We start from the raw sequence: 57,671 nt of genomic DNA on the forward strand, positions 1-57,671 counted from the left end.
GACGAACCCACCGCAGCCCTCGACGCCCGCGCCGAACACGCCCTCTTCGAACGCATCCGCCACCACTCCGACGGCCGCACCGTCCTGCTCATCACTCACCGCCTGGCCAGCGTCCGCTACGCCGACCGCATCTACGTCCTCGACCACGGCAAGATCACCGAACAGGGCGACCACCAGACTCTGATGTCCCTCAACGGCCTCTACGCCGACCTCTACACCCTCCAGGCCGCCGCCTACCGCTGACTCTCTCGTGACTTGCACAATGTTCAAGTCCTTCCTATCGTCGGACTTGAACATTGTGCAAGTCGTCGTCCCGGGAGGGCCCCATGCCGGTTTCCGTCGTCATCGCGTCCACGCTGCAGTACGCGCTCGCGGTGCTGTTCCTCGTCCTGCCCGTCCTCGTCCACACGCACGGGGAGCGGGCCCAGCGCGCGGCCGAGGCGGTCGTGACCCGGCAGGGCCTGCCTACGGGGGTGCTCGCCCGGCACGGGGTCAAGTTCGCCGAGAGCGTCGTGGAGCTGCTGTTCCCCCTCGCCATCTGCGCCGCCCTGGCGACGCTGGCCTCACTCGGCCTCGCGGGCAGCGGGGTGGGCCGGGTCCTGTCGTGGGTCGCCGCCGCGCTCCTCATGACCGCGGGCGCGTTCGTCACCGGCACCCAGGTCTTCGCGTCCCGCTACGTCGAGACGGCCTTCAAGAAGTCCGAGGAGCCGGGCGTGCGGGAGCTCGACGGGAGAGCGGTGGTGCGCGCGGCGCAGGAGGCGTTCCCCGCGATGCTGCGACCGCTGATCGTGCTCCGGTTCGTGCTGACGGCCGCGGGTTCGGCGGCCGTCATCGTCCTGCTGGCGACTCCGGCCGCGAGCGCGTACTTCCATTAGCCAGCCGCGCGTCCAGCCCGTCGAGGATCGTACGCAGCCCGAACTCGAACGAGTCCTCGTCCGGCAGGGAACGGGCGGCCTCCACCGACGGCGTGGCACGGGCCCGCAGCCGGGGGAACTGCTCGGCGATCTCGCTGATGCGCGCGACGGTGGCGCGCAGCTGCTGCTCCTCGTCCGCCCCCGCCCGGCGGAGCCGGGCCCGCCACGCCAGCTCGGCCGCCTCACCCTGCGCGGCGCCGATGACGAACATGAGCACGGTCGCCGCCGCCTGGTCCACGTCCGGCCCGCTGAACCCGGCGGCCTCGTAGACGGCCAGGCAGCGGTCGTCGTAGCGGGCCTTGTTGGGGCCGTGGAGGAGGTGGGTGCTCATGGCCGGGAGCATCCAGAAGTGCCGGCCCAGCATGCCGTGCGCACCGGCGGCCAGCGCCGCCGCGGCCGCCCGCCAGCCGACCTCGTCGGGGTCGGGCAGCTCGATCTCGTCCCACACGTGGTCGGCGGCCAGCACGACCAGCTCGTCCTTGCTCTTGACGTGCCAGTACATGGCCGTGGCCGCCGCGCCTAGCTGGGTGCCCAGACGCCGCATGTTCAGCCCGTCCACACCCTCGGCGTCCAGCACCGAGACGGCGGCCCGGACGATCTGGTCCCGGGTCAGGGTGTCACGCGGCATGCCCCCCAACCTACCGCCCCGCCTGCGCGTTCACCGGCTCGCACGGTCACCGGCCTGCGCGCTCATCGGCCTGCGCGCTCACCGGCTCGCACGGTCGCCGGCTCGCACGGTCAGCCGCCCGCGCGACCATCGGCCGCACGGTGCCCACGCCCACAGCGCCCACCCCGACGGCCGCCCACCCCGACGGCCGCCCATCTCGCGCCCGCCTACTCCGCGCCCGCCCATCCCCCTCCCGCGCCACCGCTCCACTCGAGCGCCCGCCCCCACCAGAGCGCCCGTCCACCCGAGCGCTTGCCCGCTGCCCGGGTCGCTGGCTCCCGGCTCATTGCTTCCCGAGCCATTTGTCCCGAATCACGCGAGCCCATCGCCACCCGGTCGCCGACGACGGACCTCCCGTGTGCCAGTCAGACGACGGACCTCCCGCGTGCCAGTCACAGGGACGGGCACGAGAGAGGTCCGTGAGGCGGAGGGCTCGGGCAACGAGGATGGGGGTCAGCAGGAGGTGAGCATGCTGCCCAGTGCCGCCTTCTCCGTGCTGTCGGTGCTCAGCCCCCAGTACCACTTCACCTGGATCCAGGCGCGGGCGTACCGGCAGCGTTCGGCGGTGCGGGGCGGCTGCCACTCCGCCGGGTCCTGGTCCGACTTGGACTGGTTGACGTTGTCCGTGACGGCCCACAGCTGGGGCCCGCCCAGGTCGTTGGCGAACTGCTGGCGGCGGGAGGTGGTCCATGCCCAGGCGCCCGATGCCCAGGCTTCGGCGAGCGGGACCATGTGGTCGATGTCCACGTCGGAGGCGGCGGTCCAGGTCGCGCCGTCGTACGGGCTGTACCAGGAGCCGGAGGTGGCGGCGCAGGAGGAGTTGGTCACGACGTTGGTGCCGTCGCGCTTGAGCACTTCCTCGCGGGTGTTGCAGGAGCCGCTGATCGTGATCCAGTGCGGGAACAGGTCGCGGTCGTACGTGCTGCTGTGAGATTCGGCCGCCACCGTGAGCTCGGCGAGGCGGGCGGCGGCGGTGCCGGCGGAGGGGATGTTCGGGGGGATCGCGGCGGCGGGTTGGGCGGTCGCGGTGAGGGTGAGAGTGGCGGCGCAGGCAATGGTCAGGGCGGCGGGTAACACGCGGTCGCGGTGCATGAGGGGTGGGCCCTTCTGCCGCCGTCCTCGGCCGGCCACAGGTGCCGGTCAGGGGCGAGGAGGGCGGGCACCTCGACCGTGTCATTGTCCGCATTAGTCCATATATGGCCAGGTTTGCCGAGCTCGTATGGAGGCGTCGGGCGACTACTGACATGAACGGTCATGCAGTCACAAGTCCGCTTGTCAATGTTGGAGCGGCGTTCATCACCCTGTCATTGCGTACCTGGAACGGCGACTGTCGACGTCCTCTCGTTGCGAGTGCGCCGGACCTCTGTCGAAGGTCGTGCGCGACGGGGTGCGGAGTCGGGATCCGGACGGATCGGCTCGCGTCCCCGCCGCCTCGACCGGGGGAGGCCGGTGACTGCGCGCCACGTTGCCGCTGTTCTGGTTGACACGTCGTCGAAGGCCGGAAAGTGGCCGTCGAAACGGGCGCCGGCTGGGCGGATATTCCGGTAATTCGCTCGGCCGGGATTCAGGGTGGGTTGCCGCATGGGGAAACCTTGTGTCGATGAGTTTTGCCCATCCGGGGTTGCCGAGCCGACGATTTGGGTGGTGGTGGAGAATGGCGCGGGCGTAATCGGAAGCCCCAGGTCGCCGTAGGCGTACCCGTAGTGTGATCAAGGCTTGACGGGGAGCGTCCGGACCGCTAAACGACAGACATGGCGAACGTCAAGGCGCGGCTCCGTGCCGCAGTCTCCAACGTGGATCTCGGCATCGTGCTGCTCGTCGCCGCTGCCGTCAGTGTGCTCGATCTGCTCGATGTGCTCAAAGACGGACAATCGGACCAGCTGATTCTGCCGGTGCTGGCCCTGCTCGCGTTCGTCTGGATCAGGGACAGGAACAGGCAGGCCCGGGTGGCCGACCAGCTTGATACTGTCGCGCGTACGACCGACGGAATGTGGCGATTGCTGGCCAGCGGCGATTCGGTCAAGTCGCTCAACGGGGCGGCCATCACCCGGCTTCTTGAGGAGGCGCGGGCGGGCAGCGATATGTGGCTGTTCAAAGGGGGTACGGGCACGTTTATCCGGGCGGTGACGCTGCCCGAATGCGTTGAGCGGGCCAAGAGGAAGCGCAGCAAACTGCGTTTCCTGCTGGAATTAATCGATCCGACGGACGAACCTCTGTGCGCGGAGTACACCCAGCTGCACCTCAGTCTCGCCGACGACGGCGCCGAGGAGAAAGGGTGGACGTCTCTGGGCACGCGCAAGGACGTCTATTCGACGATCCTGGCCGCCTGCTGGTATCGGCAGCACAACAGCCAGGTGCTGGAGTTGCGGATCGGCCTGTCCCGGACGATCTCGCTGTTCCGCTGTGACCTCACCAAGCACAATCTGGTGATCACCCAGCGGGGTCCCGAGTTTCCCGGCCTCGCCATTCCGCAGAACAGCCCGCATTACAACCCGTGGTCCATCGAGCTGCACAACAGCCTCGACCAGACCAAACTGCTGGACGTGGCGAAGGCGCCGCAGCTGAGCGCCCGGCCGACCGTGGACGAGACACGTCAGCTGTTCGAGCGCCTGGGCATTCCGCTGACCGAGGAGTTCGAGGACTCTGATGTGGCGGACATCGCCAGGGGCGCGCTCAACCGCATCGACCCGTACGAGGGGCGGGTGCCGGTCGCCGCGCCGTCGGTCAACTGACCGCGCGGGAGGGCCGGGGACGGCGCGGTGGGCCTGGTTGCGGGGTAATGCTGTCAGGTCGGGGTGCGGGCAGTGGGCGATCAGTGGTCCGGGGGAGGGCGCGTGCGGGCGTGGTGGGCGTCGTGGTGGGCGTGCTCGCGGCCCGCGCGCTTGGTTGCGCACACCGGTCAGGGCCCGCCTGGTTGGCACAGGCCGTACCTGACGCGTGCGCTTCCACGCGGACGCCCTCCGGATCGGCGGTGAGCGGCTCCCTCCGATGAGAGAAGCGTGCAGCTCAACAAGGGTCGCCGGCGTCGACGGGGCCGAGTGATTCGTGGGTCGTGCCGCCCAGGGCGGCGAGGACGGCCTCTTCCACCGTGGTGTGCACGTGCAGGACGGTGTGCGCCCACGTGAGTTCCATGATCCGGGCCAGCTTCGGATCGGGGGCGGCCAGGTGCAGGCTGCCGCCGTGCTGGCGGGCGAAGGCGTGGGTGTTGAGCAGGACGCGCAGGCCCGCGCTGCCCAGGAACTGCGCCTCGCTGAGGTCGATCACCACGTGCTCGCCGGGCTGCCGCCTGCTGCCGCGGATATGACGATCGAGCTGGCCGGCGGTCGCGACGTCGACCTCGCCGGCCACCGAGATCACGCTCACGCCCGGCAATCTCTGAATGGCGAACGTCAGATCCGGCATGCGGTGCCCACCGATCGGAGTCCGGAGACGATGCACTGTTATGGCTTGCCCGTATCGCACCATATCCGGGCGCCCGCCTTTCGCCTAGACATCAGCACTTACTTCTTTCCGACCGGGGCCTCGCGCCCGGCACGCCCGAGGTGAGCAGGGGATTCATGGAACCCACACGATCCGTGCAAGACCGGCCCGGCACAGTGGAACGTACGGGACGAGTGATTGGCGGTCGGACATATTCAGCGCGCGGGAACGGACGGAAATACGAATATCCGCGACGCCGCGAATTTCGGTGTCGCTCTCCCCGAGTTTGACCGTGCTCGCCATGATCACGGATGCGCTCGCGGGCCGTTATCGCGGTCTGCCCCAGTCGTGGCGAAGGGCGGTTCAGGCACGGTCCGGCTGGCGGTCGAAGGAGGCGGTACGGCCGCTGGGAGCACCCGGCCATGCGGTGGTGCCGGACAGCGTCATGCCGTGCGTCCCCGTCGGTGACGTATCCGTCCAGGAGCAGATCGATCGCCTGCATGACATGCCGCCCGACCTCCTGCTCAAGGACCTGGAGCAGGCGTTCGGGCCGCTGCCCGCGCACTGGCGGGCCGCCGCCGACCGGCCCGACCGCTGGCTGCGCGGGTACGCGGGCGCGCTAGCCGACGTGTGGGCCGTCGCCGAGCCGCTGTGGAGCAGGGCGCGCCCGCTCCTTGACAGGGAGGTCGCGCGGGTGGGCGTCGCGAGCGTGCGCGGCGGGGCGGACGCGCTGCTCGGCTCGCTCGCCGGGCGGCTCGTCCGCGAAGAGAACGGCCTGGTCATCGAGGGGGTCGCGGCCGGGGTCCACGAGCTGGGGGACCGGTCGCTGGTGCTCGTGCCGATGCTGGCGGGCAAGGACGCGCTGATCGTCGGGCTGGACGACCCGGAGACCGTGTGGATCGCGTATCCGGTTCCCGCGGCCGGAAGGCTGTGGCGTACGGACTGCGACGACCTCTCGGAGCTGGTGGGACCCGTACGGGCGGAGCTGCTGCGTACGCTCGACCGGCCCATGACCATGACCACGCTGGCCGGCGGCATGAACATCCCGCCCAGCAGCCTGACGTTCCACTGTGACCGGCTGGTCGCGGCGCGACTCATCGCCCGTGAGCGCCGGGGCCGCGAGGTGTGGATCGACCGCACACCCCGGGCGGGGGCCCTCCTGGAGCTGTGCCTCCGCTGAATCCCCCAAGGAGAACGGGGGTGCACGTGATCCGGCGCGCCCCCGTTCAGCGAACTGCTGCTCAGCCGGCCTTGGTGAACTGGTTGAACAGCGGGCCGTCGAGCGTCCAGCCCGGCTCGTTGGCCAGGATCTTCTGGGTGTGCGATTCGATGGCGAGGCGCCACTTGTTGTTGTTCGACAGGCGGAAGATCTTCACCGTCTCACCGGCGGAGGCCGCGGCGGGCGCGTACCCGAGGATGCCCTCGTAGCGGAACTTGCCCGAGTTCACGAGCGACTCCCGCTCCGTGACGGAGCCGGTGACGATGTAGGAGGCCTTGCTCTCCCAGCGCAGCCGGTAGAGCGGCTTGCCGCCGGCGAAGGGGGCACGCGAGATGTAGTACATCGGGGTCTGGGTCAGCGACCAGCCGTGCTTGGTGATCGCGCTCTCCTTCTCCGCCTCGTTGCTGGTGTAGAAGAAGCCGCCATCCTTCGTCACCAGCTCGTAGACCTTCACCCGCTGCTCGGCGACGCTCTGCGCCGACGACGCCGTCGTGGCGGACGCCTGCGTGGCGATCCCGAAGGACAGCGTGGCGCCGAGCGCCACGGCGAGCCCGAGGCCGACGGGACGGGTCATGCGGCCGAACGATATAGCCATGAAGCTGTTTCCCTCCGTATGGATGGCAATGCCCGGCCAAGCTAACAGTGCGCTGTGTAACCGCCTTTTCCATTTCGAGTAACGTCTAAGGGTTACTCGGCCAGCCGTGCGCGCAGGCGGTCGGCGTCCGGGTGGTTGAGCTGCTCCAGCAGCTCCAGCGCGCGGCGGAACGTGTCGAGGGCGGCGGCGCGGTCGCCGGCGGCGTCGTACATCTCGCCGAGGTGGACGGTGGTGTCGGCCTCGTGCCAGCGGTCGCCGACCTCCTGGAACAGGCCGATGGAGCGCCGGTAGAGCTCGGCGGCCTCGGCGAAGCGGCCGAGGTGGTGGTAGGCGTAGGCGAGGCTGTCGCCCGCGCTGGCCTGGCCGTGCCGGTAACTCAGCTTCGCGTGCAGGTCCAGGGCCTCCTGGCAGTACGGGATGGCCTCCTCGTACTCGCCGAGCAGGACGAGCTGGTAGCCGATCGAGTTGAGGAACAAGGCCGCGCCCGCCTCGTTGCCCGCCTCGCGGTGGAGCGCGAGGGCCTGATGGAACTGTTCGAGGGCGGCGCGGGGCCGGTCCTGCTTCTGGTGGATGAAGCCGAGGCCCAGATGCGCACGGGTCCGGCCGTCACGGTCGCCCAGCTCGGTGAACAGGGCGATCGCCCGCTCCAGGTAGGCCCGCGCGTCGTCGAGCCGGCCGAGCCGGATGAGGGCGCGGCTGGCCCCGGCGTGGGACTGGGCCTCGCCGTACCGGTCCGCCTGCCGCCGGGCGACGGCGAGCGCGGCGCTGTGGGCGGCGAGCAGGTCGAGCCAGCGCCCCTGGCGGTCCAGGTAGTCGCTGAGCGTCCAGCCGATCTGCCACGCGCGGGTGCCGAGGCCGGTGTCGGCGGCGTGCCGGACGGCGGCCATGAGCGTGGGGTGCTCGGTGGCGAACCACTCCATCGCCTGGTCGTGGTCCGCCGGGTTCTCCGGGGACGTCCCCGGCTGGGGCTTGTCCGGGGTCAGCGGTTGCCGGCTGCGGTTGATGATCAGGGCCGCGGCGTGGGCCGTGTGCAGGTAGTGGTCGAGCAGGCGGCACGTCGCGGCCCGCCGCTGATCGGAGGAGGAGCTGGGGCCGTAGATGCCGGGGTCGGCGGGGGAGGCGGGGAGGTCCTGTTCGGCGGGGTCGGCGGGGGAGGCGGGGAGGTCCTGTTCGGCGGGGTCGGCGGGGGAGGCGGGGAGGTCCTGTTCGGCGGCGTAGGCGCGTAGGAGGTCGTGCATGGTGAACCGGTCGGCGACGTTCTCGGTGACGAGGTGCGCCCGTACGAGCTCCCCGAGCAGCGCCCGCACCTCACCACCCGTGAGCCCGGCCAGGCTGGCCGCCGCCGCGCCGCCGAGATCCGGGCCGAACGCGCTCCCCAGCAGCCTGAACAGGCGCGCGGCCGGCGGCGTGAGCGCCCGGTAGGACCAGGAGAAGACCGCGCGGAGGCTGGCCGTCTGCTCCCCGGCGTCCAGGAGGTCGAGCCGGGAGGAGTCCTCGCGCAGCTGCCCGGCGAGCACGGCCAGCGGGAAGCCGGGATGCATGCGGGCGCGGGCCGCGACGATGCCCAGCGCCAGCGGCAGTCCGCCGCAGCGGTCGAGCAGGTCGGCCACCGCGTCCGGCTCGGCCCGCACCCGCTTCTCGCCCAGCAGGCCGGTGATCGCCTGGCGGGCCTCTTCCGGGTCGAAGGCGTCGAGCGGGATGGGCCGGGCGCCGTGGCCGGTGATGAGGCCGGGCAGCTGACGGCGGCTGGTGACCAGCACCGCGCAGGACGGGCTGCCGGGCAGCAGCGGGGTCACCTGGTCGGTGTCGCGGGCGTTGTCGAGCACGATCAGCATCCGCTTGCCCGCCACCAGGCTGCGGTAGAACGCGGCCTGCGCCTCCAGGCCGACGGGCACCGCGGCGGCGTCCACGCCCAGGGCGTCGAGGAAGCCGCGCACCGCCGTCTCGGGCGGCATGGGCGCGTCGGAGGGGTCGAAGCCGCGCAGGTTCACGTACAGCTGGCCGTCGGGGAAGCGGGGCAGGTTGCCGTGCGCCCAGTGCAGGGCGAGCCAGGTCTTGCCGACGCCGCCCGTGCCGCCGATGGCGGAGATCACCACCGTGTTCCCGGACGCGGCCATGATCCGGTCGAGGGCGGCCAGCTCGCGCGAGCGCCCCGCGAACGACGGCGGCGGCGGCGGGAGCTGACGGGGCACCGGAACGGAGCGCGGGGTGAGCGTGGTCTCGGCGGTGAGCATCCGCAGGTGCAGCCGCCGCAGGTCGGGGCCGGGATCGGCGCCCAGCTCGTCGGCCAGCCGGCGGCGGGTCCGCTCGTAGCGGTCGAGCGCCTCGGCCTGGCGGCCGTTGCGGTAGAGGGCGAGGATGAGCTGCCCGACGAGGCGCTCGTCGAGCGGGTGGCGATCGGCCAGTACGGCCAGCTCGGGCAGCAGCCCGGCGTGCCGGCCCAGCCGGAGCTGGACGTCGTGGTGGTCGAGCCGGGCGGACAGGCGTTCGGTCTGGAGCGTGTGGCGCAGGGCCGCCAGCCACGGGGTGTCCAGGTCGGCGAACGGCTCCCCGCGCCACAGGCTGAGCGCGACCCCGTACAGTCGGGCGGCCTCCCGGTCGTCGCTCGCCCGCGCCCGGGCCAGCAGCGCGCGGAAGCGGTGGAGGTCCACCGCCTCCTCCCGCACCCGCAGGAGGTAGCCGGCGGCGCTGCGGTGGATGCCGTCGGAGGGGGACAGGACGGAACGCAGGCGGGACAGGTAGCTGTGCAGCGTGCCCGCGGCCCGTTGCGGCGGGGCGTCGCCCCAGACGCGGTCGGTCAGCTGGTCGAGGGAGACGGGATGGTTGGCGTCGACGAGGAGGGCCGCCAGCACGCAGCGTTGCCGCGCGGGCCCGAGGTTGATCGGCCGGCCGTCCGCCCACGCGCTGACCTCGCCCAGGATCCCGAACTCGACCCCCACGGGACTCATCCTAGGGCGCGGCCGTCACCGCGAGCCGTCACCGCGGGCCGTCACCGAGGCAGGAGCGGTTTGGACAGCTCGAACACCCCGCCGATCCCCCTGGCGGGGATGTCGAAGACGACGGCGGCCAGGTCCTTGGCGGGGATCACGTGGGTGCCGGTGGCGCCCCGGCGCGCGTTCGGGTCCCAGACGGTGATCGTGCCCTTCGCGGTGTCGTAGCCGTAGGCGACGATGGCGTGGCCGAAGTCGCGCTTCTTCCTGCTCCAGGGCAGCCGGTTGCCGAGGACCGCGACGATCGTGGGCTTCCCGAGCACGCCGACCGCCTGGGAGACCTGCACCATCAGCGCGGCGGGGTCGTCCTTCGCGTACGTGAGCCGGAACTGGTAGCCCTCCGGCCTGACGTACGCGTTGAGCACGGCCAGCGTGTTCTCCCGCTTGGTCGAGCGGGCCTCGGCACTCGTCTTCATCTCCCCGGCCAGCTGGTCCTGGCCGCGCCTGACGCCGAACGCGCGCAGCACGATCGCGCTGGACGCCGGGGCGCAGTAGTAGCTGGTCCGCTGCGCCTGCCCCTTGATCCCCACCGAGACCGCGGCGGGCACCGCGAGCCGCACCCTGACCGGGGGCAGCGCGGTCGCGGACCCGGCGACGAGCGGCGCGGCCGCCGCGGGTGGGGTGGCGATGGGCAGGACACAGGCGGCGAGGGCGGCGCCGAGGACGAGTCTTGCGGAACGCACGCGGTCTCTCTCCGTGTTGCAGGCGATACGGAAGTGACCAAAATACACACTTCAGCGGCTCAGTTGTTCGTTCATGATGAGGAACGCCCCCAGCCCGTGGAAGTCGTTGACCGGCCGGGCACGCCCGAAGTAGTAGGCGAGCGAGTCGCTGGCGTTGGTGCCCTCGCTGACGCCCACGAGGTTGGTCCGCCCGTCGGAGCCGAGCGACACCTGGGAGAGCACTCCCTGGTAGCCGCGTTCGGCGTTCGCGCGGTAGGAGGCGTCCACGTACCCGCGCTCGACCGCCCGCGAGATCGTGTACGTGTACATCGCCGAGCACGACGTCTCCGTCCAGTTCGACGGGTTCGACGGCTCGGTGACCACCTGCCACCAGCGGCCCGTGGCCGGGTCCTGCCAGCGGGCGTACGCGGGCACGAGCTCGCGCAGGATGTCGATGAGCGCCGCCCGGCGCGGATGGTCGGCCGGGATCAGCTCGAGGATGTCGGTCACGGCCATCCCGAACCAGCCCATCGCCCGGCACCAGGAGATCCCGTTCGTGTTGCCCAGGGAGGGTTTGACCCAGGACGCGGTGGGGCCGCCCGGCTCGTCGTAGGCGTGGTACAGCAGCCCGGCGGCCTGGCCCGACGTGCGGCGCAGGTGGCTCCAGTAGATCTCGAGCTGCTTGGCCGGCTCGGCGCTGGTGAAGGAGTCGGCCGCCACCCAGGCGCCGTACCGGGCGAGGAACGGATCGGCCATGTAGACGCCGTCACCCCAGAGCTGGCCCTCGCGGGAGGTGGAGGTGGAGTGCCACCAGCCGCCGTCGGAGGTGCGCGGGTACGTGTTCAGCCGGGTTCTGATCTTGGCCGCGGCCGTGCGGTAGCGGGCCTGCCCGGTCTCCCGGTAGAGGGCGAGCAGGACGTTGCCGGCCTGCATGCTGTCGAGGTTGCCGAAGGTCTGGGAGATGCCGCCGGAGGAGTCCACGAACCGGTCGGCCCAGTCCTTGATGTACTGCAGGTAGCGGGGCTCGCCCGTGCGCTGGTAGACGAGGTACTGGCCCCAGAGGTAGAGGCCCTGCGGGTAGCTCCAGCCGCCGAGCGTGCCGGGGGAGAAGCGGGCCATCGTCGAGTCGACCATCGCCCGGGACCAGTCGGTGCCCGTCGAGGAGGGGTCCACGCTCAGCGAGTCGAGGTTCGGGCCGCCGTTGGCGGTGGTGGCCGTGGCCTTGACCGCGTTCGCGCCGGCTGTCAGCGTGACTCGTACGGTGACGGTCCGCCAGGTGGTCCAGGAGCCGGTGCCGGGGAAGGACAGGGTGGTGCCGGTGCCGCCGGCGGTGACGGTCATCGGGCGGTCGGCGGCCGTCCCGTTGGCGTAGCGGAGGGAGAGTGTGACCGGGCCGGGGTCCGCCGCCTGGATGGTCCACTCGACGGAGGAGCCGGTGACGTTCTCGAGGTTGACGAATCCCGAGCCGGTGAACCCGGCGTGGTTCGACTCCACGACCCCCTGCGAGATCGTCCCGTTCTCGGCCTCGTAGAGGGTGGCCGCCGCGGCCGAGCTGACGGCAACCGGTTGCAGAAATAACAGGCCGCCGAGTGCCGTGGCGGTGATTGCGCGAAGACGTCCCATGTATCACTCCGGGTCTGACGAGCTGTGATGCCGTGCCGCCGGTGCGGTCCTGCACGATCGGAGGCCCATGGCTCCGATCTCCTTGCGCACTTCAGGGATACATCCCGGCGTGGTGCCCTGTCTACCGGTCAATGTCATCCGATGTATCGATGCGACAAAGTTAGGAAACTTTCCTAAGCAATGGACCGTTCCAACTATTGACGAGGCTGACGGTTTATGGCAAACGTTTGGAAAGCTCCCCTCTCTTACACCAGGCATCACTCTCAGCCAGGAGCGCCCGATGAACTTCAGCAAGTCCCGGGCCTGCGTCATCGCCTGCTTACTCGCCCTGGGAATGGCCACGGCCCTCCCGGCGGACGCGGCACCCACCCGGTACGAAGCCGAGAACGCGACGATCTCCCAAGGCGTCGTCGAGTCCAACCACGCCGGCTACTCCGGCACCGGTTTCGTCAACGGGGACAACGTCGCCGGCTCTTACACACAATGGACGATCAACGCGCCCGCCGCGGGCACGGCCACGCTGGCCTTCCGCTACGCCAACGGCACCGGCGCCGACCGCCCCAGCGACATCGCGGTCAACGGCACGACCGTCGCCGCCGCCCGGTCCTTCCCCGCCACCGGCGCCTGGACCACCTGGGCCACGATCACGCTGACCGCCCAGGTCACCGCGGGCACGAACACGATCAGGGCCACCGCCACCGGTGCGGGCGGCAACCCGAACTGGGACTACCTCGACGCCGAGGTCCAGTCCTCGAACTTCACCGACTACCAGGCCGAGTCCGGGACGATCTCGCAGGGCGTCGTCGAGTCGAACCACGCCGGATTCACCGGCTCCGGGTTCGTCAACTACGACAACGTCACCGGCTCCTACGTCGAGTTCGCCGTCAGCGCGGCCGCCGCCGGCACCCAGAGCCTGACCTTCCGCTTCGCCAACGGCACCACCACCGACCGGCCGATGACCATCGCCGTCAACGGCACCGCGGTCGCCACCGCCCGGTCCTTCCCCGGCACCGGCGCCTGGACGACCTGGCAGGAGATCAGCGTGAACGCGCCGCTCAACGCGGGCGGCAACACGGTCAGGGCCACGGCCACCACGGACAACGGCGGCCCGAACCTCGACCGGCTGCGGGTCACCGGCCCCGGCGACACCGAGAAGCCGACCTCGCCGGGCCAGCCGACGTGCTCCGACATCACGCACAACGCCCTGACCCTGGACTGGCCGCCGTCCACCGACAACATCGGCGTGGTGGCCTACGACATCTACCACCAGGGCCAGCAGATCGCGACCGCGACCGCGCCGCCGTACCGGCTGACCGGGCTCAACCCGAACTTCTCCTACCAGCTGTCGGTCTTCGCCCGCGACGCCTCGGGCAACGTGTCGCTGAGCAGCCCCGAGGCGAACTGCCAGACGCTGCCCGCGCCCGCCGACAACCCGCCCTCGCAGCCGGGGCAGCCCACCGTCAGCGGCGTTCAGTCCGCCTCCGCCACCGTGACCTGGGGCGCCTCCACCGACGACAACGGCGTGCGGGCCTACCTCGTGCGTGACAACGCCACCAACGCCGTGCTCGCCACGGTGACCGGCACCCCGCCCGCCACGACGGCCAGTGTGCCGCTCGAATGCGCGCACACGTACCAGGTGCACGTGGTCGCGCGTGACAGCGCCAACCAGCTCTCCACGCCGAGCGCGCCGTCCGCGTCGTTCACCACCGGGACCTGCGGCACCGTGCCGCAGACGCCGACCAGCATCGCCGGCGGCTGGGACGTGCCGTGGGACATCTCCTGGGCGCCCGACGGCACGTACGCGCTGGTGACCGAGCGCGACACGTTCAAGGTCTTCAAGATCACCCCGTCGGGCACCAAGACGCAGGTCGGCACCGTGCCCAACGTGCAGACCACCGACGGCGAGGGCGGCCTGATGGGCCTGGACTTCTCGCCCACCTGGAACGGCACGAGCGACCAGGAGGTGTTCTTCATGCACACCGCCTCCGAGGGCAACCGGGTCGTGAAGATGAACTTCAACGGCACCGCGCTCAGCGGCTACGCCACCATCCTCCAGGGCATCGACAAGAACCGGTACCACAACGGCGGGCGCATCAGGTTCGGCCCCGACGGCTACCTGTACGTCACCACCGGCGACGCGCAGCAGTCGAGCAACGCCCCCGACCTCGACTCGCTCAACGGCAAGATCCTGCGCATCACCAAGACCGGCGCCGCCGCGCCCGGCAACCCGTTCGGCACCCGCGTCTACAGCTACGGCCACCGCAACCCGCAGGGCCTGGCCTGGGACTCGGCCGGCCGGCTGTGGGAGTCGGAGCTGGGCAACTCCTCGCGTGACGAGCTCAACCTCATCCAGCCGGGCAAGAACTACGGCTGGCCCACCTGCGAGGGCACCTGCAGCACGTCCGGCATGACGAACCCGAAGTACACCTGGAGCGTCTCCGAGGCCTCGCCGAGCGGCATCGCCATCGTCAACAACACGGTGTTCATGGCGGCGCTGCGCGGCCAGCGGCTGTGGCGCATCGTGCTGAACGGCGAGAACGTCTCGACGGTCAACTCGTACTTCAACGGCACCTACGGCAGGCTCCGCGCGGTCGAGAAGGTGCCCGGCGCCAACGCCATCTGGTTCGGCTCCACCAACTCCGACAACAACGGCGACGGCTCGGCCGACACCATCCGCCGCTCCAACATCCAGTAGTCACCCCCCTCATCGCCGGCGGCCGCGCCATCGCGCGGTCGCCGGATCCACCCCCCGGAGCCTCCGATGCATCCCTCCAGAAGGGCCGTGCTCAAAGGAGCGCTGCTCGTCCCCGTGCAGGCGGGCGCCGTGCTGCCGCCGGCGCCCGCCACGGCCCAGCCGCTCGACTCCCCGTGGGACCAGGTGCCCGCGATCCTGGCCAGGATCGTGCCGCCGACTTTCCCCGACCGCACGTTCCCGATCACCGATTACGGTGCCAAGCCGGACAACTCCACCGACTGCACGGCCGCCTTCCGCTCCGCCATCGCAGCCTGCAACGCCGCGGGCGGCGGCACGGTGCTCGTGCCCGGCACCGGCAAGTTCCGCACCGGCAAGATCCACCTGCTGTCCGGCGTGCGACTGCACGTCGAGGCGGGCGGCACCATCCGGTTCAGATCGGACGCGGGCTCGTACCTGCCGACGGTGTTCACCCGCTGGCAGGGGATCGAGTGCTTCAACTACTCGCCCTTCATCTACGCCAGGAACCAGACCGACATCGCCCTGACCGGCACCGGCACGATCGACGGGAACGCGGCGGCCGGCCCCTGGTTCGGCTTCGACGACCAGCGCGGCCCGGACTGGGACCGGTTGCAGCAGCAGGCCGTGGACGGCGTGCCGGTGGAGCAGCGGCAGTTCGGCGACGGCCACTTCCTCAAGCCGAACATGATCCAGTTCTACGGCTGCCGGAACATCCTCGTCGAGGACCTGGACATCAGGAACCCCGCGATGTGGACCATCCACCCCGTCTTATCCCGAAATATCACGGTTAGGCGGGTCAAAATCTATAGCCGGGGCGCGATGGTGGACGGCGTCGACCCCGAATCCTCCTCCGACGTGCTCATCGAGGGCTGCACGTTCGACACCGGCGACGACGGCACCGTCATCAAGTCGGGCCGCGACACCGACGGCCGCCGCGTGGGCGTGCCGTCCACCGACATCGTCATCCGCGACAACACCTACTACGGCCGCTGGGGCGCGATCACGGTCGGCAGCGAGATGTCCGGCGGCGTCCGCAACGTCTTCGCCGAGAACAACCGCATCCTCGCCGGCTCCAGCTACCACTCGTTCTACGCCCTCTACCTGAAGACCAACAACCGGCGCGGCGGGACGGTGGACGGCGTGCACGTCCGCAACCTGACGGGCGGCCCGTGCGACCGGGGCGGCTTCTACATCGACATGAACTACAGCCTGACCGGCCCCGGCAACGGCCCGATCGTCAACCCGGTCATCCAGAACATCACCGTGGACGGCCTGAACATCGCCGGCTCGCCGTTCGCGATCAAGCTGTCGGGCTCCGCCGCCAGCCACATCCGGAACGTCACGATCGCCAACAGCACCTTCACCCAGATCGACACCCCCGCCCCCCAGCTCTCCAACGCCGACAACGTCGTGCTGCGCGACGTCCGCATCAACGGCGTCCTGTACGGGGGCTCGTCGCCGGGCAACCGGTACGAGGCCGAGAACGCGACGATCTCGCAGGGCGTGGTCGAGTCGAACCACGCCGGCTTCTCCGGCACCGGGTTCGTCAACTACGACAACGTGGCCGGCTCGTACGTCGAGTTCGCCGTGAACGCCGCCGCGGCGGGGACGGCGACGCTCACCCTCCGCTACGCCAACGGCACCACGGCCAACCGGGCGATGGACATCGCGGTCAACGGCACGGTCGTGGCGGCGGCCAAACCCTTCAACGGCACGGGCGCCTGGACCACCTGGCAGTCCACGACGGTCTCCGCCCAGCTGGCCGCCGGCGCCAACACCGTCAGGGCGACCGCCACCACCGCGAACGGCGGCCCCAACCTCGACTACCTGGAGGTCCAATGAGCGTGACCCGTCGCCAGCTCGGGGCCCTGGTGGGGGCCGCGTTCCTCGCCCCCGCCCTGCCCGCCAGGCCGGCCTCGGCCGGCACCTTGACCGTCGCCCCCGCCTGGAAGCTCATGTGGGCGCCCGATCCGGCCGCCGTCGGGCTGGGCGCGTTCGAGACGATCGAGGACGACCGCGCCGACTCGCATCCGGCCGGGCAGCCCCACATCTACGCCGAGGGCAACGCCTTCCGCTTCAACATGCACACCGCCGACCGCGACACGTCGACGGACCGGCAGCGCCAGGAGGTCACCGGCAACCGGAACCCGGACGGCTACCTGCGCTGGCTGATGGGGGAGACCTGGCGGGTCACGTACTCGATGTACATCCCGAGCTCGCTGAAGGCGACGACGACCTTCACCCACATCAGCCAGACGAAGATGCCGGGCACCGGCACCAGCCCGATCACCGTCACCTCGCTGCGCCGCGTGAACGGCGTGCAGACCATCGAACACAAGATCTTCGAGTCCGACACCCTGGTGGGGCGCACCGAGCTCGAGCCGCTGCACGACAAGTGGATCGACGCCGAGTACGAGATCAAGATCGGCGACGGCGGCTCGGGCTCGGTGCGGTGGGTCCTGCGCAGCGGCGGCGCCACGCTCGTGGACGCCACCAAGACCGGCGACACCTTCCTCGGCGACCGGGTCCGCCCCAAGTGGGGCATCTACCGCTCGCTCGGCGACACCTCCGGCTCGCTGCAGAACTGCTACCTGCTGCTGCGCGACATGCGCGCGTACAAGCAGGTGCAGGCCACCGCCGCCCGGCTGGAGGCGGAGAACGCGACGATCTCGCAGGGCGTCGTCGAGTCGAACCACGCGGGGTTCTCCGGCACCGGGTTCGTCAACACCGACAACGCCGCGGGCGCCTACGTGGAGTGGCGGCACACCGCCGCCGCGGCCGGTCCCGCCACGCTGACCGTCCGGTACGCCAACGGCACGGGCGCCGACCGCCCCGCGGACCTGGCCGTCAACGGCCGGGTCGTGGCCTCCGGCCTGTCCTTCCCCGGCACCGGCGCCTGGACCACGTGGGCGTCCCGGAGCGTGGTGGCCGACCTCGCCGCCGGGGCCAACACCGTCCGCCTCACCGCCGCCACGGCGGGCGGCTGCCCGAACCTCGACTACCTGGAGGTGGTCCAGTGACGATCTCCCGGCGCGACCTGATCAAAGCGGGCGGCGTCCTCCTCGTCGGCACCGGCACCACGGGCGGGCCCGCGTACGCCGAGTCCGTCGCCCCGGGTGCGGCGGGCTCGGTCCCCACAGCAACCACGGCGGCGTCGCCGTGGGACCGGGTGCCCGAGATCCTCGCCAGGATCGTCCCGCCGACCTTCCCCGACCGCACGTTCACGATCACCGACTACGGCGCCAAGCCGGACAACTCCACCGACTGCACGGCCGCGTTCCGCGACGCCATCGCCGCGTGCAACGCGGCGGGCGGCGGCCGCGTGGTGGTGCCGTCAGGAACGTTCCGCACCGGCAAGATCCACCTGCTCTCGAACGTCAACCTCCAGGTGAACGGCACCATCAGGTTCCGCACGGACCCCGGCTCCTACCTGCCGACGGTGCTCACCCGCTGGGAGGGCATCGAGTGCTACAACTACTCGCCCTTCATCTACGCCAACGGCCAGACCAACGTCGCCATCACGGGCACGGGCACGATCGACGGCAACGCGCCCGCCGGTGACTGGTCGTCGTGGGGGAGCGGCGGCGCGGACCGCGACCAGCTCCGGTCCTGGGGCGCGGACGACCACCCGGTGGCGCAGCGCCAGTTCGGCAGCGGCCACAAGCTGCGGCCCAACATGATCGGCCTCTACAACTGCACGGCGGTGCTCGTCGAAGGCGTCAACCTGCGCAACCCGGCCATGTGGACCCTGCACCCGGTCTACTGCACCAACGTCACCGTCCGGAACGTCACCTTCTACTCCACCAACTCCCAGGGTGACGGCTGCGACCCCGACTCCTGCACCGACGTGCTGATCACCGGCTGCAAGTTCGACACCAACGACGACTGCGTCCCCATCAAGTCGGGCCGCGACCGCGACGGCCGCCGGGTGAACCGCCCCTCGCAGAACATCGTGATCCAGAACTGCAAGTTCAGCGGCCGGTGGGGCGGCGTGACCATCGGCAGCGAGATGTCCGGCGGGGTCCGCGACGTGTTCGCCGAGGACTGCGAGTGCAACGCGCCCGACTTCCCCGGCCGCTACCCGGTCAAGTACGCCCTCTACGTCAAGACCAGCTTCAACCGCGGCGGCTTCGTGGACGGCGTGCACCTGCGCCGCATCACCGGCCACGACCTGGAGCGCAGCGCCCTGTACGTCACGCTCAACTACGAGACCTCGGGCTCCCTGCCGCCGGTCGTGCAGAACTTCACCGCCGACGGCCTCACGATCGACGGCGCGGCGCAGGCGTACGACCTGGACGGCCGCCCCACCGACCACATCAAGAACGTCACGATCTCCAACAGCACGTTCACCGGGATCACGACGGCCACGCCGACCGCGTCGAACGTCGACAACCTCGTGCTGTCCCGGGTGAGCGTCAACGGCAAGGACATCTCCAACACCCAGCCGCCGGCCGGGACGCGGTACGAGGCCGAGGACGCCGTGATCTTCCAGGGCGCCGCCGAGTCGAACCACGCCGGCTACTCCGGCACCGGCTTCGTCAACACCGACAACGTGGCCGGCGCCTACGTCGAGTTCGCGGTGAGCGCGGCGGCGGCCGGCAGCAGGTCCCTCACGATCAGGTACGCCAACGGCACGAGCACCAACCGGCCGTTCGCGGTCACCGTCAACGGCACCGCCGCCGGATCCGCCGTGAACGCCCCCGGCACCGGCGCCTGGACCACCTGGGTGTCCGCCTCCGTCACCGTGCCCCTCGTCCCCGGCACCAACGCCGTCCGGCTCACCGCCACCACCGCCGGCGGCCTGCCCAATCTCGACTATGTGGAGCTCCAGCCATGAAACCGCTCGCCCGAGCCCTGCTGGTATGCGCCCTCGCCCTGCTCGGAGCCGCCCCCCTCCCGGTGAGCCCGGCGCACGCGCTCGCCGAGTTCAACGTGCGCGACTACGGCGCCACCGGCAACGGCTCGACCAACGACGACGACGCCATCGACCGCGCCATCAACGCCGCGAGCGCGGCACCCGGCGGAACCGTCGTCTTTCCCTCCGGCCGCTACCGGGCCCGCACCATCCACCTGAAGTCCAACGTCACGCTCAGGCTCGACTCCGGCGCCACCCTCCTGGCCGCGAGCAGCGGCATGGACGCCGCCGAGTCCAACCCCAACGACGACTACCAGGACTACGGCCACAGCCACTTCCACAACTCGCTCATGTGGGGCAGCGGCATCACCGACTTCCACATCACCGGCACCGGCACGATCGACGGCGACGGCAACCTCATCACCGGCAACCCGTCCTCCGGCCAGGCCGACAAGGCGCTGACCCTCACCGAGTGCTCGAACGTCAGCCTCGAAGGCGTCACGTTCCGGCGCGGCGGCCACTTCGCCGCCCTGATCAACGGCTGCCACGACATCACGATCGACAACCTCAAGACGATCAACTCCAGCAGCGGCGTGCGCGACGGCATCAACCTGATCAACAGCTGGAACGTCACCGTCACCAACAGCCGCATCGAGGCCAGTGACGACGCCCTGGTGTTCAAGAGCGACTACGCGCTCGGCCACACCTACACCAGCCAGAACGTCCGCGTGCGCGACACCACCGTCTATTCACACGAGAACAACGCGCTCCAGTTCGGGTCGGAGACCTGCGGGAGCTTCCGCGACTTCCGGTTCGAGAACATCACCGTGCTGGGCGCGGGCAAGGCCGGCATCGGCATCGTGTCCATGGACGGCGCGATCATCGAGGACGTCCACTACGACAACGTGACGCTCACCAAGACCACGTCGCCGTTCTTCTTCAAGATCGGTGAGCGGAAGCGCTGCCCCGGCTCGCCCCCCGCCGGACGGATCCGGAACATCACGATCTCCAACGTGACCGGGACCAACCTGACCGCGCCCGTCGTCACCGGCACCGTGGGCGCCTCCGACTACACCAGTACGCTGACCGGCACGCCGTCCGTGGACCTCGGCCCCGGCATCACGTTCCAGAACGTCGACCTCACCGTCCCCGGCGGCCACCCCGCCTCGGAGGCCACCCGGGTGCCCGGCGAGTTCCTCACCACCTACCCGCCGCGCGACTACGGCGCGCGCCCCTCGTACGGCTACTGGATCAGGCACGCCACCGGCATCACGCTCAACGGCGAGACCCGGTTCGACGACAACGACAACCGGCCCTACGCGATCGCCGACGACGCCTCCGACGTGCAGGTGAACGGCGTCGTCGCCCAGCGCGGCAGCGGCAGTGCCTACGACGTCGGGTTCAGCGGCGTCAGCGGCTACGCCGTGCGCGACAGCGCCGACACCTCCGGCGGCGCGCTGCGCGTGCGCGCCACCAACTCCACACCCGTCCCCGGCACCCCCGACAGCCTGTACGCCGAGGCGGAGGCGGGCACGGTCACCGCCCCCATGCAGACGGCCGCCGACCAGGCCGCGTCCGGCGGCTCGTACGTGACCGTCGCCGCCGGCAACAACAGCAAGTCCAGCGCGCCCTCCACCGGCTGGACCACGATCCCGTTCACGGTCGAGCACGACGGCACGTTCGCCGTCTGGGCCCGCGTGATCGCCGCCAACGACGGCGACGACTCGTTCTGGGTGCGCTCGGGCACCGGCTCGTGGACGAACTGGAACAACATCCCGATCGGCACCTCCTGGCACTGGGCCAAGCTGCCCGTCACGTACGACCTGGCGGCCGGAGCGCGCACGATCACCTTCGCCTACCGCGAGGACGGCGCCCGCCTCGACCGGGTCGCCATCTCCAGCGACCCCGCGTTCACTCCCGGATCCTAGGAGAGCACCATGAGACGCACGGCGACGCTCGCCGTTTTAGCGCTCCTGCTCGGCCTGCTCACCGCCCTCCCGGCGCGGGCCGACCTGCAACACCCGCGCCAGGCGTTCCTGCGCAACTCGATCGCCGGCCTCTTCCTGCACTGGGGCGAGCGAACCTCGCCGCAGCACACCAGTTGCAGCGCGTGGGAGGCCGACGTCACCAACGGCGGCTGGAGCGCCTCCTACTGGGTGAACGAGGCCAAGAAGCTGCACGCCCAGTACATCGTGCTGGCCACCTTCCACAGCCGGCTCGGCTACGCCCGGCCGTACCCGTCGGCGATCCCGGGCTCCTGCCGCACCACGCGGGACTTCCTCGGCGAGCTGATCGACGCCGCCGACGCGCAGGGCCTGAAGGTCATCCACTACATGACCGACGACCCGCAGTGGCACAACGAGGGCCTGTCGTCGGGGTCGTGGCTCAACTCCTCGGCCTTCTCCAGCTACGTCGGCCACGACGTGGACCTGACCACCCGGGACGGGTTCGGCGAGTTCAGCTACCTGCAGTTCTTCGAGCAGATGCAGCGCTATCCCAAGCTCGCCGGGTTCTGGATCGACAACGACAACGCCTACTGGGAGCGCAACGACCTCTACGCCAAGATCTACCAGCAGCGCCCCGACATGACGATCTCGAACAACAACGAAGACACGCCGATCATGGACATGATCAGCAACGAGCAGAAGACCGGTATGACGCCGTCGTACGACTACCCGCAGGCGGTCTACACGGCGCTGCCGCGGCTGATCGAGGCCGACTTCAAGCTGCCCACCGGCGGCCCCTGGTGGTACGGCGGCTCCGACCAGGCCGTGGACCGCAAGCTCACGCTCGGCCGGCTCATCACGAACGCGGGGTCGTCGATCAAGGCGCTGATGGCCGAGACCGCCATGGTCAACGGCAAGTTCCCCGCCCAGCAGGTCAGCTTCAACAACTTCGCGAACACGTACCTGGAGGAGATCTGGGAGTCGCTCGGCGGCACGGAAGGCGGCGGCTACATGTTCGGCGGGCTCAAGCCGGGCTTCTGGAACAACGGCGCGCACGGCGTGACCACCGTCGCCAAGGACGACCCCAACCGGCACTACATCCACGTGATCACGCCGCCGTCCGGCAGCACGCTGTCGCTGCGCGACAACGGCTACCGGGTCGGCTCGGTGACGAACCTGCGCACGGGCGCGCCGGTCGCGTTCACGCAGTCGGGCGGCACGCTGACGCTCAGCGGGATCTCCGGCTGGGATCAGTACGACACCGTCTTCAAGGTCGTCACCAGCGGCCGTCAGGGCATCTACACCGGCGTCACGCTGTCGGCGAGCTCGTCCACCAGCGGCCACGGCGCGGCGGCGGCGGGTGACGGGAACTACCTGACCTACTGGGACAGCGACGCCGCCGAGCCCGCGCGGCTCACCTTCGACCTGGGGTCCGCCAAGCCCGTCCAGTATCTGGCGTTCAACCAGCGGGAGGACTCCACCGTCTACCCGTCGTCCGGGTCGGCGCGGATCTCCGGCTACCAGGTGCACGTCAGCAACGACGGCTCGACCTGGGGGAGCGCGGTCAAGACCGGGACCGTGCCGAACGCCCGCGGCGTCCAGTTCATCGACCTGAACGGGGTCACCGCCCGCTACGTCCGGCTCTCCAAGACCGGGCACCACGGCGTCGCCCGCTGGCGGGTGGACGAGGCGTGGGTCGGCGGCCAGTACGCGGGCGGCGGCGGCTCCACCGGCACCCGCTACGAGGCCGAGAACGCGACGATCTCGCAGGGCGTCGTCGAGTCCAACCACGCGGGCTACTCCGGCACCGGCTTCGTCAACGGTGACAACGTCACCGGCTCCTCCACCGAGTGGACGATCAACGCGCCCGCGGCCGGAACCGCCACGATCGCGCTGCGCTACGCCAACGGGACGACGACCAGCCGCCCGGCGGCCGTCACCGTGAACGGCGGCGCCGCCCAGAACCGCGACTACCCCGGCACCGGCGCCTGGACCACCTGGGCGACCGACACGTTCACCGTCCCGCTCAACGCCGGGGCCAACACGCTGCGGGTCACCGCGACGACCGACGGCGGCAACCCGAACCTCGACTGCATCGACGTCACGACGGGAGGCGCCTCATGAAAGCGGCGCTCATGAAAGCGGGGCTCACGGCGCTGGCGGTGGCCGCCACGTGCCTGACCCTGCCCGCGGCACCGGCCGCCGCCTCGGACAACGGGCTGTCGATCAGGCCCGCGATGGGCTGGAGCAGCTGGAGCTTCGTCCGCCGCTGGCCCGACGAGACCAAGATGAAGGCCCAGGCGGACGCGCTGGTCAGCAGCGGGCTGGCCGACAAGGGTTACGTCTACGTCAACCTCGACGACTTCTACCAGAAGTGCGACTCCAACGGTTTCGTCGTCGACGGCTACGGCCGCTGGGCGGTCGACACCGCCAAGTTCCCGTCCGGGATCAAGGCGCTGGCCGACTACGTGCACGCCAAGGGGCTGAAGTTCGGCTTCTACGTCACCCCGGGCATCGCGAAGAACGCCGTCACGGCCAACAAGCCGATCGAGGGCACGTCGTACCACGCGCAGGACATCGCGGACACCTCGCAGACCCACAAGAACTACAACTGCAAGAACATGTACCGGCTCAAGTACTCCCACCCGGGCGCGCAGGCGTTCATCAACTCGTGGGCCGACCAGATGGCCTCGTGGGGCGTGGACTACCTCAAGATCGACGGCGCGGACGCGTCCACGGTCGCGGATGTGGAGGCGTGGGACAAGGCGCTGCGCCAGACCGGCCGGCCGATCAACTTCGCGCTCTCCAACAACCTGCCGATCGCCCAGGCCACCACCTGGAAGCGGCTGGCCAACAGCTGGCGCACCCAGGGCGACGTCGAGTGCTACTGCGGGTCCGGCCCGAACGGCAGTGGCTACCCGCTCACCGACTGGTCCCACGTCGTCAGCCGGTTCAACTCGGCCGCCTCCTGGCAGCAGTACGCCGGTCCGGGCGGCTGGAACGACTACGACTCGCTGCAGATCGGCAACGGCGACCAGGTCGGGCTCACCGCCGACCAGCGCCGCTCGCACATGACGCACTGGGCGATGGCCGCCAGCCCGCTGCTGCTCGGCACCGACCTGACCGCGCTCACCTCCGTCGACCTGGCGATGCTGAAGAACGACCGGCTCATCGCGGTCAACCAGGACGGCGTGGCCGCCCAGCGCGTCGTCAACAGCGGCGTCAACCAGGTGTGGCGCAAGCGGGAGGCCAACGGCGACTACATCGTCGCGCTCTACAACACCGGCACGTCGGGCAACTCCACGGTGAGCGTCACCTGGGCGCAGGCCGGCTTCACCGGCCCGGCCGCCGTCACGAACCTGTGGTCGGGCGCCTCCGAGGGCACCGTCGCCTCCTCCTACAGCGCCACCCTGCGCCCCGGGGAGACCCGCCTCATCCGCGCCCGGCCGGCCGCCGCCGCGACCCGTTACGAGGCCGAGAACGCGACGATCTCCCAGGGTGCCGCCGAGTCGAACCACTCCGGCTTCTCCGGCACCGGGTTCGTCAACGCCGACAACGTGACCGGCTCGTACGTGGAGTTCACCATGAACGCCGCCGAGGCCGGCTCGCGCACCGTCACCATCCGGTACGCCAACGGCACCTCGGTGAACCGGCCGATGACCGTCGCGGTCAACGGCGCCGCCGTCCAGACCCGCGACTTCCCCGGCACGGGCGACTGGGACACCTGGGCGGACGCCACGCTCACGGTGTCGCTGAACGCCGGGGCCAACACCGTCCGCCTGACGGGCACCACCGCCAACGGCGGACCCAACGTCGACTACCTCGACGTCTCCTGAGACGTCCGCTGATCGGAAGGAACGCCTGTGCACCCCCCACGCTTACGCCGCCTCGTCATCCTGGCCGTCGCCTGCCTGGCCGTCACCGGCCTGGTCGCGTTGCCCGCCCGGGCCGCGACCGTGCGGTACGAGGCCGAGAACGCCACCAACGTCCAGGGCGTCGTCGAGTCCAACCACGCCGGGTTCTCCGGCACCGGCTTCGTCAACAGCGACAACGCCGCGGGCCCGTACACCGAGTGGACGGTGAACGCGCCCGCGGCCGGCACCGCCACGCTCGCCATCCGCTACGCCAACGGCACCACCACGACCCGCACCACCGACGTCTCGGTCAACGGCACGGTCGTCTCGGCCGGGCGGACGTTCGGCCCGACCGGGGCCTGGACCACGTGGGCCACCTCCACCCTGACCGCCACGCTCGCCGCGGGCGACAACAAGATCCGCGTCACCTCGACGGCCTCGGGCGGCAACCCCAACCTCGACTACCTCGAGGTCACCATGGCCGACGCGCCCGCGACCGAGTACCAGGCCGAGGCCGCCACGCTCTCGGAAGCCTCAGTGGCGACCAACCACACCGGATACACCGGCTCGGGGTTCGTCGACTACGTCAACGCCGTGGGCGGCTACATCGAGTGGTCCGTCAACGTGGCTGAGGCCGGCACGCACACCCTCACGCTGAGGTACGCCAACGGCACGACCGTCAACCGGCCGATGACCGTCGCGGTGAACGGCGCCGCCGTCCAGACCCGCGACTGCCCCGGCACCGGCAGCTGGGACACCTGGGCGGACGCCGCGCTGACGGTGTCGCTGAACGCCGGGGTCAACACCGTCCGCGCGACCGGCACCACCGCCAACGGCGGCCCCAACGTGGACCGGCTCTCGGTCAGCGGCTCCGGCGGGCCCGACGGGCAGGCGCCGACCGTGCCCGCGGACGTCCGCGTCACCGGCACCTCGGCCGCCAGCATCACGCTGGCCTGGACGGACTCCGCCGACAACGTGGCCGTCACCGGCTACCGCGTCTACGAGGGGACGACCGTGGTCACGACCACGCCGACGGCCGGCGCCACGATCGGCGGGCTCACCGCCGGGTCCACGCACACGTACACGGTCACCGCGATCGACGCGGCGGGCAACGAGTCCGGGCACAGCGCCGCGGCCACCGGCACGACCGGCAGCGGCGGCACCGGGCCGACGGCCGACCAGCTCCTCGCGAAGGTGACCGCGTGCAGCCAGATCTCCAACGGCAAGTACAAGACGGACTCCGACGTGAGCTCGGCGACGGTCGCGGTGTGCGAGAAGACCGGGGCGGTGTTCTGGAAGGGCGACATGGACATCGACTGCGACGGGGTGCGCACGACGCAGTGCAACGAGAACACCGACTGCTGCTTCCAGCCCGACACGGCCTGCCACACCAGCGGGGACTCGCCGCTCAACGCGGCGCAGCTCGCGTACATGGTGGTGCCGAGCACCAGCTCCATCTGGGACTACCGGACGAAGGGCATCGGCTGCGGCACCGTGGTGGCGATCGTCTACAACGGGCAGGTGGAGTACGCCGTGATGGGTGACACGGGGCCGAGCGGGATCATCGGCGAGGCGTCCTACCGGACGGCGGCCGACCTCGGCATCAACCCCGACCCGAGCAACGGCGGCACGGACACCGGCGTCACGTACATCGTCTTCACCGGCTCCGGCACCAAGGTCCAGACCATCGAGAACCACACCCAGGCGGTCAACTTGGGCCGCACGCTGGCCCAACGCTTCCTCGACCAGAACTGACGCGCGACGCCATCTTTCTTGACGTGCGGCGCCGTGCTCCTGCGGCGCCGCACACCCCCATCCTTTACGGCTGCGCACGCTGGGCCGCGCGCCGATCTTCAAGCCCATCCTTTACGGCTGCGCACGCTGGGCCGCACGCGCCGACGCCGGTGACCATCCGTCATGGCCGGTAGTGAAGGCTCACGGGTAGCTCGCCGTGACGGCGCGCATTCTGGGCCGGCTCCGTGGTTTCCTACGACCGCGGAGCCGGTCCGGCGTCAGGTGCCGAGGATGCCGGCGGCCCGCTCGCGCATCTCCACCTTGCGGATCTTGCCGGTGACCGTCATGGGGAACGCGTCCACCACGTGCACGTACCGGGGGATCTTGTAGTGGGCCAGGCGGCCCGCGCAGAACTCCCTGACCCGCTCGGCCGTCAGCGGCTCGACGCCCGGCCGCATGACGATCCAGGCCATCAGCTCCTCCCCGTACTTCTCGTCGGGCACCCCGATCACCTGCACGTCGGCGACGTCCGGGTGGCCGTAGAGGAACTCCTCGATCTCGCGCGGGTAGATGTTCTCGCCGCCGCGGATCACCATGTCCTTGATGCGGCCCACGATGCTGACGTAGCCGTCGGCGTCCATGATGGCCAGGTCGCCGGTGTGCATCCAGCGGGCGGCGTCGATGGCCTCGGCCGTGGCGTCGGGCTGGGCCCAGTAGCCGAGCATGACCGAGTAGCCGCGGGTGCACAGCTCGCCCGGCACACCGCGGGGGAGCGCCAGCCGGGTCTCCGGGTCGACGACCTTGACCTCGATGTGCGGCATGACGCGGCCGACGGTCCCGGTGCGGCGGGCCAGGCCGTCGTCGCGGCGGGTCATCGTGGACACGGGTGAGGTCTCGGTCATGCCGTAGCAGATGGCGACCTCGGTCATGTTCATCTCGCTGACGACGCGTTTCATGACCTCGACCGGGCACGGGGATCCGGCCATGATGCCCGTTCTGAGCGTCGAAAGATCGAAATTTCCGGACCCGGTCAGCAGGGCCAGTTCGGCGATGAACATCGTCGGCACCCCGTACAGGGACGTGCACCCCTCGGCCTGCACGGCGCGCAGCGTCGCCTCCGGGTCGAACCCCGGCGAGGGCAGCACCACGCACGAGCCGTGCGAGGTCGCGCCGAGGTTGCCCATGACCATCCCGAAGCAGTGGTAGAGCGGCACCGGCAGGCACACCCGGTCGGCCTCGGTGTAGCCGAGCAGCTCGCCGACGAAGTAGCCGTTGTTGAGGATGTTGTGGTGGGACAGCGTGGCGCCCTTGGGGAAGCCGGTCGTGCCCGAGGTGTACTGGATGTTGATCGGGTCGTCGAACGTCAGCCGCTCCGCCCGCTCCGCCAGCAGGGCCGGGTCGGCGCGCCTGCCGCTCTCGACCAGCTCGTCCCAGCCGGGCTCGCCGATGAACACCGCGTTCCCGAACCCGATCTCGTCGATCATCGCCCGGTAGTCGCTGCTCTTGTGCGTGACCGCGCTGACGAGCAGCCGCATGCTCGACTGCTTGACGACGTAGGCCAGCTCGTGGGCCCGGTACGCGGGATTGACGTTCACCAGGATCGCGCCGATCTTGGCGGTGGCGTACTGGACGAGCACCCATTCGGCGCAGTTGGGTGCCCAGATGCCGACCCGGTCGCCCTTGCCGATGCCGCGGGCCAGCAGGCCGAGCGCCACCTCGTTCACGGCGGCGTCGAGCTGCGCGTACGTCCAGCGGCGCCCGGCCGCCACGTCCACCAGCGCCTCGCGCTCGCCGAACCGCGCCACGGTGCGCGCGAAGTTCTCGCCGATCGTCTCGCCCAGCAGGGGGACCTCGGACCCGCCCGAGGCGTACGAGAGCAGTGCGTCAGCCATGAACGGAGAATTCCCCCGGACCCGGCCCGGCACCACCCCCTTTCGGGGGTGGCTCTCCGCCATGGGCCTCGTCCATGCTGGACCCATGGCCGCACCGTACGCGCCCATCGATCGTGAGGCGTTCCAGACCGCCGTCGGCCGGCTGCGCCGGGCGACGGGCCTGCCGGTGGTGTTCGGCGGCGTGGTGGGGTCCCGCTCGCTCGGCGTGACGCTGACGGAGTTCAGCGGCACCCTGACCGGCGCGCTGCGCGGCCTGGTCGTCGGCGCGGGCAACGGGCTCGGCGGCCGGGTGATCACCACCGCGCGCCCCGGCACCGTCGACGACTACGCCGCCGACCCGCGCATCAGCCACGAGTACGACAAACCCGTGATCGCCGAGGGGCTGCGGGCCATCGCGGCGGTGCCGGTCACGGTGGACGGCGGCGTTTCCGGCGTCCTGTACGGCGGGATCCGCGAGCCTCTGTCGATCAGCGACCGCGTGGTGGACGCCATGACCCAGGTCGCCGCGCGGGTGGGCTTCGAGCTGGCCGTCAGGCGGGAGGTGGAGCGGCGGCTGGCCGAGATGGAGACCGCGGCGATCACCCGGGCCGCCCGCGAGTCGCCGTCCGCCGGCGAGTGGGAGGCGGTCCGCCAGGCGCACGCCCAGCTCAGGGCCATCACCCAGGACGTCGCCGACGCCGGGCTCCGGGCCCGGCTCCAGGACGTGTGCGACCGGCTGGCCCGCCCGGACGGCCGGATCCCGGAGCGGCCGAGCCCGCTGTCGCCGCGCGAGCTCGACGTCCTCGCCCTGGTCGCCGTGGGCTGCGGCAACGCGGAGACCGGGGAAAGGCTCGGGATCCGGGCCGAGACGGTCAAGAGTTACCTGCGCAACGCGATGCGCAAGTTGGGGACGCACACCCGCATGGAGACGGTGATCGCCGCCCGCCACCGCGGCTTCCTGCCCTGACCGGCGCTCAGTTGCCCTGCGGGTGCGTGCTCCAGTACTCGTCGGCGGCGGCCTGGATGTCCGTCAGGACCTTCTGGTAGGTGTCCGGCTTGACGACGAAGGCGCCGAAGCCGTCCAGCGCGGCGGTGAGCACCGGGGGCGGGGTGGCCTCGAAGTAGCGGTTCACCAGGCGGTAGTCGCCGCTGCCCGCCGCCTTGCTGACCTCGGCGATGGCCTGGTCGGCGATGGCGACCTTGGGGTTGGCCGAGACGTCGCCCCTGGCCGTGGCCCACTTCTCCTGGGCGGACGAGCTCACCCACCACTTGAGGTATTTGGTGCTCGCGTCGGGGTCGGGCGCCTTGGCCAGCGAGCAGAGCGGGCCGCTCTCGAAGATCATCGAGGTCTTGGGCAGCGCGGGGTTGACGTTCGGGATGACGAAGAAGCCGTAGTCGTCGCCCGCCTTCATGTCGCGCTGCGTCATGCTCGTGTTGAACCAGGTGCCGAACGACACCATCGCGGCCTTGCCGGTCTTGAGCACATCGCCCGGGTCGGTCTTGTCGCCGGGGTTGTTGAAGTAACCGGCGTCGATCATCGACTTCCACCGCTTCATCACGTCGACCACGCCGGGGTCGGTGTACTTCGCCTGACCCGTCGAGAGGCGGTCGTAGAGGTCGGGGTCGGTGCCGGCCAGGAGCTGCTCGAACCAGACGAAGGAGAACAGCACGCTGGTGTGGTAGAAGGCCTTGACACCGTTCTTCTTCAGCGTCTCGGCGACCTTGACCAGCTCGTCCCACGTCGCCGGCGGCTTGAGCTGGTACTTGTCGAAGACGCTCTTGTTGTAGAACATGCCCCAGTACGCCGCGTTCAGCGGCACGCAGTACTGCTTGCCGCTCACCGTGTAGTACTTGGCCAGGTCGGCGGACAGGTCGCCGTTCTTGATCGCCTCCTGCCAGATGGCGGTCGTGTCGGAGACCTGCTTCTGCGCGACGATCTCGGCCAGCCGCCCGCCCGTCGTCCAGGTGAACAGGTCGGGCTTCACGTCCGTGCGGAACGACGCCTTGATGAACGCCTGGTACGTCGGCTCGTCGGTGTAGCCGACCGGCTTCATGGACAGGCCGATCTGCTGCTTGGACAGGCTGCCCATCTCGTCGAAGTATTTGCTCCAGGCGCCCTTGTCGTTGTAGAGCTTCAGCTCCGTCTTGCCGGCGGCCTGCTTGGGCGCGGATCCGCCGGAGGAGCAGGCGGTGATAGCGAGGCAGATGACGGCGGCGACACCAAGTGACCGGATCATGCCCGGCCTCCTCTTCGATCTTGGGGGGATTAAGTCATCTAATCACTTGATATCTTGGCTGTCCAGAGGGACGACGGCTCGCCGCGTAACCTCCCGGTAACATCGCGGGGCCATGCCGTACCGCTCCTGGAAGAGCCGGCCGAAATACGACTGGCCGGAGAAGCCGCAGCGCTGGGCGATCCGGCCGATGCCCTCCGTCGTCGTGGTCAGCAGCAGGGCGGCGTGCTCCAGCCGCCGTCCGACCACGAACCCGATCGGCGTGCACCCGTAGTGCCTGCGCATCGAGCGGGCCAGATGCCCCGGGCTGACGGCGGCGAGGGACTGCAGCCGGGGCAGGCCCTCGCGCAGGTTCTCCTCGCGCCGCATCGCGACGCAGGCCGAGACCAGCCAGCCGGGCCGCCGGTCCACGGCCGTCCCGTCGGCGCCCTCCAGTAGCGGGACGACCGCGGTCAGCAGTCCGACCAGGTCGAGCACGCGGGGCACGCCGGAGTAGGCGGCCAGCAGGCGGCCGAACTCCGCCGCCACCGGCCCGTCCAGGTCGGCGCGGGCCGACAGCGGGAGCTCCCGGCGGTCCCAGTCCGCCGGTCCCGCCAGCCCCGCCAGGTCGGCGAAGGCCCGCCAGCGCTCGCTCGGGAAGGCGATGTTGACGAAGCGCATGCCGTCGGCCGAGGCGAACTCGTGCCGGTCGTGCGGCCGTACCAGCACCACGTCCCCGGCGCGCAGCGGCTGCTCCACCTCGCCGACCCGCTGCACGCCCGCCCCCGCGGTCACGAAGACCAGCTCGTGGAAGTCGGCGTGGGAGTGCGGCTCCGGCCGGTCCCTGCGGCCACCCTTCACCGGCACCAGGGCCGCGTGGTACGGCAGACCGGCCGCGAACTCGATCCAGCGCAGGACGGTCGGCATGTCAGGAAATTAATACTTGTGGAGCGGTGATTACTAGTAACCCGTCCCGCGAAGACCGAAGAATCCGAGTGACGCCCCACCCTCACAAGGAGCGCATGGTGAGAGTCGATCGGACCCTTCAGGACTATGACCGCGACGGCTACACGATCTTCCGTGACGTCCTCGACCGCGACCTGGTCGCCGAGGCGAGCGAGCACGTCGCCTGGCTCCAGGCCAAGCACCCCGACCTGAACGGCGAGGACCTGGGCACCGAGCTGGTCGCCCGCGACCCCTTCTGGGTGCGGCTGGTCGGCGACGACCGGCTGCTGGACATCGCCGAGCTCTTCGTCGGCTCCGACATCGCGCTGTTCGCCTCGCACTACATCAGCAAGCCGCCCTTTTCCGGCAAGCCGGTCCTGTGGCACCAGGACGGCGCGTACTGGCCGCTGGAGCCGATGCGCGTCGTCACGCTCTGGCTGGCCGTGGACGAGGCCACGACGGAGAACGGCTGCCTGCGCGTGATCCCCGGCTCGCACCGGCAGGACCTGCACGAGCTGCGGCAGCGCGACGACATCGACAACGTGCTGGGCTCGGAGAGCGCGGTGACGGTGGACGAGTCACAGGCCGTGGACCTCGTCCTGGCGGCCGGCGACGTGGAGGTCCACCACCCCAACATCCTGCACGCCTCCAACGCCAACACCTCGCCGCACCGCCGCTGCGGCCTGACCATCCGCTACATCCCGACCTCGACCCGGATCACCAGCGAGGAGCAGCCGTTCGTCTCGGCCCTGCTGTTCCGCGGGGACCCGGGCGTGAACGTCTACCAGCCGTTCCCCGCGTACGTGGAGGGCGAGCACATGCCCTTCGCCGCACCGCGTAGACATATCAGCTGACATGTGGGCAAACTAACGGCTGTTACATTCTTTTCGCAACGGAAGGATGTGGGGCCGATGACTGCGGCTGCATGGGGCCTGGGCGCGGCGGTGCTGCCGGCCTCGATCGTGGAGATGGTCGAAGCGATGACGATCGTCATGGCGATGGGCATGACGCGGAGCTGGCGATCGACGCTCATGGGCGTGGCGGCGGCCCTCGTGGCCCTGGCCGCCTTCACCGCAGCCGCCGGCTACGCCCTGGCGACCTGGCTGCCGGAGGCGGCGCTGCAGTTCGCGATCGGCTCCCTGCTGCTGATCTTCGGTCTGCAGTGGCTCCGTAAGGCGATCCTGCGGTCGTCGGGGCGCAAGGCCATGCACGACGAGGAGCAGATCTTCGCCGAGGAGGTGGCCGCCGCCAAGGGCGCGGGCGAGGTCGGCGCCAAGGGGCTCGACTGGTTCTCGTTCATGATCAGCTTCAAGGGCGTCTTCCTCGAAGGCGTCGAGGTGGTCTTCATCGTGATCACCTTCGGCCTGAGCGCCGGCAACCTGCCGGTGGCGATCGCGGCGGCCGTCGTCGGCGTGCTCCTCGTGCTCGTCGTGGGCGTCGCCGTCAGGGGGCCGCTGTCGAAGGTGCCGGAGAACACCCTCAAGTACGGCGTCGGCCTGCTGCTGGCCGGCTTCGGGACGTACTGGTCGGTCGAGGGGCTCGGCATCTTCACCGACAGCCGCGAGAGCCTGGAATGGCCGGGCGCCGACCTGGCGATCCTGGTGCTCATCGCCGCCTGGTACGGGCTGTCGCGCCTGATGGTGCGCGCGCTCAGGCGTCCGTCCGCGGTCGTGCCGACTACTTCCGGGAGCTGGACATGGGGTTCATCCGAGGATTCGGGCAGTTCTGGTACGACCTGATCATCGGCGACGACTGGAAGATCGCGGTCGCCGTGGTCGTCACGCTGGCCCTGGGCACGGTGGCGCTGCTGGCGTTCGGGCCGCCGTCAGCGGTGCTCGCGCCGGTGCTCGGCGTCTGCCTGATGGCGGCCTTCGCCATCGCGCTGCGGATCGACGTGCGCGACAGATAGCCCGGCGCTCACCCGGCGCCGTGCTGGAAGATCGCGGTGTCCTCGGCCTCGTAGACCGAGGCGGCGAACTCCTCCAGCGTCCGCGCGCAGTCGTCGAGCGCCTTGACGACCTCCTTGCGCCGGGCCGCGCCCAGGACGTCGCGGACCGTGACCTTCTCGAACCAGCCCCTGAGCTTGGTGAGATCCTCCTCGTTCTCCTCAAGCTCGCTGTAGGTGAAGTGCTTGGCCCGCACCTCCTTGGCCACCTCTTCGTGGAAGTCGGCGCACTTGTCGAGGATCTCCTCGTACTCGTCGTCGCGGGCGGCGTTGTAGAGCGCGATCAGGTCGGACTCGCCGATGACCGACGAGGTGCTGACCAGGAACGCCTGGCCGGACATCGACTCGACGATCTCGCTGCGCAGCGCCCGCAGGGCCCGCTCGCTCTGCGGGGTGCGCGGCGCGGCGGCCGCGGAGTTCTGCAAATAGACGGCGCCGAGGTTGCGCAGCTTGCGCCAGACCGCGGCCCGTAGCCTGGTCGGCTCGGTGGGCACCCGGTAGATCAGCATGAGCCAGGTGACCGCCTTGGCCGGCCCGGCGGCCTGTGGCTCGCCGCCCTTCGGCTCCTCCGTGCCCGGCACCGCGCCTCCTTCTCCGAACGGGACCACTCGATCGTATCCGCGCCCGGCGGCGGGGCGGCCCATAAGCCGGCGCGCCCCATAAGCCGGCCCGCCGGCGGGCTACCCCGCGCGGTAGGCGATGTCCCCGTCGAGCATGGTCAGCCACGCGTCCACGCCGGACAGCGCGTCCGCGGGCAGGCTCCGGACGTCGCCGTCCAGGACCACCACGTCGGCGAGCTTGCCGGGCGTGAGCGACCCGATCCGGTCCTCCATGCGCAGGGCGTACGCCGCGTCGATCGTGTGCGCGCGCAGCGCCTCCTCCAGGGTGATCGCCTGCTCAGCCCCGATCGGGCCACCTTCCCTGGTGCGGCGGCGCACCGCGTTCGACACCGTCTCCATGGGCCGCAGCGAGGAGACGAACGAGTCGCTGGACAGCACCGGGCGCAGCCCCGCGTCCAGCTCCTCGCGGATCGGCTGCAGCCGGTGCGCGCGCCGCTCGCCGAGCCGGCGTACGAAGTCGGTGCCGCTGTCGTACAGGAAGTTGGGCTGGTTGACCGGGATCACGCCGAGCGCGGCGAACTCCCTGACCTGGGCGGGCGTCGGGTGACCGCAGTGCTCGATCCTGGGCCGGGCATCGTCGCCGGACACCGCCACCGCGGCCTTGATCGCTTCGAGGGAGTAGCCCATGGCCCGGTCGCCCTGGGTGTGGATGCCGATCTGCCAGTCCGCCGTCGCGGCCCGGCGTACGAGGTCGACGAGCTGCTCGGGCTGGTGGTAGAGGGAGCCGGTGAAGCCCTCGCCGTACGGCTCGTCGAACATCGCCGTGCCGCCCAGCAGTGTGCCGTCGCAGTAGAACTTCATCGCGCCGAACCGCAGCCGGTCGTCGCCGAACGGGCCCGCCAGGCCGATCGAGGACAGCTCGTCCAGCATGTGCGACAGCGGCATGACCGCCGTACGCACCGGCAGCGTGCCCGCCTCCCAGGCGGACCGGTAGACCAGCAGCTCACGGCGCGAGACCTGTGGGTCGCACACGGTCGTCACCCCGGCCCGCAGGTACGTCTCCCCGGCCAGCTCCAGCCACGACCGCAGCTGCTCCAGGGGCAGGTCGACGTGGAAGTTCGGGCCGTGGCAGCCGATGTCCACGGCCACCGGCAGGAGCAGCTCCATCGCCGAGTCCAGCACCATGCCGGTCAGCCGCCCGCCCTCGTCGCGCACGAACGCGCCGCCCGCCGGGTCGGCCACGTCGTCGCCGATGCCGCGCCAGGACAGCGCGGCCGAGTTGACCACCGCCTGGTGCCCGGATACGTGGTAGACGATCACCGGGTGCTCGGTGGTGGCCTCGTCGAGCTGCCGCCGGGTCGGCCGCCCGCCGGGGTACTTTGCGTCGTCCATCCCGTACGCCCTGATCCACTGGCCCGCCGGGGTCCTGGCCGCCTCGGCGGCGACGGCGGCGACCAGGTCGGCGGCGCTGCCCACGGCCGGGTAGCGCGCGTCCACCGCCACCAGCGTCTCCGCGGTGGACAGCAGGTGGTTGTGCGGGTCGATGAAGCCGGGCAGCACGCTGCGCCCGCCCGCCCGCACGACCTCGGCCCCCGGGCCCGCCTGGGCGAGGACGTCCTCCTCGCGCCCCACGGCCAGGATGCGGCCGTCGCGTACGGCCACGGCCCGCGCGTACGGGTTCGAGGGGTCCATGGTGATGGCGTTCCCGCCGGTGATGACGGTGGTGGACAATGCACTCTCCTATTCGGTGGGGATCGGAGCGGCCGGCACGTGGTCGCGGTGACGGGGCGCCACGGCCAGGCAGAGCACGCTGAGCGCGCACATGGCGACCAGCAGCGCCACGGCCGGCCACGCGGCGCCGCCGTACGCGCCGACGAGGGCGGTCGCGGCCAGCGGCGACAGGCCGCCGAAGATCGCGCCGGCGCCCTGGTAGGCGAGCGAGATCCCGGTGTAGCGGACCTGCGGCGGGAACATCTCGGACAGGATCGCCGCCATCGGCCCGTACGTGCCCGAGGTGGCCAGCCGCATCACGCCGAGCATCAGGAAGATCAGGAACGTGCTGTGCGTGCCGAGCACCGCGAACTGCGGCACCGCCAGCACCGCCGTGGCGATCAGGAACCAGATGGCGACCTTGCGCCCGCCGAACTTGTCGCCCATCCAGGCGATGCCGAGCGTGGCGACCAGCTCCACGAACGCGGCGAAGCTCAGGCCGTTCAGGATGAGCTGCTCGGTCTCGCCGACCGACGGGCCCGTGGCGTACGACAGCAGGAACGTGGTGAGGATGTAGTAGCCGCCGATGGCGACCGGCAGCGTCCCGATGCCGAACAGGACCGACCGCCACGACGTGCGGAAGACCTCCTTGATCGGCACCCCGGTCTTTTCGGTCTCCTCGAAGACGGGTGACTCCTCGACGCGGAGCCGGATGAACAGGCCCACCAGCACCAGCACGGCCGAGACGATGAACGGCGCCCGCCAGCCCCACGAGTGCAGCGCGTCGTCGCCGAACAGGGTCATCAGGCTGAACGCGCCCGTGGCCAGCAGCGCGCCCGCCGGGTTGCCGAGCTGGGCGAAACCGCCGTAGAAGGTCTTCTTGCCCTCGGGCGCGTGCTCGACCGCCATCAGCGCGGCCCCGCCCCACTCGCCGCCCACCGCCAGCCCCTGCACGAAGCGGAGCAGCACCAGGAGCACGGGGGCGAGCGTGCCGATCGACGCGTACGTGGGCAGCAGGCCCACGGCGAACGTCGCGCCGCCCATCATGAGCAGCGTGACCACCAGCGCCGACTTCCGGCCGACCCGGTCGCCGAAGTGGCCGAACACGATGCCGCCGAGCGGCCTGGCGAAGAAGCCGACCGCGTACGTGGCGAAGGACGCCATGAGCGCCACCGTGGGACTGGAGGCGTTGGGGAAGAACAGGTCGTCGAAGAGCAGCGCGGCCGCCGTGGCGTAGACGTAGAAGTCGTACCACTCGATCGTGGTCCCGACGAAGGCGGCGCCGGCCGCCCGGGTGGCGCGATTCATGGATCCTCCGGGTCTCAGGGGGTGCGACGACGATAAGCGCAGGTCAGCCGGAGGGGGGCCGGGACGAAACGCACCACCGGCGGTGAATTAGAGTGCGGTATGCACAGCCCTGAGGAACACCCATGGCGTTGACCGTCGCCCAGGCCATGACCCTGCCCGGCATGCGCATGCGGCTGCTGGCCGGGCGCGCCGGCCTGTCGCGCGTGGTCCGCTGGGCGCACGTGTCCGAGCTGGCCGACCCCGTGCCGTGGCTGCGCGGGGGCGAGCTGGTGATGACCATCGGGCTCGGCCTGCCGGGCGACTCCGCCGGGCGGCAGGCGTACGTCGAGCGGCTGTCGGGGGCGGGCTGCGCCGGGCTCGCCTTCGCGCTCGGCGAGGCCGTGACGGCCGTGCCGGAGGAGGTGCTGGCCGCCGCCGACCTCCAGGGGCTGCCGGTGCTGGAGATCCTGACCCCGTTCATCGCGGTGACCGAGGCCGTCGCCCGGTGGCACGCCGACGAGCGCGTACGCGGAGAGCGGCGGGTCGTCGCCGCCCAGGAGGCCATGGCGCGGGCCGCGCTGCTGTCGGGCACCTCGGGCATCCTGCGTGCCCTGGCCGAGCACACCGGCGGCGAGTCCCTGCTGCTGGACCCGCAGGGCAAGCCCAGGGCGGCCACGCCGGTGGGGGAGCGGCCCTGGCACGCCCGGGCCCTGGAGATGGCGCGGGGCGCGGCCCGGCTGAGCGCGGGCGTGCTGGACGACGGCATCCAGGCCGTCCAGCTGCAGAGCCTCGGCTTCTCCGGGCCGCCGACCGGCTGGCTGGCGGTGTGCACGGGCTCGCCGCTGGAGTGGCACGCCAGGATGCTGGCCAACCAGGCCGCCTGCCTGCTCGCCATGGAGCTGCTCGGCGTGCGGGCCGGCCGGGTCAAGGCGCAGGCCCAGCGGGGCGCGCTGCTGGCCGCCGTGCTCGACGGCGGGCTGTCGCCGCGCCAGCTCGGCGAGCTGTGCCCGGTCGCGGCGCCGCCGTACGAGGTGGTCGTGACGGCGGCGCCGGTCCCGCCGGAGGCGGCGATCGAGGCGCTGGAGGAGGTGGCGGCGGACGCCGAGGAGCTGGCCCTCGTGTGCGCCCGGCCGGAGGGCACGGTGTTCGTGCTGCCGGAACGAACGGCCCGGTGGGGTACGGAGCTGTGCGCGCGGCTGGGCGTGCCGGGCGGCGGCTGCCGGGCGCTCGGCCTGGAGGAGCTCCCCTCGGCGGTCCGGCACGCCGCCACCCTGGCCGCCCGGGGCGACGCCTACCTCCATGTCGATGACCTTGAGGCGTCCGCGCTGCTCAGGGACGCCTTCGTGCCCGACGCCGCGCACCGCTTCGCCGCCGCCGCGCTCCGCCCGCTGCGCGAGTACGAGGCGCGGCACGGCGGCGACCTGGTCGGCTCGCTCCGCGCGTATCTGGAGGCGGGGTCGAACCTGGAGACGGCCGCGCGGCGGCTGGGTGTGCACCGCAACACCCTGCGCCGCCGCCTGGCCGTCGCCGAACGCGTCTCGGGCCGCCCCCTCACCGACCCCGGGCACCGGCTCCAGCTCTGGCTGGCCCTCTCTCTCGGTGACCTCGTGCCTCCCGGCTAGAGCCCATGGCCGGGCGTTCCTTCAGGGCGGGCGGGTGGTCAGGTGGCGAGGGGGAGGGACAGGACGAGGCGGACGCCCCGGGTGAGGGGCTCGGCGCGGACCGCGCCGCCGTGTGCCTCGGCGATCTGGCGCACGATGGCCAGCCCCAGCCCCGAGCCGGGCAGGGAGCGGGCCGCCTTGGCGCGGTAGAAGCGGTCGAAGACGAACGGCAGGTCCTCGGCGGCGATGCCGGGCCCCTGGTCGGCGACCGACAGCGCGCCGGTCGCGGTCACCTCGACCAGCACCTCCCCGCCCGGCGGGCTCCACTTGATCGCGTTGTCGACCAGGTTGGCGGCGGCGCGTTCGACGGCGTCGGGGTCGGCGTGGATCAGGCACTCGGCCAGCTCGCCCCGCAGCCGGACGTGCGGCGCCCGGCCCCGCGCCCTGGCGATCACGCGCTCCGCGACCAGGTCGAGGCGGACGTCCTCGGTGTGGATCTGGACGTCGCCGTACCTGGCCAGCTCCACCAGGTCGTTGACCAGCACCCGCAGCTCGCCGGCCTGCGCGCGGGCCTCGTGGACCAGGGCCGGGGCCTGCGGGTCGGCGGTGCCGCGCCCCTCGCCCAGCAGTTCGAGGTTGGTGATGAGGCTGGTCAGCGGGGTACGCAGCTCGTGCGAGGCGTCGGCGACCAGGCGCCGCTGGGCCAGCAGGGACTCGTTCAGCGCGCCGGTCATCGTGGTGAACGAGCGGGCCAGCCGGGCGACCTCGTCGCGCCCGCTGCCGTCGAGCCCGCCCGCGGTGAGCGTACGGGTGGCGGTGACGTGCTCGACCACCTCGGTCAGGCGGCCGATGGGGCGCAGCACGCGCCCGGCGAGCAGCCGCGCCCCCATCCCGGCGATCAGCGCGCCGCCCAGGATCAGCGCCCCCAACAGGAGCTTGAGGCTGTTCAAGGTGTCGTCGTCCCGGTCGAGCGGGAACGCGGTGCGTACCAGCGCCTGATCGACCTGGCCCAGCGGAGCCGTGTAGACGCGGTAGCGCGCCCCGCCGTAGCTCACCTCCTGGAAGTACGGCGGGAACTTGCCCCACGCGACCCCGGCGTCCCTGTCGGAGAGCGGGACGAAACCGGTGGTCGGCCCCGGATTCACGGGAGGCGGGAAGAACTGCAGCAGCGTGTTGCCCACGGAGACCGGATAATCCGGCAGAGGCGCGCGGGTGGCCTTGAACGAGGCCAGCAGCTGGGGCGCCTGCCCGGCGGCCAGCACCAGCTCGCCGTCGTGCTGGCCGCCCAGCCCGCTCGCCATCGCCGGATAGACCACCAGCGAGGCGATCAGCAGGGCCGCCGCCACCACGGCCGCCCCGGCCAGGGCGACCCTGGTCCGCAGCGTCACGGCTCCTCCCGCAGCACGTACCCCAGCCCGCGCACCGTCTGGATCAGCCGCGGCTCGCCCCCGGCCTCCAGCTTGGCCCGCAGGTAGCTGATGTAGACCCACAGCGCGTTGGACGACGGGCCGAAGTCGTACCCCCAGACCGCGTCGAAGATTACGCCGCGGCTCAGCACCCGGTTCGGGTTGCGCAGGAACACCTTCAGCAGCGTGTACTCGGTCCTGGTCAGGTCGAGCACCCGCGCCCCGCGGGCGGCCCGGCAGGCGGCGGTGTCCAGCTCCAGGTCGGCGAAGCGCAGCATCTCCTCGGCCGCGCCGCTGCGCCGCAGCAGCGCGCGCAGGCGGGCCCGCAGCTCCTCCAGCGCGAACGGCTTGACCAGGTAGTCGTCGGCCCCGGCGTCCAGCCCCGCGACCCGGTCGGCGACCAGGTCGCGGGCGGTGAGCATCAGGATCGGCGTGCGGTCGCCGCCGGCGCGCAGGCGGCGGCACACCTCCAGCCCGTCCAGGCCGGGCATCATGATGTCCAGCACCACCGCGTCCTGCCGCCCGCCACCGGCCGCCTCCAGGGCGCGCAGGCCGTCGGCGGCGGTGCTCACGTGATAGCCCTCACGGGCGAGCGCGCGCGTCAGCGAACGGCGCACCGCCTCGTCGTCGTCGGCCACAAGGACGTGCATGATCCCACTCTCCTCGCCGTGCCCGCCGCCGCCCACCCCTGAGCGCCCGCTGACGGCCGGGCGGTCAGGATCCCGGGGTCTTGACGGCGTCCGGCCTGCTGTCCTCTCCCCGTACGAAGGACCGCTTGAAGTCGGCCAGCGCCTGGTTCAGCCGCTCCGCCGACACTCCCAGGCGCTCGGCTATCGCGGCGAACTCCGGTGATTTCGGATTTATCCCGCCTTTCTGGCTGAGGAGGTTCAGCTCCTCCTCGGCGGCGGTCGCCCGGTCGAGCCCGACGCCCAGCGAGTCCGCCAGCGCCTTGGCCAGCATCCCGTTCTCGACGGGATGCTCCTGCTTCTCCACGTCCTGCTTCTTCACATCGGGCTTCAACATGTCAGGCGAGCACTTGCCGTCGAGTTCCGCGGCCTTGGCCGCCTTGGCCTTGGCGATGTCGGCAGGCGTGCACGCCGCCGCCTTGGCGCACGGGTCGCCGGCGGGTGTGCACGTTGCGATCTTGGCGCACGGGTCGTCGGCGGGGTCCCGCTGGGACGAGGCCGCCAGCGCCCCCGACCCGCCCAGCGTCAGCACCAGCACCATGCCGGCGGCCAGGCCTGCCTTGCGTCGGTCCATGTCGCGTCTCCTTCTCCCGACCGGCCGGCCCCTCCGGCCCGGTGGCTGCCGCCAGCCAACCCGGCCCACCTTCACCCAGCCGTCGGCGAACCTTAGAAACGCCCTAGAGCAGGCGGGGCAGCACATGGGCGTGAGCGCGGCCGGGCGGGCGGCGTCGGTGGTGGTGATGGCCGGGCGGACGTCATGACGGAGTGTTGGTGATTGCCCAAATATGTGTGGATAGCTCATGATTGGCGGCTGTGGACCGTTCCCGCACTGTCGTGCGCGAGCGCGCCGGGTCGGGTGGGGGACTCGTAGATCAGGGGGTGCCATGCTCGACATCCAGGTCCTCGGACCGCTCCAGGCCAGTCTGCACGGTCGTCACGTGGACCTCGGCCCGGCCAGGCAGCGGGCCGTGCTCGCGCGCCTGGTGGCGGCGGGCGGCCAGGTCGTGTCGGCCGACCGGTTCATCGACGACCTCTGGCAGGGCCAGCCGCCGCCCAAGGCGCTGGCCGCCCTCCAGGTCTACGTCTCGAACCTGCGCCGGGCGCTGGAGCCCGACCGCCCGCCGCGCGCTCCGGCCACGGTGATCGTGAGCGCCCCGCCCGGGTACCGGCTCCGCCTGGCCGAGGAGAACGTGGACGCGTGGCGGCTGCCCGGGCTGATCGACGCCGCCGGGAAGGCGCTGCAGCAGGACGCGGCGGCGGCCGCGTGCGACCTGCTCGACGAGGCGCTGGGGCTCTGGACGGGCTCCGCGTACGGGGAGTTCGCCGAGGAATGGGCGGTGCCGGAGGCGACCAGGCTGGCCGAGCTGCGGCTGATCGCCGTCGAGTACCGGGCCGAGGCCGCGCTCATGCTGGGATGCCACGCCGAGGCGGCCCCGGAGCTGCGCCGGCACGTCGACCGGCATCCGCTGCGCGAGAACGCCGTGCGCCTGCTGGCCCTGGCCCATTACCGGTCCGGCGGCCAGGCGGAGGCGCTCTCGGTGCTGCGCCGGGCCAGGGAACAGCTGGCCGACGAGTTGGGGGTCGATCCCGGCCCGGTGTTACGCGCCCTCGAACAGGACATCCTGCGCCAGTCGGACTCCCTGAACGCGCACCCCGTACCCAGCCCGGAGCCCGCACCCGCGCAGGATCCGGTGCCCGCGCCCGGGCCCGCGCTCGTCGGCAGGGAGCGCGAGCTGGCCGTCCTCCGGGAGGAGGCCGCGCACGCCGCCCAGCGCACGGTCTGGCTCGGGGGCGAGCCGGGCGCGGGGAAGAGCGCGCTGGCCGAGGCGTTCGCGGCGGAGTTGGGGGAGCGCGGATGGCGGGTGGCCATCGGCCGCTGCCCGGAGATCGACGGTGACGCGCCGCCCGCGTGGGCGTGGAGCGAGGTCGTCCGCCGGCTCGCCGCCGCCCGCCCGCCGGACGACCCGGCCGGGCTGGCGCCCCTGCTGCACGACGGCGTGGCGATCCAGAACCAGTTCCGGCTGGCCCGGTCGGTGGCCGACTACCTGGCGGCCAACGCGCCGCTGGTCGTCGTGCTGGAGGACGTGCACCGCGCCGACGGCGAGACCCTGCACCTCCTGCGCCACCTCAAGCCCACGGCCAAGCTGCTGGTCCTGGCCACCCACCGGCCCGCCGAGGCGACCGACGACCTGGCCGCCACGCTGGCCGCCCTCGCCGCCGGGAGCAGGCACCTGGAGCTGCCCGGACTCGGCGAGTCCGACGTCGCCGCGCTGCTCGCCCGCCACTGCGAGCGCGAGCTGGGGCCGGCGACCGTGCGCACGATCGCCGAACGCACGCTCGGCAACCCCCTGTTCGTCTGCGAGATCGCCCGGCTGCTCGCCTCCGAGGGGCCCGCCGCCGCCGAGGCGCTGCCGCCCGGCGTGCGCGACCTCATCCGGCGCAGGATCAGCCGCCTGCCCGCCAGCGCCCAGACCGTGCTGCGCAACGCCGCCGTCATCGGCAGGGACGCGGACGTGGATGTCCTGATCGCGCTGCACGACGGGGACGAGGACACGGTCTTCGACGGGGTGGAGGCCGGGGTCCTGACGGGGCTGCTGGCCGAGCCCGGCCCCGGCCGGCTGCGGTTCACGCACGTCCTGGTCAGGCAGGTGCTGTACGAGGACACCGCCAGGATCCGCCGTACCCGGCTGCACGGGCGGGTGGTGACCGCGCTGGAGCGGATCCGCCCCGGAGACGTGGCGGCGCTGGCCCATCACGCGCTGGAGGCGGCGGCGCCGAGCGCGGTGCGGTACGCGCGGGCGGCGGCCGTACAGGCGTCCGGCCTGCACGCGCACCGGGAGGCGGCGGCGCTGTGGCGGGCGGCGCTGGAGTTCGCCGAGGACGACGGGACCAGGCTGGAGCTGCTGTGCGGGCTGGTGTCGGCGCTCGGGCACGCGGGCGACGTCATCGGCGCCGTGGCCGCCCGCACCACCGCCGTCGAGACGGCCCGCCCGCTCGCGGGGCGCGTCGCCGGCAGACCTTTCGCCAGGGCCCTGACCTCGTACGACGCGCCCGTGATCTGGACGATCCAGCAGGACTCCCGCTACGACGAGGACTTCGTCGCGGCGCTGCGGTCGGAGCTGGCCGCGGGACCCGACGACGAGACGCGCTGCCGGCTGCTGGCGGCGCTCGTCTTCGCGCTGGAGGGCCACGACGACGTCCGGGTGGACGGCGCCGGAGCCGAGGCGGTGGCGCTCGCGCGCCGGCTCGGCCGCCCCGAGCTGCTCTGCCTGGCACTCAACGCGCGCTACTTCGCCGTGCTCTCCCCGGACCGGCGCGACGAGCTGGAGGCCATCGGCCGCGAGCTGCTGGAGCTGGGGAGCACTCACCGGCTGGTCGCCTACCTCACGCTGGGCCACAGCGCGCTGCTCATGGCCGCGTTGGGCCGCAACGACGTGGCGGCCGCGGCACGCCACGCCGACCGCGGCGTGGCGGTCTCCACCAGCGGCCAGCTCGGCCTGTCGCTGGTGATCCTGACGCTCTTCGGCGCGCAGCGGAAGCTGGTCGAGGGCGACTTCGACGCCGCGGAGGCCATCTACACCGGGGTCTCCCGGCAGATGGCCGAGCGCGGCGGCGCGAACGCCGAGGCGCTGGGGATACTGGGCAGGTTCGTGGTGCGGCTGGCCCGCGGCAACGTGCGCGACTCGCTGGACGAGCTCGCCTTCCTGTGGGAGCACGTGCCCAACGACGGCACGGCCGAGCTGTACGCGGCGGCGCTGGCGGCGGCGGGCGAGCCGGAGGCCGCCAGGCGGGTCTGGCAGCCCGGGTCGTCCCAGTCGCTCGACTACTACTGGCTGCTGTGGGAGGGGTTGCGCGCGCAGACCGCCGTCGCGCTGGGGGACGTCGAGGTGGCCGTCCGCTGCTACCACAACCTACGGCGGTGGGAGGGGGAGCTGGCCGGGATGCACAGCGGGTCCGTCACTCTGGGCCCCGTCGCGCTGCTGCTCGGAGACCTGGCGCGCCTGATGGGCCAGGATCCGGACGCGCACTACGCGCGGGCGGAGGAGGTCGCGGAACTGGTCGGCTCGCCCCACTGGGCCCGGGCGGCCCGTGGGAGGCGGGGTCACCTGCCGTAGCCGAAGATCAGCGCCTGGCGGCGCCGGTGACCGCGGTCGAGCACCCTGAGCAGGAGCGCGAGCACCGGCCCCGCCAGTCTGCGCAGCTCGGCCAGCTCCTCCGGCCGCGCGTACTGGCCGATCCGCGGCAGGTCGAAGCCGATGTCCCCGCCCTTGCGCACCTCGTCCTCGACCGACTTCCAGTCCGCCTCCGACACGTATTTCGCGATGACGGGGAAGAGCAGCCGCTCCTCCTCCTCGATGTGCTCGTCGAGGAGGTCGGCGAGCGTCGTCAGGGCCTTGGCCATCCGTCCCGCCGCCGCCCGGTCCGTGCCGAGCCGCCCAGCGGCGGCGGTGATCTCCTCCAGCAGCGGGTCGAGCTCGGCGTGGTCGTCGCTGAGGTCGCTCAGGTCCACCTCGGCGCCGGCCGAGCGCACGATGACGGGCCAGAGCACGTTGTCCTCGGCCTGGTGGTGATGGTGGATGCCGGCGCAGAGCTTGGTGGCGAACGTGGCGATGGCGTCGAGCCGGGCCGGATCCGCCCGCTCCTCACCGGCGGCGAGCCCGCTCATCAACGTGGCCAGGCGGCGCGCGTCGCCGCGCATGGCGCGGTGCGTGATGCGGAATCCGAGCATGTTGGGGGCCATGGGGCGCTCCTTCGATCGGGGGATGCCACCAGGGTGCGCCCCCGGACTTAGACCTCCCTTGGCGACGACTTGGCGCGGACTCATCGTCTCCATACGGCGCCAATGTGGACAGCCCCTGAACCCCCTCCGCCGCGTCCGTCACGTCACCAGTCGCGGGTCGCGATCAGCTCCTCCATGTCCGCGTCCGCGAACCCGTAGGCCGTCGCCACGAACCAGAAGTCCTCGGCGATCACCTCGCGCGCCACCGTCTCCATCTGGCTGCCGGCCTCCAGGAACTCGACCGCCAGCTCGTTGAACTCGTCCGTCGCCGCCTGCGTGAGGACGTACAGTGCCGCGAGGTCCGACGGCCGCTCGGCCTCGATCCGCTCGCACAGGCGCAGCAAGATGTCCCTGCCCTTGTCGACGAGCCGGCGAGGGTAGTAGGCGTCGTCGTACATGCCCTTGAGGAAAGGGTGGCCGGTGGGGGGCACCTTGATCTCCTTCGCGCCGTGATCCGGTGTGCCGATCCTCCCCGACGCCACCGACAACGGCCAGTATGGAGCGCATGAACGCAAAGCCCGGGCGTCCGCGTCTGTTACGTGAGCTGAATGATCGAGCCGCGCTGGAGCTGCTCGGCTCGTCGGGAGCGCTGACCCGGGCGCAGGTGAGCGAGAGGACCGGGCTGTCGAAGGTGACGGCCAACCATGTCCTGTCCCGTCTGGAGGAGCGCGGCGTGGTCGTCAGGGCCGGTGTTCAGGAGGGTGGACGCGGGCCCAACGCGGTCCTCTACGGGCTCAACCCCTCGTGCGGCCATGTGATCGGGGTCGAGGTCTACCTGGACACGACGACCGCCGTGCTCGCCGACATCACGGGGCGGGTGCTGGCGGAGACGACGGTCCCGACCGAGGCCGCCGCGGATCCGGCCGAGGCGATGCACGCGATCGTGGAACGCCTCACTCGGACCGCGCGGATCGACCCGGCGCAGGTGCGGGCGTGCGTGATCGGCCTGCCCGCTGTTATCGATCCTGGTACGAGCCTTGTCCACTTCTGCTATGACATGCCCGCGTGGTGCGGGGACGTGCGCGAAGCCCTCCACCGGAGGCTGCGGCTGCCCGTCACGATCGACAACGACGTCAACCTCGCCGCGATGGCGGAGCGGGCGCTGGGGGCCGCGAGTGACGTACGCAACTTCGTCCTGGTGTGGATCGGACGTGGGCCCGGATCGGCCGTCATGGTGGGCGATCAGCTCTTCCGGGGGACCGTGGGCGCGGCCGGTGAGCTCGGCTGGATGCCCGTCCCCGGCGCGGCCGTGAGCGACGGCGGCTTCGACCGCAGCCGCCATGAGGTGGGGGCCGCGTTCCAGTCCCTGGTGGGCTGGCGGGCGGTACAGGAACTCGCCGAGAGGCACGGGATCGCGGCCGAGGACGCCGAGCGCAGCGTGGCGGGGGCGGTGGGGAGTGCGGCGGGGGCGGTTTTCCTCGATGAGCTGGCCCGGCGGATCGCGTTGGGGGTCGCGTCCATCTGTGCCGTTCTCGATCCCGAACTCGTCGTGCTGGGCAGCCACGTCGGTTCCGCCGGAGGCGACGAACTCGCCGGCCGCGTCCAGCAGGCGGTGGCGCGCATGTGCCTGGCCAGGCCGCGGGTGGAGGCGAGCGCGATCCTGGACAGGCCCGTGGTGCGCGGCGCGCTGCTGGTCGCGGTGGAGCAGGCACGTGAGCGGGTGTTCTTCGCCGACCTGTGAACGGCGTCGGCCTGAGGGCTCGCCGACCTGGGCAGCGCCCGGAATGATCGCTAATCTGCCACAATGTCATCCCATTATCGAGCGCCTGGCGCGTTAGCACTCGCGGCGGCCGTCGCACTCACCACGACGTCGATCGCACCGGCGCACGCGGCGCCCACCGCCGCCGAGGGTCGGGTCTTACGGGTCTACAACAACAACATCGAGAACCTGGTGAGGAACAACGCCGACGGCACGTGCACCCGGGTCTCGGGCCCCGACCACCTCGCCTCGATGCTGGTCGACGACGACGGCAAGACGGGCACCTCCGGCGTGCAGGCACCCGATCTCCTGATCGTGCAGCAGGTGCGCGGCACCGGGCAGGCCACGGCCTACGCCGACCAGCTCGGGGGCATGTTCGGATATCCGGCGGGCACGTACAAGGCGATCGTGGCCTGGGACAACCCCGAGGAGTGGGGCAGCACGCACAAGTGCAGCCAGCAGTCGCTCGGCGACCTGAAGAAGCGGCAGACCAACGCGATCATCTACAACACCCGAACGCTGGGCCTCGCGGCGGGCGACATCTCGAAGTACTGGAGCGCGGGCTGGCTGAAGCCCGGGACCTCGTACGCCGGCGGGGCCGGTTGCACGCTGTACAAGCCGCCGGACATCGACGACGGCACCACCAACCAGTACAAATGGAAGCGCACGAGCGCCATCGCGGCGAAGTTCACGATCAAGGAAACCGGGACGACGGTCTTCGCCGCGACCATGCACCTCCCGGAGCAGAACGGCGCGAACGCCTGCGCGGGCGCGGGCGACACGGGCATCGCGAACTCCGGCATCCACGTCGGTACGGACGCCACGAGCCTCATGAACGCGTCGACGATCCGCGTGATCGGGATCGACGCGAATCGTACGAACATCGCCGCCACGACCCTCGGCGGCTTCGGCATGACCGGCTACGGAGCGAAGACGACCTCCGGTTCCAGGAAGATCGACTACCTCTTCGTCAAGGGCACCGTGCGGTCGTCGGCCGTCGACCACACGGTGAGCAGCACGAAGTCGAACCATCTCGCGCTGTACGGCTTCATCGAGTTCTGACAGCGCTGGGGGCAAATCGGCGGCGCGCACCTGCGCGGGCGGCCCGCGCGCGCAGGTGCGCGGACGACGGGACGGCTCACTACACAGCCACTATAAGATCGCCACAAATCCGGTTCGGGTCCTGTCAAAACGATAGTGAAGGTGATCATCTCCGCCTTAAGATCACTTCCATGCTGATTCGCCGGACATTACGGATGATCACTGCTCTGGCCGCGACCTGCACCGTCGCGATCGCCGGGGGCGTGGGGACGGCCCAGGCCGAAGAGTCCCACGTGTCATCCCAGGGGCAGTTGCTGTTCTACAACCACGCCTACAGCGTGGTGGACCGCGAGACGGCGGACGCCGTCGAGAACTCGGCCTACCTGCGCGAGTTCGCCAACTTCGAGGTCCGGACCACGACCGGTGGCGGCCTGACCTGGAAGGGCCGCTACCTCAAGGGCCGCGAGACCTACATGGAGCTGTTCGGCGAGGGCGACCTGCCCGGCCAGGACGCTCTCTTCGGCTCCGCCGGGCTGGCCGTCTCGACCGAGCGCGCCGGTGACCTGGCCAAGGTGACCGCGCAGCTGAAGGCCCAGGGCGTCTCCGACCCGGCCGAATACCGCCAGACGCGTGACTTCGGCGATGGCGTCCCGATCCCGTGGTTCGACACCATCCGCACCACCTCCGCCCAGTACGAGGCCTTCGACCCGTGGGCGATGGAGTACTTCCCCGAGTACTTCGCCGACCCGCGCAGCCAGACCGAGCCGGAGAGCTACCCCGGTGACGTCAGCCGGGAGCGCTACCTGCCCGACACGTACCAGGACCGCCTGATGCGGGACATTACCTACATCCGCATCGGTGTCACCGCGCGGGACCTGGCCATCACGCTGCCGGTGCTGCGAGCCGGCGGGTTCGACGTCGCGACCGTTGGGGGCGGCGCCATCGCGACCGGCGGTGGCACCACCATCCAGCTCGACTCCGTCGCGCGTGAGCAGGCGGGCCTGAAGCGGGTCTCCATGTCGCTCAACCGCGCCGTGGAGACCCGGCACGAGGAGCGGATCGGACGTTCGACCCTCGCCGTGGGCCCGGGTGCCCGCGCCGAGTGGACCTTCGACGCCCCGCAGTAACACTTCCGCCAGGCGCCCGGCCGGCTGACGACGCAGATCGTCGCCGACCGGGCGTCGTCGTTCCGGGGGTCACCCAAGGCTCGCGTTCCGGCGTGCGCTCCACACCGCCAGCCCGGCCACCAGGACGAGAACGCCGGCCAGCCACAGGATGCCCTGGAGCGGCAGGGCGTCGACGATCGCGCCGCCGGCCAGCGCGCCGAGACCGATCGAGAGGTTGAACACCGCCACCCACAGCGCGGAGGCCTCCTCGACCGCCTGCGGCGCGACCTTGATCATCCACGTCTGAAGGCTCGTGGAGACCCCGCCGTACACCAGGCCCCAGACGACGAGCAGCGTCACCCCGCCCGCACCGGTGAGCCCTGCCACGGGGAAGAGCAGCACGGTCACCCCCAGGGTGACGGCGATGACGAGGACCGTGCGATGGAGCCGTTTCGCCACGACGGCGCCCGCGACGAAGTTCCCCGCGATGCCCGCCACGCCGAATCCGAACAGCAGTGGCCCGACGAACTGCTCGTCGATGCCGGACAGGTCCCGCAGCACGGGACCGATGAACGTGTAGGCCGAAAAATGGCCGGTCACGATCAGGAACGTCGCCAGGATGCCGACCCGGACGCCCTGGTTGCGGAACTGACCGGCCAGCCGCCGCAGGCCGACGGGCTGAGCGGCGGTCAACGGTGGCAGCACGGCCAGCAACGCGACCAGCACGGCGAGCGCGAGGGCGCTCAGCGCGCCGAACGCGATCCGCCAGCTCGCCAGCCCGCCGATCATCGTGCCGATGGGGACACCGAACACGTTCGCGGCCCCGACGCCACCGAAGATGATCGCAGTGGCCCGCGGTACGTGCGAGGCCGCGACGAGCCGTACGGCCAGACCGCCGGCGATGGCCCAGAACCCGCCGATCGCCACCCCGACCAGCACGCGGGCGGCGATCAGGAGCGGATAGTCCGGCGCCAGGGCGGAGGCCAGGTTGGCGAGCGTCATGAGTCCCATCAAGGCGACGAGCAGGATCCTGCGATCCAGCCTGCCGACGAGCACCGGCACGACCGGCGCCGCGACGGCGGCGACGATGCTGGGGACGGTGACCATCAACCCTGCCGCGCCCTCGGACACCGACAGCGCCGATCCGACGGGGGTGAGCAGCCCGATGGGCAGCTGCTCGGCCGTCACCAGGAGAAATGTGCCGAAGGCCACGGCGGACACCGCGATCCAATGATTCCTCGCCGACGGGTCTCGCCCGGTCGTCGTGGGGTGCGTTGCCGTCACGTCGTATCTTTCCTCTCTCATTTGGGAGCGATCGCTCCCATACGATGGCACACCCTAATACGGGAGCGATCGCTCCACAACGTTGGTAGAGTGGCGGCCATGGCACGGCCGAGGGAGTTCGACGAGCAGGACGTGGTCGCCAAGGCGACCCGCCTGTTCTGGCGTCGTGGCTACCATGCCACGTCGGTCCGCGACCTGGGCTCCGAGCTCGGGCTCAAGCAGAGCAGCCTGTACCGGACCTTCGACGACAAGCACACGCTGTTCTTGCGGACGCTGGACCACTATCGGGCGACCGAGTCCACTCAAGCCGAAGAGCAGCTCACCGCTCCCGGTCCCAGCCTCGAGATCCTGCGGGAGTGGCTGATCTGGATGATCAGCCACGAGGCCGGACTCGGTTGCTTCGTGGTCAACACGGCCGCCGAACTCGGCACCACCGACGCCGAGGTCCGGCAAAGGACCGAGGCCGCGTTCGACGTCACCCGGAAAACCCTGGCGTCACTGCTACGCCGCGGCATCCGCGACGGCGACCTGCCCGCCGCATTGGACGTCGACGCCGCGGTGGAGGTGCTGTTCACGACGGTGCTCGGCCTGCGAGTACGCGAACGCGCCGGACATGACCCCCAGCGGCTCGCCACGGCCATCGACTTCACGATCAAGACGCTCGCGACATCCGCGATCTGACTCGCATACAGCCCACCTGGCAGCGGTACGGCCGCCCTGGGATTCCCGGGCGCCGCGCGGTCGTGCTGGTGCTGCTGCTCACGCGCCCATGCCGTCCAGGATCGCGCCCGACCGCCTGCTCGGCGGCCGGAATGTGGGCCGGCGGGTCATCCGGCCACCGCGTACGTGGCCGAGACGGTGCCGGTCCGGTAGCTGTGCGAGGCCAGGAGCGTGCAGGTCAGCCGGTCGCCGTCGTCCTCGAACAACTTCCTGCCCGCACGGACGACGACCGGGTCGATCAGCAGCCGTAGCTCGTCGAGCAGGCGTCGCCGCGGGCCAGTAGCCGACGTGTTCCTCGTAGGTGCGCCGCCCGAGCAGCATGGTGTCCGCGGCGGCCAGGTGCGCCTCGACCCGACTACCGCGGAGTCGGCACTGATTCGCCGCTGAGAAGCACGTACGCCACAATGGGCCGTATGGTCCCTGGCGAGCCGCGGGAGGTCTCGCCCCGCGAGGCCGAGGTGCTGGCGGGCTTGGCCGAGCACCTGACGAACGCGCGGATCGCCCACCGGCTGCAGATCTCGGTCCGTACCGTGGAAAGTCACGTCTCCTCGCTGCTGCGCAAGTACGGCGTGGCCAACAGGGCGGCCCTGGTCGCCCTGAGCGGGCATCAGCCGTCCCCTTCGGCCAGGCCGGGGCACGTTGAGGGGATCCCGGTCAGCCACACGTCCTTCATCGGACGCCGGCAGGAGCGGCAGGAGGCGCTGGCGGCGCTGACAGACGCCGCGCCGGTCTGCCTGGTGGGGCCCGGCGGCGTCGGCAAGACCCGGCTGGCCGCCGTGCTGGCGCAGGCGGCCTCGGCATCGTTCCCCGCCGGCGGGGCGTTCATCGATCTGACCCCGGTCGGCGAGGGGTTCGTCCTGCGGACCGTGGCTGACGCGCTGGGCCTGGCCGAGCGCCCTCCCCAGCCGCTGGAAAGCGTGGTCGCCGAACGGCTCGCGCTGGGACGGTCGCTGCTGGTCCTCGACAACTGCGAGCACCTGCTGGACGAGGTCGGCGACCTGGTGGAGAGACTGCGCTCGGACTGCCCCCAGGCGGGGATACTGATCGCGAGCAGGGAGCGGCCGGGCCTGCCCGGCGAGCGGGTCATCACGGTGCCGCCGCTGGCGGGGGAGGCCGAGACGCTGTTCCTGGACCGGGCACGCGCGATCGATCCGGGGTTCGCCGCGGAGCCCGCGGTCATCGCCGAGGTGTGCGCCCGGCTCGACGGGCTGCCGCTGGCGATCGAGCTGGCCGCCTCGCGGGTCGCCGTACTGGGCATCGACGCTCTGCGGGTGGGGCTGCAGGACCGGCTTCGGCTGCTGTCGGGCGCGCGCGGCAGGCCGCCCCGGCACCGCTCGTTGCGCGCGGTCATCGGCTGGAGCTACGACCTGCTGGAAGAGGAGGAACGCGCGCTGCTGCGCCGCCTGGCGGTGTTCGCGGGCGGGTTCGACCTGGCGGCGGCCACGGCGCTCATGCCGGACACGCCGCCCAGCGCGACGGCCGACGTCATCGGCCGGCTGGCCGACAAGAGCCTGCTCGGGGTGGTGGGCGGTGGCCGGTGGCGGCTGCTGGAGACCATCAGAGCCTTCGCCGCCGACCGGCTCGCGGACAGTGGCGAGACCGAGAAGACGCTCCAGCTCCGTCTGCGCTGGGCCGCGGGCACGGCCGCGACGCTGGAATCACGGCTCGACGGAAACTGGGCGCCGCAGTTCGACCTGGTGGCCGACGATCTGCGGGCCACGCTCGCCGACACGCCCGCCGTACCGGACCGGCAGGCTCATCGCCTGGCCAGGTCGCTGGCGCATCTGACGTTCGCCCGGCGCTTCCATCGGGAGGCGATCGGCCACTACCTGGCCGCCGCCGACCGGGCCCGCGACGCCGCGGACGGCCACCAGGACCTCCTGAGCGCGGCCGCCACGGCCGTCTCGATCGCCGACGGCCCACTGGCCTTCCGCCTGCTGATGCGTGCCGCCGACCAGGTTGAACCCGCCGACCAGACCGAAGAGGCCGACCAGACCGAAGAGGCCGACCAGGCTGAAGAGGCCGACCAGGCTGAAGCCGCCGGCCTGCGCGCCGCCACGCTCGCCTCCGCCCTGGTGGTCACCCACCGCTACCGAGGCGCGCACGACCGCGACCCGATGTCCGAACACCTGCCGGCGCTGATCGACAAGGCGACCGTCGGCGTCACCCCTGCCGATTCACGCACCGCGGCGCTGGTGGCGACCGCGCGGGCCTGGGACCAGGACGGCCTCGAACTCGCCCGTTCCGCCGTCGAGGCCGCCCGTGAGTGCGGCGACGTCATCGTCCTCCTGGGCGCGCTGGACGTGCTCACGCGCGCGTACGCGCGGGCCGGCCGGATGCGCGCCGTCCAGCGGATCTGCCGGGAGCGGCTCACGCTCATCGAGCACCTGCCGGCACACGAGCCGTCCGCCGCGGCCGAGATCGTCGACACCTTCCACTCCGCCGCGCGGGCGGAGCTGTGCGTCGGCGACCTGCCGGCCGCGCTCGCCGTCGCCGGCCGCGCGCAGCGCGAGGACCCCATCGGCGAACACCCCTACCTGTCCATCCCCAAGACCATCCGACCGCTCGCCCTGAGCGGTCGTTTCCCGGAGGTCTTCCAGCAGGCGCCCGCCATGTGGGAGGCCTGGCATCAGGCAGGCAGCCCGCGCAGCGCCTGGATGTCGACCGCGATCTCCGCCGCGGCGCTCGCTCACGGGCTGGCAGGCACCGGCGAGTTCGACCTCTGGCGCTCGCGCGCGCTGGAGATGGCCAGGATGGAGGACGCGGCCTCCTCGCCGGTCCTGGCCCCCTTCGCCGCCTTCGTCGACGCCAGGGTCGCCGTCCACACCCGCGCCTACCATCAGGCCGCCGCACTGGTCGAGCGCGCTTTCGCCCCCTTCGCCGTGCGCTGGTACGAGGCCTACGCGCGCGCCGCCGGAGCAGAGCTGGCGGTCGTCGCCGGCTTGCCGGAGGCGGCCGAGCGGCTCGCCGCCGCCATGCCGTACGCCGAGCAGAACGACTGGGCGGCCGCCTGCCTGGCCCGTACCCGTGGGATCCTGCACGGCGACCGCGACGCGCTGGCAGAGGCCGTCGAACGATGGACGTCGATCGACGCCCGATTCGAGCGCGCCTGCACGCTGCGTTTGCTCCCCGGCCGCAAACCGTAGGCTCGGGTCAGCACCAGCGCTGCGAGGCCCCCTGAGCAGGGCGGCAGGCGCAGCGGCCCGATCACCCCGCAAACCGGCTGCGGCCGGGCCGGGGGAGCGGTGGTCAGCTCGGGATCGGGCTGCCCTCGCAACCTCTGCCGATCCGGCCCGTCTCGAAGTACCGCACCACGTCGGCGGCGCACTTGGGCACCCGGGTGGTTGACACGTGCACGTCGTCGGCGACCGTGTAGACGGTGCCGCCGATGGCGCGCTGCGTCTGCAGCGTCCAGTCGTAGGCGGACATGAACTCGTGCAGGTGTCCCGCCAGCACCAGCGACCCGCTGCCCCGCTTCAACGTGGCCTGCTGCACCGGCAGCGGCCAGCCAGGACACATGGCAGGCACTCCCCAGGCCCGGCCGGTCGCCGGATGGCGCTTCACGAGCTGCTGGTACTGACGCCAGGCGGTGTCGAAACCGGCCCGGCTGCTGTCCTCGTTGCACGCGACGGCCAGGTTCATGGTCATGTTCAGCGTTTCGGGCGCGCCGGGAACGGACGGCCCCATCATCGGCGCGCCGAGCAGCTCCTTGACGGTGGCCGGGGCGGTGGCGCCCGTCGCCGTCCGCAGCTCGGCCAGCGCCTTGCCCGCGCGTACCCACTCGGTCGAGTTGCGCCTGGCCAGGTCGGCGACGGCCGAACCGTCGACGGGCCGCTGCAGGTCGGTGTAGGTCTTGGGGCTCTTGTCGTACGCGCGGACCAGCTTCGCCACCTCCTCGCGCACCTGCCGAGCGGTGGCACCGAGACCGTAGGTCCCGTCGCGGCGGGCCAGCCAGGCGGCCATGCGCCCGAAGTTACGCTCGGCCGCCTCCGCGGCGCCCTTGGCGTGCTCGTCGATACGAGTCCACGGCGGCGCCACGCTGTCCAGGAAGGCCCGTCCGGTGTGCCCGGGATACAGGCTGCGGTACACCATGCCCAGGTAGGTGCCCCAGGAGAAGCCGAGCAGGTTGAGGCTGCGCTCGCCCAGCGCGGTCCGTACCAGATCCAGGTCCTTGGCCACGTTCTCGGTGGTGAGCTGTCCGAGGAAGGCGGGGTCGGAGCGTCCGCACTTCTCGTTGGAGGCGACCTGGGCGTCGTAGATCTTCCTGGCCGTCTCCTTGGTCAGCGCGCCGGGCTCCTGCGGGCCCTGCGGGGAGAGGGGGCAGGCGACCTTGGTGCTGTACCCGACGCCGCGCGGGTCGAAGCCGATGATGTCGTACCGCTCGTTGAGCCCGGCCATCTCCTCGTTCCTGAGCGCGGCCCGCAGGACCGGGTCCAGGTATCCGCTGTTGCCCGGCCCACCCGGCAGGACGGCGACGGCGCCGAGCCGGTGGGCCTTGTCCGTGGCGGCCAGCCGGGTCACCGCGATGTCGATCTTCCGCCCGTCGGGGTCACGGTGGTTCAGCGGGACGCTGACCGTCCCGCACTCCAGGCGCTTCATCAAGGAGCGGAAGGCCGCGACCTTGTCCTCCGCCACGCCCAGGCCGCGGATCACCTCATCGGAGTAGGCCGGGCAGGATTTCCACTGCACGGAAGACACGTCGGGATTCGAGGTGGCGCTCGCCGCAGGAGGATGCGCCACCAACCCAGCCAGCGCCAGGGCCAGCGCCGCCAGTGAAGTTCGGTACGTCATGGGGGCCAGTAATAGAGCAGGAGTTGTTTCCTCACCGTTTCCGTGAGGACGCTCGCCGATCAACGCTCCACTGGAATTGGGAGCCCGAGCATCACTCCAGGGGCAGGGGGCGGCGTGGTACGGGCGCGGTGTGGATGAGAGACGTGGTCGTGTGACCGTACGGGGTGAACAGGTCGAGGATCGGTTCGAGCTCGTCGACCGCCCGCAGGTGCATCGTGAAGTAGAAGCAGTCGTCGCCCGTCATCCGGTAGCACTCGACGATCTGGGGGACTTCCTGGGCGATCTTGGAGATGCGGTGCACTTCCCGGAGCGCGGGGCGGATGCGAACCATCACGGTGACCGGAAAGCCCAGGGCCCGCGGGTCGACCTCGGCGTGATAGCCGGTGATCACTCCGGTCTCCTCCAGCCGCTGCACCCTGTCGGCCACCGCGGGGGCCGACAGGGCGACCCGGCGGCCCAGTTCGGCGAAGCTCACTCTGGCGTCGACCTGCAGCTCGGCGAGGATACGAAGGTCGAGGGCGTCGATCCCCTTGGATTCGTATGCCCGCTCGGGTCTGATCTTTCGATTCGCCATTCTCCTAAATTACGGGCTGGCCGACGATAGGGGTCATGCCGCCCGGCATCGACGGGCTGGCCGCCGCCATGCTGGTCGCCTGCGTGTTCGCCGCTCCGTCGGGAACTTTCGGCCTCCGCGGTGAAGACCGCGCTCTCACAGGAAGGTAAGACGCCATGCAATACGTGAAGCTGGGCTCGTCAGGACTGCAGGTCTCGCGGATCTGCCTGGGCATGATGACGTACGGCGATCCGGGTTCTCGGGAGTGGATGCTGCGCGAG

General features: G+C 71.2%; 44 protein-coding genes and 1 pseudogene (1 of these 45 running past the window's edge). 24 read left to right on the top strand and 21 right to left on the bottom strand.

Annotated elements, in window-relative coordinates:
- Positions 1–243: pseudogene (locus ABZX61_RS59130) on the top strand (ABC transporter ATP-binding protein); the annotation flags it as partial.
- 83 nt (positions 244–326) lie between these two features.
- Positions 327–875 carry a hypothetical protein gene (locus ABZX61_RS59135; protein WP_355210292.1) on the top strand — a complete coding sequence of 183 codons (549 nt, stop codon included), beginning with the start codon at positions 327–329 and terminating at the stop codon, positions 873–875.
- Here the strand turns inward: ABZX61_RS59135 and ABZX61_RS59140 are convergent.
- Entirely contained in the window at positions 829–1,542 is a 714-nt protein-coding gene (locus tag ABZX61_RS59140; RefSeq protein WP_355210295.1) for a TetR/AcrR family transcriptional regulator, read from the bottom strand. The genes ABZX61_RS59135 and ABZX61_RS59140 overlap by 47 nt on opposite strands.
- 492 nt (positions 1,543–2,034) lie before the next feature.
- Entirely contained in the window at positions 2,035–2,673 is a 639-nt protein-coding gene (locus ABZX61_RS59145) for an HNH endonuclease family protein (protein WP_350742553.1), read from the bottom strand.
- A 659-nt stretch (positions 2,674–3,332) separates the two neighbouring features.
- Here ABZX61_RS59145 and ABZX61_RS59150 point away from each other — a divergent pair.
- Positions 3,333–4,313, top strand: a complete 981-nt coding sequence (locus ABZX61_RS59150) for a hypothetical protein (RefSeq protein WP_350742551.1) — start codon at positions 3,333–3,335, stop codon at positions 4,311–4,313.
- Positions 4,314–4,587: 274 nt separating this feature from the next.
- Here the strand turns inward: ABZX61_RS59150 and ABZX61_RS59155 are convergent, their stop codons facing one another.
- On the bottom strand, positions 4,588–5,046 hold the full coding sequence (locus ABZX61_RS59155) for an STAS domain-containing protein (RefSeq protein ID WP_355210299.1): 459 nt from the start codon (positions 5,044–5,046) through the stop codon (positions 4,588–4,590).
- A gap of 256 nt (positions 5,047–5,302) precedes the next feature.
- On the opposite strand from ABZX61_RS59155, the gene ABZX61_RS59160 reads away from it, so the two are divergent.
- Positions 5,303–6,181: a hypothetical protein gene (locus tag ABZX61_RS59160; protein ID WP_355210302.1), complete on the top strand. Its 879-nt coding sequence runs from the start codon at positions 5,303–5,305 to the stop codon at positions 6,179–6,181.
- 61 nt (positions 6,182–6,242) lie between these two features.
- Here the strand turns inward: ABZX61_RS59160 and ABZX61_RS59165 are convergent, their stop codons facing one another.
- From ABZX61_RS59165 to ABZX61_RS59180, 4 genes are all read right to left on the bottom strand, one after another.
- Complete coding sequence (locus tag ABZX61_RS59165) at positions 6,243–6,794, bottom strand: hypothetical protein (protein ID WP_350742543.1); 552 nt, start codon at positions 6,792–6,794, stop codon at positions 6,243–6,245.
- A 113-nt stretch (positions 6,795–6,907) separates the two neighbouring features.
- Positions 6,908–9,754 (bottom strand): BTAD domain-containing putative transcriptional regulator, encoded by a 2,847-nt coding sequence (locus ABZX61_RS59170; protein WP_355210306.1) that lies wholly within the window; start codon positions 9,752–9,754, stop codon positions 6,908–6,910.
- Positions 9,755–9,804: 50 nt separating this feature from the next.
- Positions 9,805–10,488, bottom strand: a complete 684-nt coding sequence (locus tag ABZX61_RS59175; protein WP_355210308.1) for a C39 family peptidase — start codon at positions 10,486–10,488, stop codon at positions 9,805–9,807.
- A 51-nt stretch (positions 10,489–10,539) separates the two neighbouring features.
- Positions 10,540–12,090, bottom strand: a complete 1,551-nt coding sequence (locus tag ABZX61_RS59180; protein WP_355210311.1) for a glycoside hydrolase family 88 protein — start codon at positions 12,088–12,090, stop codon at positions 10,540–10,542.
- A gap of 280 nt (positions 12,091–12,370) precedes the next feature.
- Between ABZX61_RS59180 and ABZX61_RS59185 the strand changes: the two genes are divergently transcribed.
- From ABZX61_RS59185 to ABZX61_RS59220, 8 genes are all read left to right on the top strand, one after another.
- Entirely contained in the window at positions 12,371–14,785 is a 2,415-nt protein-coding gene (locus ABZX61_RS59185; protein WP_355210314.1) for a PQQ-dependent sugar dehydrogenase, read from the top strand.
- A 66-nt stretch (positions 14,786–14,851) separates the two neighbouring features.
- On the top strand, positions 14,852–16,645 hold the full coding sequence (locus ABZX61_RS59190; protein ID WP_355210317.1) for a glycosyl hydrolase family 28 protein: 1,794 nt from the start codon (positions 14,852–14,854) through the stop codon (positions 16,643–16,645).
- On the top strand, positions 16,642–17,823 hold the full coding sequence (locus ABZX61_RS59195; protein ID WP_355210320.1) for a CBM35 domain-containing protein: 1,182 nt from the start codon (positions 16,642–16,644) through the stop codon (positions 17,821–17,823). Before ABZX61_RS59190 ends, ABZX61_RS59195 begins: the two co-directional genes overlap by 4 nt.
- Positions 17,820–19,640 (top strand): glycosyl hydrolase family 28 protein, encoded by a 1,821-nt coding sequence (locus ABZX61_RS59200; RefSeq protein WP_355210323.1) that lies wholly within the window; start codon positions 17,820–17,822, stop codon positions 19,638–19,640. Before ABZX61_RS59195 ends, ABZX61_RS59200 begins: the two co-directional genes overlap by 4 nt.
- Positions 19,637–21,586, top strand: a complete 1,950-nt coding sequence (locus tag ABZX61_RS59205; RefSeq protein WP_355210325.1) for a glycosyl hydrolase family 28 protein — start codon at positions 19,637–19,639, stop codon at positions 21,584–21,586. Before ABZX61_RS59200 ends, ABZX61_RS59205 begins: the two co-directional genes overlap by 4 nt.
- Positions 21,587–21,595: 9 nt before the next feature.
- Positions 21,596–23,728: a discoidin domain-containing protein gene (locus ABZX61_RS59210; RefSeq protein WP_355210327.1), complete on the top strand. Its 2,133-nt coding sequence runs from the start codon at positions 21,596–21,598 to the stop codon at positions 23,726–23,728.
- Entirely contained in the window at positions 23,725–25,440 is a 1,716-nt protein-coding gene (locus ABZX61_RS59215) for a CBM35 domain-containing protein (RefSeq protein ID WP_355210330.1), read from the top strand. The genes ABZX61_RS59210 and ABZX61_RS59215 overlap by 4 nt, the downstream gene beginning before the upstream one ends.
- A 27-nt stretch (positions 25,441–25,467) precedes the next feature.
- Positions 25,468–27,213, top strand: coding sequence for a CBM35 domain-containing protein (locus ABZX61_RS59220; RefSeq protein WP_355210333.1), 1,746 nt, complete (start codon positions 25,468–25,470; stop codon positions 27,211–27,213).
- A gap of 257 nt (positions 27,214–27,470) precedes the next feature.
- Here ABZX61_RS59220 and ABZX61_RS59225 read toward each other — a convergent pair whose 3' ends face one another.
- Positions 27,471–29,084: an AMP-binding protein gene (locus tag ABZX61_RS59225; protein ID WP_355210336.1), complete on the bottom strand. Its 1,614-nt coding sequence runs from the start codon at positions 29,082–29,084 to the stop codon at positions 27,471–27,473.
- 85 nt (positions 29,085–29,169) lie between these two features.
- On the opposite strand from ABZX61_RS59225, the gene ABZX61_RS59230 reads away from it, so the two are divergent.
- Positions 29,170–30,030 (top strand): LuxR C-terminal-related transcriptional regulator, encoded by an 861-nt coding sequence (locus ABZX61_RS59230; protein WP_350742519.1) that lies wholly within the window; start codon positions 29,170–29,172, stop codon positions 30,028–30,030.
- 7 nt (positions 30,031–30,037) lie between these two features.
- Here the strand turns inward: ABZX61_RS59230 and ABZX61_RS59235 are convergent, their stop codons facing one another.
- Together ABZX61_RS59235 and ABZX61_RS59240 are read right to left on the bottom strand one after the other, a co-directional pair.
- A complete protein-coding gene (locus tag ABZX61_RS59235) occupies positions 30,038–31,300 on the bottom strand; it encodes an ABC transporter substrate-binding protein (RefSeq protein ID WP_355210338.1) in 1,263 nt (420 codons plus the stop codon).
- Positions 31,301–31,342: 42 nt separating this feature from the next.
- Complete coding sequence (locus ABZX61_RS59240) at positions 31,343–32,203, bottom strand: AraC family transcriptional regulator (RefSeq protein WP_355210340.1); 861 nt, start codon at positions 32,201–32,203, stop codon at positions 31,343–31,345.
- A 95-nt stretch (positions 32,204–32,298) separates the two neighbouring features.
- Between ABZX61_RS59240 and ABZX61_RS59245 the strand changes: the two genes are divergently transcribed.
- Genes ABZX61_RS59245 through ABZX61_RS59255 form a run of 3 tightly spaced genes read left to right on the top strand, consistent with a single transcriptional unit; the run spans position 32,299 to position 34,130 of the window.
- Positions 32,299–33,075, top strand: coding sequence for a phytanoyl-CoA dioxygenase family protein (locus ABZX61_RS59245; RefSeq protein WP_355210342.1), 777 nt, complete (start codon positions 32,299–32,301; stop codon positions 33,073–33,075).
- A gap of 57 nt (positions 33,076–33,132) precedes the next feature.
- Positions 33,133–33,960 carry a hypothetical protein gene (locus ABZX61_RS59250; protein ID WP_355210345.1) on the top strand — a complete coding sequence of 276 codons (828 nt, stop codon included), beginning with the start codon at positions 33,133–33,135 and terminating at the stop codon, positions 33,958–33,960.
- Complete coding sequence (locus ABZX61_RS59255; protein ID WP_355210348.1) at positions 33,918–34,130, top strand: hypothetical protein; 213 nt, start codon at positions 33,918–33,920, stop codon at positions 34,128–34,130. The genes ABZX61_RS59250 and ABZX61_RS59255 overlap by 43 nt, the downstream gene beginning before the upstream one ends.
- Positions 34,131–34,138: 8 nt before the next feature.
- Here the strand turns inward: ABZX61_RS59255 and ABZX61_RS59260 are convergent, their stop codons facing one another.
- The 3 genes from ABZX61_RS59260 to ABZX61_RS59270 form a co-directional block, all read right to left on the bottom strand.
- Positions 34,139–34,747 (bottom strand): Chromate resistance protein ChrB, encoded by a 609-nt coding sequence (locus ABZX61_RS59260; RefSeq protein WP_355210351.1) that lies wholly within the window; start codon positions 34,745–34,747, stop codon positions 34,139–34,141.
- 99 nt (positions 34,748–34,846) lie between these two features.
- Entirely contained in the window at positions 34,847–36,457 is a 1,611-nt protein-coding gene (locus ABZX61_RS59265) for an amidohydrolase (RefSeq protein ID WP_355210354.1), read from the bottom strand.
- A 9-nt stretch (positions 36,458–36,466) separates the two neighbouring features.
- Positions 36,467–37,744: an MFS transporter gene (locus ABZX61_RS59270; RefSeq protein ID WP_355210357.1), complete on the bottom strand. Its 1,278-nt coding sequence runs from the start codon at positions 37,742–37,744 to the stop codon at positions 36,467–36,469.
- A 122-nt stretch (positions 37,745–37,866) separates the two neighbouring features.
- Here ABZX61_RS59270 and ABZX61_RS59275 point away from each other — a divergent pair, with 122 nt between their 5' ends.
- Positions 37,867–39,345, top strand: a complete 1,479-nt coding sequence (locus ABZX61_RS59275) for a PucR family transcriptional regulator (RefSeq protein WP_355210360.1) — start codon at positions 37,867–37,869, stop codon at positions 39,343–39,345.
- A gap of 38 nt (positions 39,346–39,383) precedes the next feature.
- Here the strand turns inward: ABZX61_RS59275 and ABZX61_RS59280 are convergent, their stop codons facing one another.
- From ABZX61_RS59280 to ABZX61_RS59290, 3 genes are all read right to left on the bottom strand, one after another.
- Positions 39,384–40,712 (bottom strand): HAMP domain-containing sensor histidine kinase, encoded by a 1,329-nt coding sequence (locus ABZX61_RS59280; RefSeq protein WP_355210363.1) that lies wholly within the window; start codon positions 40,710–40,712, stop codon positions 39,384–39,386.
- Positions 40,709–41,380, bottom strand: a complete 672-nt coding sequence (locus tag ABZX61_RS59285) for a response regulator transcription factor (protein WP_350741705.1) — start codon at positions 41,378–41,380, stop codon at positions 40,709–40,711. Before ABZX61_RS59285 ends, ABZX61_RS59280 begins: the two co-directional genes overlap by 4 nt.
- 64 nt (positions 41,381–41,444) lie before the next feature.
- The gene (locus ABZX61_RS59290) at positions 41,445–41,990 is read right to left on the bottom strand and encodes a hypothetical protein (RefSeq protein ID WP_355210366.1); all 546 of its coding nucleotides are present in this window, start codon (positions 41,988–41,990) and stop codon (positions 41,445–41,447) included.
- A gap of 310 nt (positions 41,991–42,300) precedes the next feature.
- Here ABZX61_RS59290 and ABZX61_RS59295 point away from each other — a divergent pair, with 310 nt between their 5' ends.
- A complete protein-coding gene (locus ABZX61_RS59295) occupies positions 42,301–45,531 on the top strand; it encodes a BTAD domain-containing putative transcriptional regulator (RefSeq protein WP_355210369.1) in 3,231 nt (1,076 codons plus the stop codon).
- On the opposite strand, the gene ABZX61_RS59300 is transcribed toward ABZX61_RS59295, so the two are convergent.
- Together ABZX61_RS59300 and ABZX61_RS59305 are read right to left on the bottom strand one after the other, a co-directional pair.
- Positions 45,519–46,157: a hemerythrin domain-containing protein gene (locus ABZX61_RS59300; RefSeq protein WP_355210372.1), complete on the bottom strand. Its 639-nt coding sequence runs from the start codon at positions 46,155–46,157 to the stop codon at positions 45,519–45,521. The two genes, ABZX61_RS59295 and ABZX61_RS59300, sit on opposite strands and share 13 nt — an antisense overlap.
- 143 nt (positions 46,158–46,300) lie before the next feature.
- Positions 46,301–46,627, bottom strand: a complete 327-nt coding sequence (locus tag ABZX61_RS59305; protein ID WP_355210375.1) for a DUF5713 family protein — start codon at positions 46,625–46,627, stop codon at positions 46,301–46,303.
- Between the two features lie 74 nt (positions 46,628–46,701).
- Here ABZX61_RS59305 and ABZX61_RS59310 point away from each other — a divergent pair, with 74 nt between their 5' ends.
- The 3 genes from ABZX61_RS59310 (at position 46,702) to ABZX61_RS59320 (ending at position 50,063) form a co-directional block, all read left to right on the top strand.
- The gene (locus ABZX61_RS59310; RefSeq protein ID WP_355210378.1) at positions 46,702–47,877 is read left to right on the top strand and encodes an ROK family transcriptional regulator; all 1,176 of its coding nucleotides are present in this window, start codon (positions 46,702–46,704) and stop codon (positions 47,875–47,877) included.
- 63 nt (positions 47,878–47,940) lie between these two features.
- Positions 47,941–48,957: a hypothetical protein gene (locus ABZX61_RS59315; protein WP_355210380.1), complete on the top strand. Its 1,017-nt coding sequence runs from the start codon at positions 47,941–47,943 to the stop codon at positions 48,955–48,957.
- 170 nt (positions 48,958–49,127) lie between these two features.
- Positions 49,128–50,063 carry a DUF5829 family protein gene (locus ABZX61_RS59320; RefSeq protein ID WP_355210383.1) on the top strand — a complete coding sequence of 312 codons (936 nt, stop codon included), beginning with the start codon at positions 49,128–49,130 and terminating at the stop codon, positions 50,061–50,063.
- Between the two features lie 69 nt (positions 50,064–50,132).
- On the opposite strand, the gene ABZX61_RS59325 is transcribed toward ABZX61_RS59320, so the two are convergent.
- Positions 50,133–51,263 carry an MFS transporter gene (locus ABZX61_RS59325; protein WP_355210385.1) on the bottom strand — a complete coding sequence of 377 codons (1,131 nt, stop codon included), beginning with the start codon at positions 51,261–51,263 and terminating at the stop codon, positions 50,133–50,135.
- A 162-nt stretch (positions 51,264–51,425) separates the two neighbouring features.
- Between ABZX61_RS59325 and ABZX61_RS59330 the strand changes: the two genes are divergently transcribed.
- Positions 51,426–52,007 (top strand): TetR/AcrR family transcriptional regulator, encoded by a 582-nt coding sequence (locus ABZX61_RS59330; protein ID WP_355210388.1) that lies wholly within the window; start codon positions 51,426–51,428, stop codon positions 52,005–52,007.
- Between the two features lie 452 nt (positions 52,008–52,459).
- Entirely contained in the window at positions 52,460–55,192 is a 2,733-nt protein-coding gene (locus tag ABZX61_RS59335) for a LuxR C-terminal-related transcriptional regulator (RefSeq protein ID WP_355210391.1), read from the top strand.
- Positions 55,193–55,295: 103 nt separating this feature from the next.
- On the opposite strand, the gene ABZX61_RS59340 is transcribed toward ABZX61_RS59335, so the two are convergent.
- Both ABZX61_RS59340 and ABZX61_RS59345 read right to left on the bottom strand, forming a co-directional pair.
- Positions 55,296–56,837 carry an alpha/beta fold hydrolase gene (locus ABZX61_RS59340; protein WP_355210394.1) on the bottom strand — a complete coding sequence of 514 codons (1,542 nt, stop codon included), beginning with the start codon at positions 56,835–56,837 and terminating at the stop codon, positions 55,296–55,298.
- Between the two features lie 91 nt (positions 56,838–56,928).
- A complete protein-coding gene (locus tag ABZX61_RS59345) occupies positions 56,929–57,411 on the bottom strand; it encodes an Lrp/AsnC family transcriptional regulator (protein ID WP_350741683.1) in 483 nt (160 codons plus the stop codon).
- Positions 57,412–57,566: 155 nt separating this feature from the next.
- Here ABZX61_RS59345 and ABZX61_RS59350 point away from each other — a divergent pair, with 155 nt between their 5' ends.
- A protein-coding gene (locus tag ABZX61_RS59350) for an aldo/keto reductase (protein ID WP_355210397.1) crosses the window boundary here: on the top strand, positions 57,567–57,671 show its start. 876 nt of this gene lie beyond the right edge of the window; only the first 105 of its 981 coding nucleotides appear in the window; the start codon lies at positions 57,567–57,569; its stop codon lies off the right edge, out of view.

The organism is Nonomuraea sp. NPDC003709 (genome assembly GCF_040610775.1).
Taxonomy (GTDB): domain Bacteria; phylum Actinomycetota; class Actinomycetes; order Streptosporangiales; family Streptosporangiaceae; genus Nonomuraea; species Nonomuraea angiospora_A.

Excerpts from the sequence above, each read along its gene's own strand:
- ABZX61_RS59135 (WP_355210292.1), top strand. The coding sequence starts at position 327 with ATGCCGGTTTCCGTCGTCATCGCGTCCACGCTGCAGTACGCGCTCGCG.
- ABZX61_RS59140 (WP_355210295.1), bottom strand. The coding sequence starts at position 1,542 with ATGCCGCGTGACACCCTGACCCGGGACCAGATCGTCCGGGCCGCCGTC.
- ABZX61_RS59145 (WP_350742553.1), bottom strand. The coding sequence starts at position 2,673 with ATGCACCGCGACCGCGTGTTACCCGCCGCCCTGACCATTGCCTGCGCC.
- ABZX61_RS59150 (WP_350742551.1), top strand. The coding sequence starts at position 3,333 with ATGGCGAACGTCAAGGCGCGGCTCCGTGCCGCAGTCTCCAACGTGGAT.
- ABZX61_RS59155 (WP_355210299.1), bottom strand. The coding sequence starts at position 5,046 with ATGGTGCGATACGGGCAAGCCATAACAGTGCATCGTCTCCGGACTCCG.
- ABZX61_RS59160 (WP_355210302.1), top strand. The coding sequence starts at position 5,303 with ATGATCACGGATGCGCTCGCGGGCCGTTATCGCGGTCTGCCCCAGTCG.
- ABZX61_RS59165 (WP_350742543.1), bottom strand. The coding sequence starts at position 6,794 with ATGACCCGTCCCGTCGGCCTCGGGCTCGCCGTGGCGCTCGGCGCCACG.
- ABZX61_RS59180 (WP_355210311.1), bottom strand. The coding sequence starts at position 12,090 with ATGGGACGTCTTCGCGCAATCACCGCCACGGCACTCGGCGGCCTGTTA.
- ABZX61_RS59185 (WP_355210314.1), top strand. The coding sequence starts at position 12,371 with ATGAACTTCAGCAAGTCCCGGGCCTGCGTCATCGCCTGCTTACTCGCC.
- ABZX61_RS59190 (WP_355210317.1), top strand. The coding sequence starts at position 14,852 with ATGCATCCCTCCAGAAGGGCCGTGCTCAAAGGAGCGCTGCTCGTCCCC.
- ABZX61_RS59195 (WP_355210320.1), top strand. The coding sequence starts at position 16,642 with ATGAGCGTGACCCGTCGCCAGCTCGGGGCCCTGGTGGGGGCCGCGTTC.
- ABZX61_RS59205 (WP_355210325.1), top strand. The coding sequence starts at position 19,637 with ATGAAACCGCTCGCCCGAGCCCTGCTGGTATGCGCCCTCGCCCTGCTC.
- ABZX61_RS59210 (WP_355210327.1), top strand. The coding sequence starts at position 21,596 with ATGAGACGCACGGCGACGCTCGCCGTTTTAGCGCTCCTGCTCGGCCTG.
- ABZX61_RS59215 (WP_355210330.1), top strand. The coding sequence starts at position 23,725 with ATGAAAGCGGCGCTCATGAAAGCGGGGCTCACGGCGCTGGCGGTGGCC.
- ABZX61_RS59225 (WP_355210336.1), bottom strand. The coding sequence starts at position 29,084 with ATGGCTGACGCACTGCTCTCGTACGCCTCGGGCGGGTCCGAGGTCCCC.
- ABZX61_RS59230 (WP_350742519.1), top strand. The coding sequence starts at position 29,170 with ATGGCCGCACCGTACGCGCCCATCGATCGTGAGGCGTTCCAGACCGCC.
- ABZX61_RS59235 (WP_355210338.1), bottom strand. The coding sequence starts at position 31,300 with ATGATCCGGTCACTTGGTGTCGCCGCCGTCATCTGCCTCGCTATCACC.
- ABZX61_RS59240 (WP_355210340.1), bottom strand. The coding sequence starts at position 32,203 with ATGCCGACCGTCCTGCGCTGGATCGAGTTCGCGGCCGGTCTGCCGTAC.
- ABZX61_RS59245 (WP_355210342.1), top strand. The coding sequence starts at position 32,299 with ATGGTGAGAGTCGATCGGACCCTTCAGGACTATGACCGCGACGGCTAC.
- ABZX61_RS59250 (WP_355210345.1), top strand. The coding sequence starts at position 33,133 with ATGACTGCGGCTGCATGGGGCCTGGGCGCGGCGGTGCTGCCGGCCTCG.
- ABZX61_RS59255 (WP_355210348.1), top strand. The coding sequence starts at position 33,918 with ATGGGGTTCATCCGAGGATTCGGGCAGTTCTGGTACGACCTGATCATC.
- ABZX61_RS59270 (WP_355210357.1), bottom strand. The coding sequence starts at position 37,744 with ATGAATCGCGCCACCCGGGCGGCCGGCGCCGCCTTCGTCGGGACCACG.
- ABZX61_RS59275 (WP_355210360.1), top strand. The coding sequence starts at position 37,867 with ATGGCGTTGACCGTCGCCCAGGCCATGACCCTGCCCGGCATGCGCATG.
- ABZX61_RS59285 (WP_350741705.1), bottom strand. The coding sequence starts at position 41,380 with ATGCACGTCCTTGTGGCCGACGACGACGAGGCGGTGCGCCGTTCGCTG.
- ABZX61_RS59290 (WP_355210366.1), bottom strand. The coding sequence starts at position 41,990 with ATGGACCGACGCAAGGCAGGCCTGGCCGCCGGCATGGTGCTGGTGCTG.
- ABZX61_RS59295 (WP_355210369.1), top strand. The coding sequence starts at position 42,301 with ATGCTCGACATCCAGGTCCTCGGACCGCTCCAGGCCAGTCTGCACGGT.
- ABZX61_RS59300 (WP_355210372.1), bottom strand. The coding sequence starts at position 46,157 with ATGGCCCCCAACATGCTCGGATTCCGCATCACGCACCGCGCCATGCGC.
- ABZX61_RS59310 (WP_355210378.1), top strand. The coding sequence starts at position 46,702 with ATGAACGCAAAGCCCGGGCGTCCGCGTCTGTTACGTGAGCTGAATGAT.
- ABZX61_RS59315 (WP_355210380.1), top strand. The coding sequence starts at position 47,941 with ATGTCATCCCATTATCGAGCGCCTGGCGCGTTAGCACTCGCGGCGGCC.
- ABZX61_RS59320 (WP_355210383.1), top strand. The coding sequence starts at position 49,128 with ATGCTGATTCGCCGGACATTACGGATGATCACTGCTCTGGCCGCGACC.
- ABZX61_RS59330 (WP_355210388.1), top strand. The coding sequence starts at position 51,426 with ATGGCACGGCCGAGGGAGTTCGACGAGCAGGACGTGGTCGCCAAGGCG.
- ABZX61_RS59335 (WP_355210391.1), top strand. The coding sequence starts at position 52,460 with ATGGTCCCTGGCGAGCCGCGGGAGGTCTCGCCCCGCGAGGCCGAGGTG.
- ABZX61_RS59340 (WP_355210394.1), bottom strand. The coding sequence starts at position 56,837 with ATGACGTACCGAACTTCACTGGCGGCGCTGGCCCTGGCGCTGGCTGGG.
- ABZX61_RS59345 (WP_350741683.1), bottom strand. The coding sequence starts at position 57,411 with ATGGCGAATCGAAAGATCAGACCCGAGCGGGCATACGAATCCAAGGGG.